This is a genomic window from Aliivibrio fischeri (assembly GCF_009727955.1).
Taxonomy (GTDB): domain Bacteria; phylum Pseudomonadota; class Gammaproteobacteria; order Enterobacterales; family Vibrionaceae; genus Aliivibrio; species Aliivibrio fischeri_A.
Map to the genome: position 1 here is coordinate 57,672 of NZ_WOBR01000010.1, position 57,671 is coordinate 115,342.

The following is a 57,671-nucleotide window of genomic DNA, read 5'->3' on the forward strand; positions in this document are numbered from 1 at the left end:
TAGAAAACGGAAGCCTGTCTACGCCCTTCTATTTTCCGAATAATCCACTACTTGCTCTCTTAAGTGCTCTGATCACATTCATGTATTGCACTCGCTTTAATCTACAACAACTAGAGCCACAAGCTTTGGATTTTTCTTCTCGTTTGTTTAAGCACGTATTTCACTTTTTTACTTTCATAAGTGCTGCTTTCTTACTGTCTAAGTTAATGGTAAAAGTCATTAATTACATGACGGCATTAATCGGCCACATGAGTGCTGACCCTTTAACTTTTACAGGTGGGTTAATTTACCAAACCATTCTTGGGTTATTAGGTGCAATTGGCATTAATGGCCACAACATGCTATTTGCCGTTAAACAGACCATCTATTCTGAAACACAACAAAACATGGCAGATTGGGCAGCAGGTGAAGCCACATTAAATATCATAAACCAAGGATTTTATGATGCATTTATGTCAATGGGTGGCTCAGGGAACTCCATCAGTTTATTACTTTGTATTCTTCTATTTTCAAAAGAAAAAAATCATATAATGTTAGCTTTGGCAGCTTTGCCATTGGTTATGTTTAATATCAATGAAGTTTTGCTGTTTGGCCTACCGATCATTTTTAATCCATTACTGATCGTCCCATTTGTGGCATTACCATTAATCAGTTTTTTAATTACTTATTTAGCTATCTTTTCAGGGGTAATATCTCCAGTAGTTAATATCGTTAACTGGATGACTCCACCATTATTTAGTGGTTATGTTGCAATGGGCGAAAGCATAGAAGGCTCAATATTACAGCTTGTTATTATCATTGTAGGTATTTTTGTGTATCGTCCTTTTTATCTTGCGTTTGCAGGAAAATACGCATTAAATCATCCGTCAGCAATGACCAATACAAACATAGAACAGTCGATTTTTAAAAGCCTATTAGATAATGTTAGAACCTCAGCAGCAACGAGTTTAAAGCACTCTTCAGCTCAACAGCGTTTATCACGTATGCTGCACGAAGATGGCTTTGTAATGCATTATCAATTACTTCAATCTGTTATTGAGAAAGATGTTATCTCTTTTGAAGCATTATTGCGTTATCAAGATCGTGACGGAAATTTATGCCCACCTACCTTTATTAGTGATTTTCAACTGCTTAATATGATGCCAACACTGGATAAATTGGTTATTGATAAAGTCTTAACTGATATGCAGAAAATGGATCTCAATGAAGACCGACGTGTTGCTATCAATATTTCTGTCGCTTCCATTGAAGAACATGGTTTTGCAGAGCATGTAATTGATCGTTTAAAGTTCTTTTCAATTCCACCACACTGGCTAGAAATTGAGATAACAGAAGAGGCTATTTTAAGTGATAACCATAATCTGCTGAGTACATTAGAGATCTTAAAGTCCCATGGAATTAAAATCGCTATGGATGACTTTGGAACCGGTTATGCTTCGTTCCCACATCTACTAAAATACCCATTTGATAAAATTAAGTTAGACCGCTCTTTGTTATTAGATGCTTCTACAACTAAAGGTAAACAGTTATACCAATTAATCGCTCAAATGGGTGATGTAGCAAATTGTGAAGTGGTAGCAGAAGGCGTTGAAACAGAAGATGAATTTAAATTTGTTGCCGAGTGTGGTGTTGATAAAGTACAAGGCTTTTTGATTGCGCGACCACAACCGCTTTCTGAAGCGCTAAAATTAATAAAGCGCAACGATCAGATTGATACCAATCGTAATAAATAACGAGTCATTTTAGCTGGTTAAAAGACTTGATAACTGCGTTAGAGTTTTTGATTGTAGAGTAAAGGACTATTCCTCATAGTCCTTTTTACTACCACATAACTAGCACAGCAGCGATTGCTATCAATATTAACGCTAACATATCTTTTCTTTTTATCCCCTCTTTTAACCAAAAGAAAGAAATCAACATAGTAAAAAAGACTTCAACTTGGCCTAAGGTTTTTACTAATGGCACCGTTTGTAATGACATGGCACTAAACCAACCAAGCGATCCTATAAAGCTAGCTATACTGGTCATAACAACCAATTTAGGCTTTATAAACATCGCCTTAAGTGTATTGAAATCCCTGATTAAAAGATAAGAAACAAGCGCAATAGTTTGAAATAAAATCACCAAGAATAAAACCCAAGCGGCACGATGTGGAAATGGCAGTGATAAGGTTAAACTCGCCTCTCTTATCCACAATGACGTTAACGCAAAAGAGGTACTGCACGCCAAACCTATGATTGCTGTTTTGAATGAAATACTACGAAGGCCATCAGGGCAACTTAATAAGAAGACAGCAACCGCGCCTATTGCCACCCCTAACCAACCAAATAAAGATAAAGACGTACCAAAGAATAAAACACCAAGAAAAGCAGACACAGGAGCTTCACTCTTTGCGAGTCCGGCTCCAATGGCAAAGTTTTTCTGTTTAAACAATACCACCATCAAGCCTGTGGCGATGATCTGCATTACTGATGCGCCAATAATGAAAAAATACGAATACGCCGTAAAGCTTGGTAAATTAACAGGCTCAAAGTAATAAAGAAGCCACAGATATATGGCAGCTAATGGACCGGCCCACAAAAATCGTGACAGTGTCACGCCTGTCACATTCAACTCTTTACTTAATCGGCTTTGAAACGCATTCCGCCATGATTGGCTAAACGCGGCAAGTAACGTAAATAATATCCAACTCACACATCATCCTTTATGAATCACTTCCCTTTCTCACATGATACATAAGTGAACCTCTATAGATAGTCGTTGTGAGTGATTATTTTATACTTTTACCATCGCTCTATAATCAGAAGGGGTATAACTGGTTTTATTCTTAAATACACGATAAAAATAGTTCACATCTTGAAAGCCACAACGTGTTGCTACCTCAGTTAAACGGAAGGTGTATTTCTTTAGCATAAACTTAGCGCGTTCAATTCTCACCCATGTTATATAATCAGCCAATGTCATATGTCCTTGTTGTCTAAACATACGCGATAAATGGTTTGGTGAAATATTAAAACGATTCGCAATCGTGGTTCTATCTATGCTTTTATGGAAGTTCTCTTGAATATAAATGCAAATTCCCTGATACAGATCTTCACTGCGTTTTTTAGGTGATACTGTTTCACTTGGCTCACCTAACATGGATTTACTGTAACTGAGTAACGCAAGAAGCAAATACTCGTCGATCTGTTTTTTGTTCGGCTCACGAGCTAACGCATTTAGCGCTTCTAAAATATTATCAATAGCATGACCTGTACGAGTCTGAATACTGTACTTTTGTACGTCGTAAAACCCCTCCTCCCCTTTACGCTTACTCACTAAGCTAAAGCCAACTTGTCTGCGACCAAAGAGCAAACTAAGTACAGAGCAATCCTCACTCCAATCTGGCTTATTCCAGCAGTTCGGTGGGATATACAAGGCGTCACCAGCCATGACTTTAACTTCAGTAATACCAAATTCGGGATCTTCTATTTGGTTTCGGTATTCACCACTAATCACCAATTCTAGACGAGGAAAGTTTACCTGATAACAACATGCAGGAGGCGTTACTTTATCTCCAGCAAACCAGATCTGATTAAAGCTTTCTCTCTCAGCCAACAAGGCCTCTAAAACGGTATTAAATACTAAATCCATGATAACCACTTTACGAAAATAACCGCATTTTTATCCACTTTAATAATCAAGTGCATGATTACTATTGATAAAAACCACAATGAGAAACACACCAAACAATCATGTAACTCTTTATTTATTAAATATTTTTTTGATTTGTATATTATAGATATTTCGTTTTATAAAAATAAGAGCTGAATCACACTTGCTGACAGATGTTACAATAATCCAGTAAATGTCTTTCTCGCACACTTACACAAAGCCCTTATTCCATTCAAACTGTCCCTACATAAGTAACCCATCATTAACAGGGAATATTTCATGATTACTGACTTAATCAATGAACAACTCATTTGTTTAAACCTGAAAGCTCAAACTAAAGACGACGTTTTTTCTGAAATGGCTGAACACTTGTTCCAACAAGGCCGTATCAGTGATAAACAACAATTTTTAGCGGATATCTACGCTCGTGAAGAGTTAGGAAATACCGGATTTGAAGAAGGCGTTGCCCTTCCTCATGCTAAAAGTGCGGCGGTTATTTCTCCTGCTGTAATGATTGGTGTTAGCAAAGAAGGCATCGAATACGGTGCTGAAGATGGTCTTCCATCTCGCTTATTCTTCATGATCGCCTCACCAGCAAATGGTGCAGATCACCACATTGAAGTACTTGCAGAACTGTCATCTAAGTTAATCGAAGACGGCTTTATTGAGAAATTCTTAAACACGACTTCTTCAAAAATGGCACTTGAATTACTGCTTCAAAAAACTGACGAAGCAGAAGCTGTTGAAGCGAATAAAGGGTTCTTGATTGGCGTTACAGGTTGCCCTGCAGGTATTGCACATACTTACCTTGCATCTGAAGCGCTTGAGAAAGGTGCTGCTGAATTAGGTTATCAAATCAAAGTAGAAACCAATGGCTCTATTGGTGTTAAAAATAGCCCAACAGCCGAAGAAATCGAAAAAGCAGAAGCGATCATCGTGGCTTGTGATAAGCAAGTGGATCTGAATCGTTTTGCTGGTAAGAAATTAATTCAAACAGGCGTAAAAGCGCCAATTAAAGATGCGAAAGGGTTAATTACTCAATCACTTTCTCAACCACCTTTTGTGGCTGATAACTCTAATGCATCATCTGAAACAAAAGACAAAGCATCACAAACTCGTTCTGATCTATACCGTTACCTAATGAATGGCGTATCTCACATGATCCCATTCGTTGTTACTGGTGGTCTATTGATCGCACTGGCTCTAGCGCTTGGTGGTCAACCAACAGAAAGTGGAATGGCCATTCCTCCTGGTAGCCTATGGAATAAAGTGCTTGATGTTGGTGTGGTTGCCTTTACTTTAATGATCCCTGTTTTAGCCGGTTACATTGCTTATGCGATTGCTGATCGCCCTGCTCTTGCTCCTGGCTTGATTGGTGGTTGGATTGCAAACAATGGTTCATTCTACGGTGCCGAAGCAGGTACTGGTTTCATTGGTGCTATCATCGCTGGTTTATTAGTGGGTTACTTCGTTAAATTTGTTGCCAACATTAACTACAACAAATTTATTCAACCGCTAGTTCCTATTATGATTGCTCCTATTGCAGGCTCTCTATTTATCTCAGGTCTGTTTATCTTTGTTATTGGTGCTCCAATCGCAAGCTTAATGGATTCATTAACTGCGCTACTTACTACAATGAGTACAGGTAACGTTGTATTACTTGGTATCGTACTGGGTGGTATGGCTGGCTTTGATATGGGTGGTCCATTCAACAAAGTAGCATTCCTATTCTCTGTAGGTATGATTGCAAGTGGTCAAACTCAATTTATGGGTGCAATGGCGTGTGCGATTCCTGTTGCTCCACTAGGTATGTCTTTAGCAACCGTTATTGGTCGTAAATTCAATATCTTTGAAGAATCTGAAACCGAAGCGGGTAAAGCGGCTGGTGCAATGGGCTTAGTCGGTATCTCTGAAGGTGCGATTCCATTTGCAGCTCAAGATCCACTGTCTGTTATCCCTGCAAACATGCTTGGTTCAATCACTGCTGCAGTAATGGCTTTCTCATTTGGTATTACAAACAGTGTTGCTCACGGTGGTCCAGTTGTTGCGCTTCTTGGTGCAATGAACAAACCAGTACTAGCAATTGCATGTATGGCAGCAGGTACTGTTGTGACAGCTCTAGTTTGTGTATCACTTAAAAAGATGCGCCAGAACAAAAATTCTGCTCCTGTAGCTGCTTAATTGCTCTGACACTATTGACGACAATCCCCCTGTCGTTGATAGTGTCTTTCTAGTTTTATGACGAGTACATTATGAACGCATTAAAACCTCAAACTTTTTACCCAATGACCAACGTAATTCAAGATTATGCTTGGGGAAGTCACACTTCAATCGAAGCCTTATTTGATATAAAAAACAACACAGGTAAACCTCAAGCTGAACTTTGGATGGGCGCTCATCCTAATGGTTGTTCTGCGGTTACTGTTAATGGCGACTCTATTCTTTTATCTGATTTAATCAATCAAGATAAAGAAGCTTTTTTATCAAAAACAACAGCTGATGCCTTTGGTGAATTACCGTACCTTTTTAAAGTACTAGCAGCAGAAAAAGCCCTTTCTATTCAAGTTCACCCAAATAAACAACAAGCGGTTGATGGGTTTGAAAAAGAAGAAAAAACAGGCATTGCCCTAACGGCTTTCAATCGTAACTACAAAGATAACAACCACAAACCTGAATTGGTTTACGCATTAACTGACTATAAAGCGATGAACGGCTTTAGAGATTATCAAGAAATCGTCTCTTTGTTCTCTGCAATGCAGCTTCCAACTATCGCATCTTATGTTGATGACTTAACTCAGGAACCAAATTCAAACGGTTTACAACGTTTCTTTAAAGCGATTCTTTCTTTAGAAAATGAAACCAAAGAGCGTGCTGTTGCTGAGTTACTTGATTACGCATCAAGCAGCACTGATGAGCTATTTGTACTGCTTCAAGATCTTGCGATTCAATACCCGAATGACGTGGGTTTATTTGCTCCACTTATGCTTAATGTTATTACGTTAAAACCGGGTGAAGCAATGTTCCTAAGCGCATGTACACCGCACGCTTATATTCATGGAACAGGGTTAGAAATCATGGCAAACTCTGACAACGTATTACGTGCAGGGTTAACACCTAAATACATGGATATTGATGAATTAATGTCTTGCACTGAGTTTGTAAGCCAACCGCTTTCATCATTACTTACTCAACCAAATACGGTTGATGGTGGTATGAGCTACCCTATCCCTGTGAATGACTTTAAATTCTCAGTATTTACCGCAACAGATGCGTTAACGCTAGAAACCAACAGCGCAGAGATCTTATTCGCTATTGATAGTGATTTAACTTTAACTCACGAAAATGGTGAATCGGTAACAGTTGCAAAAGGACACTCTGTTTTTGTTCCTGCTTATGCAAAACGTTACTCGTTAACCAGCAATGGTAACGTAGCGAGAGCGTATAACTAAAGGGTCTAGGGTCTAGGGTCTAGGGTCTAGGGTCTAGGGTCTAGCAGAATGCTGGCTTGGCGGTTGTCGTTAAGCCAGCTTTTTTATGCCCGCAATTTACATTATTGCCGTTACAATAATTGACACATTGCATATAAAATTAAGGCTTGAAGTCCTTTAGGCTGCCTTGTATGTACCAATCTTTGACTGAAATCCTCAGATAATAAACTCCGCGTTAAATACGTCGCAGCCATGATCATCTCTTTGGTTGGTTTTTCAGGAAGCACCAAAGCAATAATGACATTCACATCTCCCATCTTGGATGCCCAATCAACTGGGTAATCACTGCGAATAATGGCGATTGTCGGTTTTTCTACATAAGGGGAAATAACATGTGGTAACGCGATCTGTTTTGCCATTGCTGTCGATGAACGCTCTTCACGCTTTATCAATGCAAGCAATAGCTCATCAGATTCTTTTGGATAGATAAGTTGAGACAATCCTTTTAGGATTTCAAACTTAGACAGTACGGCTTGCGCTTTTACGTAGTGGAAATCAACCTCACACTGAGGGGTTAATTGAGGGTAAGTATTGGTAATGGTTTCTGAGAAATCACACAATTTATCCGAAGCAACAAAATCAAACGTCGACGACAATAAATCCGTTAAAACAAAATTGGCCCACTCCGCATCCATACCCACGGTGATTAATTGACAAAAATCACCAGGACACAGACCGACTTGAAGTAATCCCAATGAACTTTCAGCGTTTGTGCTTCTATTTTGAGTAATATTATCGATATAAACCAAACTCTTAAACTTTTTAGCAAGACGGGTTAATTGACTTGCAACTTGAGGTGGCAAGCCCTGATCTTTTACAAAAAAAGTAATTCGGTAATCGATAGTATTAAGCTCCATTAGAAAAGGTATTTTTTCAGTATACCTTCAACATCCGTTAATATGGTTTCAATTGGGAATTGTTTTGAATTAATTCCTAAAAAACGGTTTTTATCTTCAATCTCGATATCCGATGCAATAATAACCAGATCAGCACTAACGATATCAACGGGTGTCAGTACATTTTCTACCCCCATTGCACCTTGTGTTTCCACTTTAATTGAGACGCCTAACTTTGCTGCCGCTTTTTTCAATACATCCGCAGCCATATAAGTATGTGCGATTCCTGTAGGACAAGCGGTAACTGCTACAATTTTCATTATTAACTCTTTTCTTATTACAATTTAAATGTTCGATATATATCTGTTATTTATGATAAATTGCTTTATATAAATGAATAAGGATGAAACTCACACTTTACCAATTAGGTTACAATAGTCCAGTAAATGTATTTTTTATCCAGTTATAAAAACCCAAAGATCAACTAAGATTACGCCCTATTACCGGTAGATAATGGAATTGTTATGGATATCACCTCTCTTATAAACGCCAATGTTATCTGTTTAGACCTTAAATCCACATCGAAAGAAGATATCCTTCAAGAGATGGTTCAAATTTTAGATGATGCCGGAAAACTCTCTAATAAAACGCAATTCTTAGCCGATGTATGGGCCCGTGAAGAGATAGGCAACACAGGTTTTGAGGATGGTATTGCTATTCCTCACGCAAAAAGCTCTGCCGTACTCACCCCTTCTGTAGCAATTGGGATCAGTCGCACCGGTATTGATTATGGTGCTGAAGACGGAGAACCTTCTGATATCTTTTTTATGCTCGCCTCAACTGATGGTGATGATAACCAACACATTGAAGCCCTAGCACAGATCTCCAGTCGTTTGATTGAAGATGGTTTTACCAATAAACTCAAAAAAGCCGACACAAAAGAAGAAATACTCGATCTTTTTACGGATATTATTCAACCAAGTACTGAATCAACCGACATTGAAAACACTCCTCCTCAAACAGAGAAAAGTGAGTTAACGCGTAAACTAGGTCGCACCAAAGAACATTTATTATTTGGTACATCACACATGATCCCATTCATCGTTGCTGGTGGTGTATTACTTTCCCTATCTGTGATGATCTCAGGTCAAGGGGCCGTACCAACAGAAGGTATTTTGGCAGATATCGCTCAAATGGGCATCGCAGGGTTAACGCTATTTACTGCGGTATTAGGTGGTTATATCGCCTACTCTATTGCAGATAAACCGGGACTCGCTCCTGGCATGATAGGTTCATGGATTGCAGTTCAACAATACAATACCGGCTTTTTAGGTGCGATCATCATTGGATTCTTTGCAGGCTTTGTGGTTCGCAGTTTAAAGAAAATTAAACTGCCTGAAAGTATGGCTTCGTTAGGTTCTATCTTTATTTATCCCCTTGTTGGCACCTTCCTCACTTGTGCAGCAGTAATGTGGGTAATAGGTGCCCCTATATCTAATGCCATGGCGGCGTTAAACGAATGGCTCGCTAGCATGGCAGGCTCAGGAAAAATCGCTTTAGGTGCAATTCTAGGTGCGATGGCCGCTTTTGATATGGGTGGACCAATTAATAAAGTGGCAACTTTATTTGCTCAAACTCAAGTGAACACTCAGCCATGGTTAATGGGCGGTGTTGGTATTGCTATTTGTACTCCACCACTGGGAATGGCACTGGCGACGTTCTTATCTCCAAAGAAATTTAAACGTGATGAACGAGAAGCCGGTAAAGCGGCTGGTATTATGGGAATGATAGGCATAACAGAAGGTGCGATTCCATTTGCTGCTGCCGATCCCGCTCGTGTTATCCCTGCGATTGTGGCTGGCGGCATTGTCGGTAATATTACTGGTTTTGTATTTAATGTATTAAACCATGCACCTTGGGGAGGATGGATTGTATTACCTGTTGTTGATGGCAAAATTGGCTACATTATAGGAACGCTTTTGGGTGCATTCACCACCGCCGCTATTGTTATTTTACTTAAGAAAAACGCGGTAGAAGATGATGAGCAGACACAACAAGAACTCGCTTTTGAATCCGTCAAAAATGAAGGTGAAGCCGACGTATTAGCAGTCACGGCTTGCCCATCAGGAGTTGCTCATACTTTTCTTGCGGCTAAAAGTTTAGAAAAAGCCGCTCATAAACTCGGTATTAAAATCAAAGTAGAGACCCAAGGCGCTGATGGTATTAATAACCGTATTACCCCTCTTGATATAAAAAACGCCAAACTGGTCATTTTTGCTCATGATGTGGCAATCAAAGAACCTCTTCGTTTTAAAGGAATGCGGACACTGGATATTGCCACCAAAGATGCCATGTATAGTGCAGAGCAACTGCTCAATGATAATTTAACGAAACATCACAAGCGTTTTTCAAGGGCGTAAACTAGTCAGGGTTGATTGTAATATCATAATCAACCCTTACCTTAAAACCGTTAATCATCTCCACACTTATTCAACATTTCCAACAATCAGATACACAGAATCTAAACCGTTTTCTGCTCGCCCATAAGACAGAATAATCGGCCCAATAGGCGTGTCTATCCCTCCAAACAATGAACCAGAGAAAATAAGCGGTGCGGAACTAACGTCTGTTGATTTCATTGACCATAAACCACCGTATTCTGCTGATGCTCCCAAATAAACCGCTGTTTTAAACATGCCTAAATCATTCTCAAACCAACGGTATCGATAAGTGAGGCGTCCATAAATTTTATTTGCACCAATCAAGCTATTTCGTGGCAAGCCTGATAAGTGATTAAACCCGCCAAGCTCAATCGGATTAACTGGAACCAAGTAATCATCGCTATTCGTTATCCCATATTCCGCACTACCAATGAAAGTGTGTCTTGCAATGCTTCTGGCAAATAACGCTTCTGCTGTAAATTCATCAATGTATTGTTCTGAATGATCAGAGCCATCTACATCTCGGCTATTTACCTTATCGAATGCATATAGGTAACGTGCATTTATTAACGAACCATGCGTTGGCAATGAAATACTGTCTAAACTATCAAAATTATATTCGAGCGTTGCGCCTAAGCGTTCATATTCCGTTCTCCCATACGCTGAAAGTCCGGTTAATTCATGGCTTCCTTTTGCATATAAGATCCCTGTTTTTAACTGCTGATCTTTTGTTGCTTCTACACCAAACAAAGCATCAACAGTAAAATCTCGAAGATTAACAGGATAAAAGCTCATGCTGCTGTTTGGCTCTTTATCTTCTAAACTGCTTGTTGAAATTGAACGTTTTTTATCGCTATACATCATGTTTGATTGCACAAAGAAATGATGATTTAAATAAAAAGGATAATGAATGGTCGTATCAAATATCTTATCCGTACCTAATTCAACATTTGTACGTAATTCAGCGCCATAATCGTTTAAATCGGTAAAATTAATTGAAGCACCAAGACCATATTGACTGTGCGTATCAAAATCTTCTTCTAAGAAAAAACGAAAATTTAAGTAATTGGGCCCCCACTCTTTCTCTTTGGCGGTTACTTTTAAAACATTTTCATTGTTATCTTCTTCAACTAAATAAGTGATGGTTTCAAAGCGATTGGTAGCATATAAAGCGTGAATTTTGTCTTCAATATAATCACTGTTAAGCGATGTTCCTTTCTCAAACTGAATAAAACGCTCTAGTTTGTCGCTCTCATAATGACTTCGATTTTCAACTTCCACCTTATCAATGATTGCGCCTTGAGCTAAGCGAACGTTAGCTGATTGCTGTTTTTTCCTGTTGCTGTATTGAGCATATTCATTAGGAGTAACCGCTAAAGATTTTAGACGTAATTTCTGCGTCATTACAGTATCGTAACCCTCTTGATACGCTCTTGGCATGCTTGAGAAATCCGTCGTTTCAATATCACCAACTCGAGGCTGCAATAAAATATCTTTATCTGTTAAAAATTCCGCTTGCTCTTGAGTACTGCGTTTAACCATAAAATTAGTTAATTGAGATGCCACATCAAATAACGAGCCTATCTGCTCTTTAGTCATATAATTTGAGCTAATATCCACCGCGATGACAATATCTGCCCCCATCTCTTTTGCGAGATCAACGGGCATATTGTTGGTTACGCCGCCATCGATAAGCAGCCTATCCTCAAACTCATAAGGTGGTAAGGCGCCGGGAACCGACATGCTTGCCATCATGGCATCAACTAAAAGGCCATGATCGATAACCACCTCTTCCATTGAAACAATATCAGTCGCAACTGAGCGGTAGCGAATAGGAAAATCATCAAACGATGCAACGGACACGGGATTACCAGAAGTTTCACGTAAAATCTTAAGCATATTTTGTCCTTGAATCGCTGATTTTGGTGATTTTACTCCCTCTTTTCTGATTCCTAATGATGGATTTATTGCAAATCTGTCTTCGTACTTTTTATCTCGACTATTTTTCTCTTCTCTGCCAACCTCATCTTGATAACCACTGTACCAATCTACGGTATGCAAATACGCTTCAATCTCAGAAGCCGATTTCCCTGTTGCATAAAGCCCACCGACATACGCCCCCATACTGGTTCCTGTAATAATATCTATGGGTATATTTAACTCTTCAAGCGCTTTTAATACGCCAATGTGTGCCGCCCCTTTTGCACCACCACCAGCAAGTACCAACGCTATTTTAGGGTGAGATGGTTCTTTTATTGGCTCTGCATATAAATACGGCGTAAAAAAAAATGTAGCTAAAAAAACAAACCATAAGTTCAAGCGAAAAACATGACGCATAATCACCATCCAGATAAGAATAATCATTAATTTTCATAAGAATATCAGGTTTAAAAAAGCAGAATTTGATCGGTGTAACGAAGTGATTAAGAGTTAAATGGTTTTAAGAATAAATAAAAAAGCGCTGAACATTTTCAGCGCTTTTATTTTAATATTGAATATACAAAAAATTATAACTCAACCTCATCGCATATAAATAAAACCTCAGTAGAGATTTGATACGTCGCCCCTGATTTCACCCCATCAGAATGCACTTTTATTTTCTCAAATAAATCAGGTACTAGTTTATCTTTTAGTGATTTGTGTAATCCATTAAGCGATTGACGAACAAAATCTTTGGTTAATGTTGCCAACTCTGCATGATCTTTTTGTCGCCACTGCCCTTCATCTTCTAAGCCCATGGTTTTATATAAACGCACATCCGCTTTCATTTTATCAAGAACACCCAAGTAATCTGTCGTTTGTGTTTTATCGTCTTCAAAGTAACGATCCAACGTCGCTTTACGGCTATCCTTAGATAAAAAGAACAGATAAATAGCGAGGTGTTTACTGGTTAATGGGATTTTCACCCCTGCTACTTCCACCGTTTTTTCTTTCGTTGAAATACTCACTCTAACTTGAGTGTTATTGGCACTATTTAACGCCGACACGGTTTTAGAAAATGAATGTGTTTCCATTTGATTAATAATGCACTCATCCACCTGACGACGCATGCGAACAAACGGAATTTCAGCTAACGTTACCGTCGCCTCTTTCGCATTAATGGCTTCCCCCTGCTTACCTTGAATAAAACAGTCAACAGGCGTTGGATAATAAAAATCGCTGACAAACTCAAACTCATCATCCACAAACACATGGCTTAACACATCTTGCTCACGACCATACAAAGACATGGCATAACCCATGTAAAATGCCATGGTTTTACGGCCGCCCGCAATAGAGGCGTGAATAGCCACCTCATTATCTTGAGTTAACAATGCCACTTTACGTGTAATAAAATCCGCCATAATGGATTGATCATCAACGCCTTTCGCATCCACAAGCGCATTGCCATTATCATCGGTAATCACCCAGATATGATCAGAGTTAAAAGCAATGGGCGGCAATTGATAATCAGCCATTAACTTATCCCAATACCCTTGTATGAACAGCCCTTCTTTAAGCGTCTGTTTTGAATTTTCGGTGGTAATAACATACACAACTTCAGGAATAGGTTTACCTTGCGTATACAGGGCGTAAATCGTCTCAGTTAATACTTGGGGACTGGCGCCAGTAACGGCGATAAGGATGTTTTTCATTAGAGCTCAAGTAAAGGAAATATTACAATTTAAAAAGAGGACTATTATAATCCTCATTCAAATATTAATAAAAATAATTCATCAATTAACCAATTGTTCTTCTATTCTTAGGCATGTTATCTATTAACAAATCAAGTAGAGCATCAACATTATAGTTATTTTCAGCTGAATAATACACAGGCTTAATAATATCAACACCTGTAGCCTCTTTAACTCGACTCTGTATCGATATTACTTGAGCGTCTAAAAACTCTTTTAATCTTTCTTTAGGTTTATTATTTAAACTATCCCAATGCCTTCCTTTCATTGCCATATCAGCTTGATTAATAGCAACTAGTACTCTTTCTCTTTGGATATTAGGAACAATAACTTCATTTATTAATTTGTAATTTGTCCCCATATCTCTATTTGAACCTTCAATTATTATTAAAACCATATCTATAAAACCATAATTATTTGAATCTAAAGAATATGTTTTATAAAGCAAATCAATAATTTTCTTACTATGTATTTGGTCTTGTTTAATTCCATCCCCCAATCCTGGGGTATCCCATAATCTCAAACAATCATTTAATGTATAACTGTTTAAACCCATTGTTTCAGGTTCGACACCACGACCTACTTCCGCTAAGCTTTTATTAAATATAGAGTTTATTGTTGTAGATTTCCCTGCTCCCGTAACCCCTGTTATCATTATATCTAATGGTGTAACATCCATTATCTTTATATTATTGTTCAAATCATGTTTTCGGTAGTTTTTAAACATAAAATCAAAACCAACTAAAAATAGAAGAAACTACTGATTTAAAAGCCCCTACAACTGCACCAGTAACCTTACCAATAGCTTCACCTGTTTTCCCCATTCCTAAAATATCACCTAATTCTTTTCCTATTTTTCCACCAACTTTTGATGTTTCTACTATAGTTTCCACAAATGATTTTTGTATTTCCGCGGTATAATTTTTAATTTCATCATTATCAGACCACATATTTTTATCATCTGATGTAGTATTAACATATACTAATCTTTTATCTAACGGTGTATTTTTAACAATAAAATAAAGTAATTTGGATAAATTATAAGGTCTTTGTTCCTCGCCTTCATCTTTAAAACCTGCTGAATAGTAAATAGGTTTAATATCAACACCTGTCGCTTCTTTCACTCTATTTTTTACTGATTCTACTTTTTCTTCCAAGAAACTAACTAATTTAGGTTCTGGTTTATTATTTTGAAAGTCCCAATATCGACCTTTCATTGCTACATCAGCTTGATTTATTGCTATTAAAATTCTGTCTTTTGGATTCTCTCCTAAATTTGGAATTATTACTGAATTAATCAGCTCATATGAAGTGCCTAGATCTCTACTTCCTCCATCAAGAATAACCAAAACTAAATCAATTAACGGCAAACCGTTTTCATCCAATTCATTTAACTTTGAAATTATGCCTTTTGAATGTTGTATATCTTTTTCTTTACCATCACCTAATCCTGGACTATCCCATAGAATTAAATTATCTAATTCATACTTTCTAATATCCATCGTTTCAGGGTCAACGCCCATGCCAACTTTTGCTACATCCGTGTTGAACATTGCATTTATTGTTGAGCTTTTCCCACAGCCTGTTGCTCCAGTTATCATTAAATTTATTTTTTTATTTTTTAAATGCAATATATTTGAGAAAAATTTCTGTTTTGTATGTTCATCTAAATTAGATGCATTCACATCATTTTCCATATCTTTAAAGATGTTATTCTCTTTCATTTTATTTATTTATCCTTAATTTTAATTTTTCAATGAATTATACAATATCAAAATCTATTGATATTTATGTTATTAATATCAACTAAGACAACCATCACGCTTTGCGTTACTGACCGATTAAACAATCACCTATTCGGTTAGTTGATAATAAAATAATCGCTGAAATTTTTATTTTTATAAGCTTACAAAAAAGCCAACTCGGTGTGAGTTGGCTTTGTATATAAGGTAAGAATAATTTAGGGTTTATTTAGCTGATAATACTACCAATACTAAAAACGAGCTTTTCTGGTTTATGCCATTTACTTTTATTACCGCTGATCTCAAATGGCGTGATCCATAATTTATGGACATCATCTAAATCAAAAAAAGTCGGCAACGGCTGAGTAAAGTTGGCTTGCATTGGATAAATGAGCACTACATCATTGCCATGTTGCTCGTCTGCGTTTCTTTTAAGGTATTTCTTCGCATAAGCAAACATTTGATAAATATCAGATTGAGACAAATTGGCGTTGCTTATTTTGCTATCAAGAAGCTTCCATTTGGTGTCTAGCACTGCCACATTTCTCTTATCGTGTTTGATTAATAGATCAGGGCGAAGGCTGAACTTCCCTTTCTGTTGATACCTTGCCAAATGCTCCCCTGTGGCTTGCGTTTCTAATTGAAGTGTTGGATGCGATTGCGCCAACTCTGCCTTGATGATTTTAGCGACGTAATCTTCAAACACCTTCTCCATTGGGAACAAGAGAGAAATCGCGTGATGATCTCCCTTCATGGTTTGTGGCGAGTAACCATTTAAGATCAACTGACACCATTGCAATGGCACATCATAATGATTCATGCCTCGGCCTGATTTCACCTTCGAAAAATCCGATTTATGATCATGGCTTTTTGGCACTTCATGAAACACAAACTCTAACTCTTGCACTAGCTTTTGGTTGGCGGCACTGCGAGCCAGTGATTTCACATTGAGTAACGCTGAGTGAATCAAACGGTTTGCAGGTCTATCAAGCAAGAACTCATCATATTCACAGTAAAATTTGTGTTTATTGATAAAGTTATGACGAAGTTGCTTACCGACATTCAGCTTACCCTTTAAATACGCGAGATTGTCTTCACGGCGCACATAATCACTGCGTAATCCTCGTTTTACCAAGGCGTTTACCGAGTGTAAAAATTGCCCTATAAACACCTCAAGCAATGGCATTTTTTGATAAGTGATGTTGGCACTGGCGGTTTGAATGTGGGAGAACCCTTTTAACGCCCTAAGCATGGTTAAGAGTGAAGCCCGCGCTTGGTCTTCTCCCTCTTCCTCATTTGTGCTTTTGCCTATTTTTGGCAGCACTTCAATTTGAGTTTTATCGGGTGTGAAAATAACCCCTGCGTAGTTTTGTACTTGAAGCACTTCCATGCCATCAAGACTGCGCAGCTTTAGTAACTTTCGCTCACTCTCATCCCCTAAGCACATACGCTTTAAATAATCGTAACTGCGTGCTGATACTTTTTGCACACGTGTATGCGCCTCGGCTCTGTCGTCTTTTGCGACAAAGCCAAACTCAAACAAGGTGATTTCTTTTTTCGCTTTCATTACGCGTTACTTAATTGATGCATAAACAGCAATATAGGCTTGTGGATTATCCCAAACCGAGTTTTCGCCATTAAACGACATTAAGGTGTAGCGTGTTTTGCTCTCTTCGTAGGTTTCTAAACCGTGCTCAGAACCAAACAATGAATCATAATATTCGTTATGAACTTTAACAAAGCGGAGCTCGTCTGATTTTTGATTATCACCTAATACAAGGCGGATCTTGTTCCAATCGTCATAGAAATACTCTTCTAGCAATGGGATGATTTTATTTTTAAACGCTGCTTTTAGCAGTTCGAAAGCTTTATCTTCGTCTTGCTCATTGTAAGCTGGAAATAAGAAGGCGTGACCTAAGGTATGCTCACGATCATATAAGGCTTCTATGCGTTTATTTAGGGCGTTAAGTAACCGAGTAAGATCGATACCTTTAATCTGTTTGTTATTAAATAATTCAGGCTTTGGCATCATTTCGATAAAATCAAAACGACGACGCAGCGCGGTATCCATCATAGCGAGAGAGCGGTCAGCGGTGTTCATGGTGCCGATGATGTGCAAGTTATCGGGTACTGAGAACGTATCGCCAGAGTACGGTAACACAAGCTCTATTTCTTCTTCTGCCCCTTTACGCTTTGAGGGCTCAATAAGCGTAATCAACTCACCGAAGATCTTAGAGATGTTTCCTCGATTAATTTCGTCGATGACGAGGACGAAATTCTTGCGATCTATATGAACCGTATCGGTTTGATTTGAATAGGCAGACAAATGCTTAATTAATGAAGAATAATATGGATTAAGACCGCCTTTTATTTCACGTTCATCATTAAATACCGCTTTTAACGTTTTTACACTCAATGAATGAGTTGAATCACCTTTGTCTTTCTCAAATCTAATCGTATTATTATCGACATCCGTAACAATAAAGAAAGTACGGATAGTATTAACCCTAATACCATTTTCATTTTGCGATAGCTCTGTAAGAAATTTCGCCCATAGTGAATCAAAATCACGGTCACTTTCTACGGTTTTAGTTACTCGATATTTATCTGCGTCTTCTGAGATCGTTTTAAAAATGCCATCTTTTTCATAATAAGCTATTTGATTACCTTCAGTTTTAGCACTTAACCCTTCAACAAATTCTTCATAACCATAACTTTGATGAAAGGTAACAAAGCGAATACGTTTATCGCCAACCAAACGGACATATTCGGCTTTTAATTCATCACGGTTAGTCCATGTAAACGTTGGTTCTGCGGCTTTTACTGCGGACTCCATGGTGTGATAAGTTTTACCTGTGCCCGGAGGGCCATAGAGGATTTGGTTTAGAGGTGACATGGTGTTTTCATTACTCGCGGTGAAAAATGGCTCAAGTGTGGCTTGTGATGGAGAAATAATTTTCTCGATTGTAAAACCCTGCTTAATCGCTTGTTGATAAAAGCCCTCTACGTTTCCAACGCCCCATTGATTACTCACATAAATGGTTATGCCATCGTGAGTGAGTAAACGATCTTCTGCTTTATTGTAGAATCGGTTTTCAACATCACTGCTCTTACTTAACCTCTCATCGTACTCTTGCTGAGTAATAAATACGTTACCATTCTTATTTTGTAGAGATCCGGGAAATATTTGCTCTAGTTGCGCTAACGTAGCGTCATAGCGTTCGATATAAGTAGCAACAACAGCATGAACTAATCGGCCTTTTCCGTATACACTTTCTTCAAATTTATATTTTGTATTATCTCTTGCCATTTTTCTTTATTCCAACCTAAAAAAGCACGCCATTTGACGTGCTTATTATGTTTATAAGCGCCCTGTAGAGAATGATGACATGACGCGTTTTATTTGTTTATTGTTATAACTGACCAGAAAAAGCTTTTTGGGAGAGTGCGTTGAATAAATGCATGTCATCTTCCTTCCCTATAAGTAAATTATCAATTAGCGCATAAATCTCTTGCCGTATCTCGATATACTTATTTTGTACTTTCATATCGGGGATCAACACTATCGTATCTTTAACCATTTTTGTGCTAATAGTATTGAGACCTGATGTAGTATTACTAGCTCTTGCCAGCTGCACTCTTCCTCCAGGGGAATTTATAAAATCCGCCAGGTAATGGGGAGAAACCAAATCATTAATTACACGTACTCTAATAAGGTGATTTTGATGGATAATCGGGGAAATACTTCCATCCCAATTAGCACAACGACCGATTTCGTTTTTATTTCCGTGCCCCTCTACTACGAGTAGATCATCTGTAATCAGAGAAATTCGCTCCATTTCTTTCTGGGTAACTTGCATGGTTTTTATTTCAGACAAGTCTAATTTACCCCTAAATACATTGGCAACTCTCAAATAAGAACAAGTGACTGGTAGGCTCTCTCTTTTCTTTGAAACCTGAAGACCTCCTTGGACTTCTGCTATTTCAGAAATGAGCTTAACCTCCCATCCCTTCGGATTACTCACCGGATCACCAAACATATCCAAAAACACGCTGCGTAAGAACTCATCAGCAAGTTCGATAGCTTGCTTACGTTTTTGGCGAATTGCATCGGCTTTATCTAAAATCGCCGCAATACGTTTTTGTTTTTCTAATGGTGGTAGTGGGATTTTTATGGAATCTAAATTTTTTTTATTCAACTTAGGCTGTGCTGATCCTGTTATGTATGGCTCAAGGTTAATACTGTTTATGTAATATGCAAGAAATCCAAGATCTACCTTACCATTACATTTCAAGACATGCGCATGATTATTTACCCAAAACTGCCCGCTAGCATGAAAAGCGATTGGTGTAGTACGAGATAATAAGTTATTCCCATCTTCACCAATTAAAAGATAGTCGCCATCAAATAGAAAATCATCAACAAAATCTATAATACCTGAAGCACCGTAATATCTATACTTACCCGTTCTTCCATCTCGCTCAGATTGTTTTAGTGGAACTCGCTTAGCGTTACAATTCTCCACCAGTTCTCCTAAAGGTTTTATAGGCCAACTCATAGCATCGCCTCCAGCTCATTCAGATCAGCCAGAATCTCGTTTTCCAGTGCTTTTAATTTACCTAGAATCACTTTTGGGTCTTCAAAGGTTTCTTCTTGATACACAACTTCTTTGTAACGGTTGATGGAAAGATCAAACTTTTGCGCTTTGATATCATCTGCTGACACCATAAAGGTTTTTTGCGTTTTGTCACCAAACTCAGCTGTTAACGCTTCTTGGTTGTTCGCTTGGTATAACTCGTTGTAACGCTTCCATTTTGCTAAAGCATCTGGAATGTCATTATCTTTAATTGGGTTGCGCTTATCATCCAACGAGTAGCCGTCTGCCGTCATGTCGTAAAACAAGACGTTGTCGGTGCTGCCACCTTTGGTAAAGATAAGAATACCGGTTGATACACCTGCATACGGTTTGAATACACCACTTGGTAGCGAGATCATCGCTTCAAGTTGGTTGTTATTGATCAGCTCTTTACGCAAGTCTTGGTGTGCTTTTGAGCTACCGAATAACACGCCATCAGGTACTACGGTGGCACTGCGTCCGCCTAATTTCAGCATGCGTAAAATCAAGGCTAAAAACAGTAATTCGGTTTTCTTGGTTTTTACGGTTGCCAACACATTCGGGTTGACGGATTGCTCGTCCAAACTGCCTTTAAATGGTGGGTTAGCTAAGATCTTATCGAAGAAGTTCTCTTCTTGCGGTAACTCGGCAAAGTTTTTGTTTAAGCTGTCTTGATAGGTGATGTTGGCACTACTTACTCCATGCAATAACATGTTCATGGCTGATACACGTAGCATGGTGCTATCAAAATCAAAGCCCCAGAACATCTTGTTATTAATGTGGTCTTGGTACTCATGCAGCAAATCACCCGTATACACATCGTTACCGTCTTCATCTTGATAAATGCTGTCAGGGCTGGTGTGAGTGCGTGTTAAATATTCCATCGTGCGAGATAAAAACCCTGCTGTACCACACGCTGGGTCACAAATAACATCGGTTGGCTGCACATCTAGCATTTCGACCATCATATCAATGATATGACGAGGAGTACGGAATTGTCCGTTTATCCCTGCCGAAGCTAATTTACTCAGCAAGTATTCGTAAATATCACCTTTAACATCGCTTTGATCTAATGGCAGTTGATCAACCATTTCTACGGCAGAAAGCAATACGGATTCACTGCGGATCTCCACATCGGCATCGGCCATGAATTGAGCGATATCTGAGCCGTTTAACTCAATTTCTGAGAAGTGTGGAAATACGTTATTACGCAGGTGAGGCAATAACTCTTTGCCTGACATGTTTTTAAAGTTCTGCCAACGCAGTAATTGGCCTTCTGGCGTTTCAGGGAACTGACGAGTAAACGCTTGGCCTGTACGTTTGGCTTTGCGCTCTGCCGTTGTTTCTTGCATATCCAGCATGCGTGAGAACATTAAATAACTGATCTGCTCGATAACCACTAATGGGTTTGTTACGCCCCCTGTCCAAAATTTTTCCCACAGGGTGTCGATGTTATTACGTAGTTGACCAGTTAACATAAGTTTCTCTTTTTATTAATACTGTTTATCTCAAGAACGACGTGTTTTTGAGTTATCTTTATGATGTTATTTTAACGCGAAAAAGGGAGATCGTAACCTTACTATCTCCCTTTTCTGTTGCGTTCTTAATCAAATTGAACGCTTTTTTGCATCTCTTTCTGCTTATTTGTCGCATTGCCTTTATTGAGGCAGTAAAAACGGTTCAATTAACGCTTCAAGTTGGTCGGCCTTATCACCACAGAAGATGTCTAATCCTTCACCATTCGTTAAACGTTCAAACTGGCCTTCGTATAAATCTGCCATTTTGATTCGTCCATTACGGCAAATAAGTGACTTTAGCTGATTCAAAAATTGCGTCTGTTTGTACGTTAATGCGTTTGTTTGCATAAAGTCCGTAAAACGCTCATTCACTTGCTCGGCATCTAACCCCACTAATTGAATTAAGGTTTGGCTTAGCTGCTCTGGCGTTCTGCCATAAAAGGCATTGAGCGCATTGGCATCCACACCCGGGTGTTGCGTTAAAATGGTTGATGTTAACGAGGTCAATTCATCTTCTGTCACCGCTTGGTTATGATGAATTTTTTGTAACACAGGATTGTTAGCAAGCATGGCTTCCAATATGTCTTTGAGACGTTTGCGATACACCATCGCCTCGCTGTCGTCCCCTATCACCACGACACGTTCACACTCTTGGATCCCGCCATCCGCAGTATTGGTGGTTTGCACTGAATCATAAATACTGTGCTCTTTCTTTTTGTATTTCATGATCCCACGTAGATTGTTACGTGTTTTTTCCAGTTGGTTCAGTGATATGTTTTCCCAATATTCTTGCGTTTGAACGCGTGCAATTTCATCACCTTGCTTACGAACGTCGGTTATTGTGATAGCAAGGTTTTGAATGCGAGACAGTAAATCCGCTTTTAAGTTTTCAAGATCACTGCTGCCTGTAAGATGCGCGGTCTCAACTTGGGCAATTAATCTATCTAGCATGGCGGCATCTTTATCTTTTAAGGTTCGATACCCCATTAATGGTGCGATTTTGGTTTCTAAAAGATGGTATGTTGCGCCATTCATCTCTAGCAACATGTCGGTTTCTTGCAACTGTTTAACGGTTCGTAACTCTCGACGTACGGCAATGGTGTCTTCTGGCAAATCGCAGATATCCGCTTTCATTTGTGCGCAGGCTAATTCAAAAGCGTGTACATCTGCTTTTTTCTTTGCTTGATCAGCCAAGGCTAAACGCGCTTCAAAGACGGTCTGTAATAATGAACGACTGTTGCCGGTATCGACTTCTACGTATTCCTCTTCAAAATATTCGAAGTTACCGTAGTGATCGAAGATCAAAAACTCTTCTTTGTCTTTGCCTGGGCCAAATAAGTTGTCACATAAGCGTGTTCCACGGCCTATCATTTGCCAGAATTTCACCCATGATTTCACTGGACGAGCAAACACGAGATTCACAATTTCTGGCACGTCGATCCCGGTATCCATCATGTCGACGGAAATCGCGATTCGGAACTGATTATCTGATTTTTTAAATTCATCAATTCGGGCATCTGGGCGATCCACTTTGTTGTGGATCACTTTACAAACTGCACTGCCGTATTGTGGGTACAGTTCTTCACAAAACAGTTTTTCAAGTTGCTCGGCGTGAGCTTGGCTTTGCGCAAAAATAATGGTTTTACCGACTAATGAGTTGGTGGCATCTTTAATGCCGTTGACCATTAGGTTTTCTAAAATCGCGCTGTCGGTTTCAACACTGAAGATCTTTCTTCCGATGTCTTTGCCTTTGATTGTGGTTTTTTGCGCTTCTTCAAGTCCTAAATCGTCTTCAAGCTGTTGCTTTTGCTCTGTAGTGAGTTTGCTGTAATGTATGCCCTCACGCAGAAACTCGGTGGTGAACTCTTTCACTCTAAATGGGTTTAGAAAGCGTGGTTCGTGTGAGATCGCTTCTGCTAAATCAAAGTTATACGTCGGATCGCCATTTTCACAACCGAATAAATCGAAGGTGTTGCGTGCAATGAACTTAACTGGGGTTGCGGTTAAACCGACTTGCATTGCATCAAAATAATCGAAAATATCACGATAGCGATTGTAAATACTACGGTGCGATTCATCAGCAATAATCAGATCAAAAAAGCCCACATCAAGCTGTGAGAATCGATTCATCATGCCCGGATAAGTAGAGACAAAGACGCGCGCTGATTGGTCGATTTGGTTTTTCTCACCAATCACGCAGCGAGGCTCACTCGGTAAATACTCTTTAAATGCATTATCCGCCTGTCGACGCAGTTCTTTTCGATCACACAAAAAGAGGACTCGTTTTATCCAACGAGATCGAAGTAGTAGTTCCACCAAGGCAATAGATACACGCGTTTTACCTGTGCCTGTCGCTTGTACAATTAAGGCTTTACGGCGCTGATTCTGAAGTTGGCTTGTCACCGATTTGATCGCTTCAATCTGATAAGGACGCCCTGCAATATCAGAACTTGGATTCAATAGCTCAAGATTTGGCTCTTTATGTTGATATTGAAACTGCAAAAACTTGAGGCTGTCTTTTGAATAGAAACCAAAAACCTGACGATAGGTATTGTATTGTTTTGTGTCCCAAATGCAGATCTCGTAACCATTGGTATAAAATACGATCGGAACTAAGCAATTGTGCTCTTTGGCTAAACCTTCGGCGTAGTATCGTGCTTGTTCTCGCCCTTTTTGAATATGCTCACGCGAGCGTTTTGCCTCAACAACGGCTAATGGCGTTCCATCATCATCCCACAGTACGTAATCGATATAGCCTGTTCCCGATGTTGTTGGTTGGTGCGAGACTTTAACTTCAATCCCAACGCTATCAGGGTTGTTTCTATCCCAACCTGCTTGAGCTAATTGGCTGTCAATTAACAGTTGGCGGGTTTTATTTTCATCCCACTCTAGGCTGTTAGCGGTTTGCTTACTGCGAGATTTCGCTTGGCTTAATTGCTCTGCGGTAGCTTGTTCTTTATTCTCTAATTCGATGCGTTTTTGGCGTTCACGCTCTAGCTCTTGTAATAATAGATCTTGTTGTTTTTGGTTTTCTTCTATCACCTTTTCAAGCTGCTTTTGATTCAAAGCTGATGAACTTGGTTTTTCTGGATAAACTAAATCCGTAAGATCGGCAACTCGAAAACCGTAATAGTTAATCGCAAGATATTGAGACAGTGAGTGAGCCGTTCCTAATGCGGCGTAGGCTTTTTTAATTGAGCCATCACCACCATGAGCGGTCTCGTTGCCTTCTATTCTTAAAAAATGCAGTTGATCTCGCAGACGAGTCTCTGTTGCATCAATAAAAGCATCGTTTTTTAATAACTCAATAAAATTCGCTTGAGGCAGCCTTGGTAAGGACTCAATGGCATAAATCTCTTTGGTGACTTCTTCGGCAAAGCCACGTAAACGGGTAATTGCACTACCGGGATCGAGATGAAGAATTTGCTCTGCTAATGAACCAAGTTTCGTCAATTTATCATTGTGTTCACGAATAAGTTCAAAATTTAAAGAAGTAGTCATAAGCCATTGATACTCAATTTTAGAATTGCATTCGTTATAGCAGATTTTAAAAAATAAAACGATGACATAGATGGGAGAAATGACGGATTGATTCTTATATTTAGATGACAATAAAAAAGAGCACCGAAATGCTCTTTGTTTATGCTTATCTTTACGCGGCTTCCATGCGTGAGATGATCGCGTCCAGCGGTAGATCTTTATCTCGAATTAATGCGATTACGGCTTCGATATCCTCTTCTCGGTTTGCAGCCATGGCTTGATTAATGTCATCAATTAACATTAACGCTTGGGCTTTGGTTAAGTTACGTAACAGACTAACGCGATTGTTAGCCGACATAGCCATCAACTCAGTGGCTGAATTACTGTTTTTTGTATTCATGTTTTTATTACTCACTGGTTGTTTTAGTTTTTTAGCCAATTTTTTCGCCTCTTTTGTCGGGGCGTGTTGGGTTTTATCCTCCAAACTTATGACGTTGTTTTTATTGGATTCGTTATGTACTGATGCTTGTTGTTTATTGGGTTGTACTTTTGCCAACTTATCTTTTGATGTGCTGTTTAATAGCTCAGCATAATAAGCCATGCTAGGTAACATGAAATTAAGGTGGTTATGTACCATTCCTTCAATGGTTCTCAGCTCTTTCGGCTTGAGGTAAGTACCTTGTTTACGTGCTTGTAAAGCTAAAGATACCGAGTGCTTTACTATTTCAATACGTTTTAGATTAAGCCCATTAATACACTTATTATTAAGAACGCTTTCTTTTTCTTGTTCTTTTAATACGGTAATGCGAGTTCTTAATGATTTGACACAGTTTTGGATCAACTTATCGTTCGATAAAGTAACCGCACTGACTACCCCAGTTTTTTCAGGTTGAGATAACTTACTCTCTTCTTTTTTACTTGCTTTAAGTTCACGCTTTACTTCTGCCATGAAATTATTGATAGATTTGCAATCTGATGGTGTTGATCCTGTAAAAAGAGGTTTTGTTACGCCATCGATTAATACTTTTAAGTGATTATTATTCGCTCTTTCGTATGTAAATGGTGTATCTGCTCCAAGCAAATCATTTAAGAATTTAATTACACGCTTTTGATATTTACTGTAGTTAGTTTGCTTGCACATAATATTACCTCTAATAAATCGTTATTGTTTCGTTAAGAGATATAATAATGGGCACACAGAATATAATGCAGTTTATAAGCTTGTGAAATGCGTGAACACAAAACAACCAAATTCAAAACTGATTATATACACTTTAAATCTACTTCTATGAGCAAGATTAAGAACCAATCAATCATCTTTCCCATGCCTCAATTTCATTTTTGAAATATAAGTTTACCGATCAGAATTAAAATAAACCCACCCATAGATTTGACATTAAAAAATCGCCTCTTTTAAAAAGTCAAAATAACAACGAAAAACTGACTTTTATGTCAAAAAAACAGACACATAACATATTGCAGTCGCAATTCCAAGAATTACTTTAGAAGCAATATCACAGTTTGAAAAACTCTTGATATCCTTAAAAATTCTTCTGGTTAGAATGCTCGAAAATTCAATTCAGCTATTAATTTGATATTAATAAATGAATTTTGCGTGGTTCGATTCGAGGTTTTTGCCTAATTATAGTGGTTTAGGAATTAACCTTTTCGTAACAGAATGAACCCCTTTTAAACGGGTCATTCAATCATAGGCAAGGAAGCGAATGATGATGAAATCTATCCATCGCACACCTTTATAATTAATAAATTTATCTAGATAAGATAAATAAAAAAGAAGAAAAAGCAGTGATAAAATTAAACAAAATAACAGTCGCTATTACTAGCGTCATGTTTAGCGGATATTTATACGCCGCTGATGCAAGTGCAACTTCTAACGTTGTTACTTTTGTTCCTGGTGAAACAAAAGTTCAAAATGGAGATATGGTTTCTTTCAATGGCGACTGTTTTGTTGCTAAAAATAACCCAGGTGTTTGGGAATCTCCTACCGCTGATTCATGGTTTTGGGATGTTGCTGAATGTTCAGGTGAACCAAACCCAGGTCCGGGTCCAAATCCAGGACCAAACCCGACTCCAGATCCTGATTTAGGCGATATTATTCCGTTTATTCCAGGTAAGACTCAAGTTGAGAATGGCGATGTGGTTTCATACGAAAACCAATGTTTCATTGCTCAAAACAACCCAGGTGTTTGGGAAACGCCAAGCGCAAGTTCTTGGTTCTGGACGCTAACAGAATGTTCTGACGAACCTGTAAATCCTGAACCAGAAGTGACTGAGTTGTCGATCCTTGCTCCTACTGCTGGACAAGTGTTAACCGCTAACGAAGCTATCTCAATCAATGCACATGTTGATGGTAACTTAGCTGCTAAAGTTGAATTTTGGGCGAACAATACCAAGCTTGCTGAAAAAACAGTAAACCAAAACAACACTCAATACTCTCAAACTTGGACGCCAAGTGAAGAAGGTAATACGACGATTAACGTATTTGTTTTCGATAAAAATAACCAAAAGATCGAGCAAAAGTCAGTATCAGTTACTGTAAAAGCAGAAGTAACTGAAGATTTCGTTGCGCCTGTAGTTAAGTTTGTTACTCCAACTAATGGTTCAACAATGAACGTTGCTGAGAGTCTATCAATTTCTGTAAATGCAACAGATGCTGATAACGATTTAGCGACACTGGTTGTTAAAGCAAACAACAAAGAAATCTGTTCATTTGACGCAGCGAATACAGACACATTTGCGTGTGACTGGCAACCGACTCAAGCTGGTAATGTAACTCTGAATGCTATCGCTACAGATGCACAAGATCTTTCTTCTACAGCAACAGTAAGAATCACCGTTGAAGAAGATGTGGTAGAGCCACCAGTAGAGCCGCCTGTAACTCCAGGTGACTTATGTAAAGACTTTAATGTTTATCCTGATTGGACTCGTGGTGATCACGCAACAGGTGGTGACATTATGGTTCATGATAACATCGCTTACTCAGCAATCTACTGGACTAAAACCATTCCAGGTAGTGATGACTCATGGGCTCTTCACCTAAATTGTGATGGTACTGAACCGGGCACTGCTCCGCTTCTTTCTCTACCAAACCCAATGGATCCAGTACGTCTAGAAGTAGCTGGCTGGCCAAATACATTAGTTGTTGCGAGCCCTGCTACTTCAGCACCAACGACATTAACGATCCAAGCAAGTAACAGTGCTGATTTAGCTGATTTCGATAAACTAACAAGCACATTTGTATCTATCATTAATGCTGCTGCACAAGCGGGTTCAGCATCTATTATCATCAACTCTGATGTTCTTGATAAAGCGACTCGTGATAATGCGTTATCTTCAAACAGTATTTCTGTTAAAGAAGCACTAACACAAGCGATGGATATCACTGGCAATAAGATTGATATTGATGACATCAACGCTCTAAGCAATGATTTAAAAGGTTGGGCAAACGCTCATCACCTAATCATATCTACTCTTGCGCCAGAAGCAAGTTACGGTTGGTCTCTAAGCATTGGTGACTTTGCTTTTGATACGCACTCAGGTAGACAATCTGTTTGGGATGAGGCGTCTAGTTTCTCTGCGGACTTACTGAATAAATTAGAGCTTTATAAAGCTGAACTAGCATCAAAAGCTGACTTTATTGCGTTCACAAAATCAAACACGACTGAAGCGTTATCAAGTGACCAATGGCACAATGCTTTGGAATACGTTAAGCAAGTTTCTGATTACGTGAAAACACCGGTAATGCTAAACAACATCCCAACAGATCAAGCTTCTGCTTACTTCATGGGTGACAAGTCTAGCAAACCACAAATCCGTAAAGCAGCATTCAGCAATGTGTTCGCAATTCTGTTTGATAAAAACACGGCTGAACTAACAGCTAAAATTGAACGCTACCAAGATGCTAAAATGCCACTGTACTACGTTGGTAAAACAACAGAAAACGGCAAACTAACGGTTATTGATGAACTAAATAATCAATTAGCAAATGCTGAAGATGCAATGAACAACACTGCATTCTTGTATGAAACGCCTCAATCACAATGGATTCCGTCTACGGTTTACAAGTGGGCAGACTTCATGGAAGGCTTGAATGCAATGCATAACATTGGTGTTGCAGGTAACAAGTTCTGGCTATTAGATGAAAATGTAGATGATGCTACAAACATCAAATATGCAAAAGTAGCGATTGCTGCGTTCCTAGCTCAAAGTATGCAAGAAACCATTCGTTACAATGCGTGTGATGAAAATAACTGGTCTGAAATCAAATACGGTGCACCTGCTGATTACCCAATGTCTGCAAGCTGTGGTCAACTTGGTCAAAAATACGCAGATTACGGTGTTAACCCTATTTCAGGTTTAGATCACGCTTACTCTTGTCCTCGTGATGACAAAATGGAAGTAAGTGCCCTAACCCATGCGAAATGGTACGGTGCTCCAGCTCCTGTATTTGCTGCACCTGATGCTGTTCTTGAAGAGCGTGGTTTACTTGTAAACGGAAGTGTGGGTCGTTGGACAAACAATGGTCACTGTAATGATGTACCAACGTCTGTAGATACGTCTAAGCAAGTATGGGAACGTGATACATGTAAAACTTACGTTGATCAAAAAGCGGGTAGCTTTATTTGGGATGGCAGCAGCCAAGAAAGTGTTCAAGGTTGTGGCTGGTGGGGCCGTGGTGTAATTCAGACTACAGGTCGTCAAAACTTCGGTACACTTAACCACTACTTAGGCCGTTCACACGTTGATCCTGAGACAATTGGTAAAACAATTGATGGTGTTGTTGTTGAAGCGCCACCAGAGAACCCGCTATACGCTGAACTGGATTTCTGTTCAAACCCAGGCTTAATTTGTAGCTCTGAAGAGAACAAAGAAATCAAGTGGATTGCTGGTCTATTCTACTGGGTTACATCAGTACAAGCGTACCCTGATGAGTCTGGTCAATACGGTAACTGGAACTACCACAACGAGCTTAAGAAATATGTTGATGGTGGAATGAAAGGTACTGAGTTTATCGATGATGTATCTGGTATCGTAAACCGTGGTTGTCCTGATTTAGTGTGTTCTACTGGTGAAGTTCATAACGTTAAAGAACGTCGTGCTAACTTTAAACTGGTACTAGAGCAACTGGGCCTTAACCCACAATAATTTGGTTAAGCTAACTAGGTAATTAATTATCTAATACAGTTAAATGAATAAGAACCCTGCTTTTCGAAGTGGGGTTCTTTTTTTGTAATAAACAAAGTAACAATGAAGTGGACGAATCAGAAGTGGTTTTATAAAAATGACAGATACGAAAAAACACGCAATAAAGCGTTTAATTTTAAATAATCATTGGGAATTTGAAACTAGAACAATCTCTAAGAAGGGGAAGCAAGAGATTGGAGCGTACAGCGGGAATCGAACCCGCATCATCAGCTTGGAAGGCTGAGGTAATAGCCATTATACGATGTACGCACATCGTCGGAACGAGATAGATAATGCCATACTGAGCGCTGAGGTAAAGCACTTTTTTACACTTAACTAATTGATTGCACGATATTTAAGCATAATATGCAAATTTTAATCTCTTCACACCACACGGCAAGTATAAATAGTAAGCACCGTCAGCCTATTTGTTGCTAGTTTATCTGAACGATGCTTACTTTTTTACATTACAAAAATTGCTTAGACTTTAATTCAATGGCGGTCGGTTGTTTCTCTATCCATTTTTTTATTCGCAGTATGCGTTGTTTTTCATCTAACCCATCCCACTCACTAGCAATATCTCCACTGACTCCCTGTTTACCCTTAGCTCCGGGCTCCATCCACGGCATGGTTTGATCATTTAACTGACTATGATTTAATGTCGGCATGGCTAACTTTAACGTTTTACCACCTAAAGATACGCCAGATTCGGTATTAAGCTGCTTAAGCTCAGTTACGTTTAAATTAAACAAATGATCCTTACTTTGTACAATGTCACCAAATGGACGTAACCCCAACGCATTAATCCCTGTTGGCGTCATATACTTAAGGTTAAAGCTGATCACATGAACAGCATATGCTTTCTTCTTATCCAATGAAGAAAAGCTATTATTTAATTCATGAATAGACAGATTTAAAAAGGTACTGAGTTTATCGGTTAATACCTCTTTACTTTCTTTATCTATTGAAAGATCCCAAGCACCATTATGACAAATCTCCCCAACATAATTGAGTGTTGATTGATAAATTGGCCCACCCACTTTTTTGATATTTGCGTTTTTATTCAAATAACTTTCAGTATAAGAGGACGAATTTTCAGTATGGTTACTCGCTTGGTGATAATGGTACGATGTTTTTTCTTCCTCTGACACATAACCTGCTGTTTGTAATTGCACCATGGCGTCTACGCTTTTCCAATCTACCTTTAAGGTTTCATATTCTTTTTTATGGCTCTCACCGCAAACCAATATATGCAATGTCTCTAATTCATCCGCTTTATCCCATGAAAAACCACTTATTGTCTGCTTTTTATTCTTGGGTTTAGCTAAGTAGCATTTGTTTTTGTAATCAACTCCTACCGCTTGATAAAGTACTTTATCGATGACATTTATAGAAACGCTTTCACCAACAGTTTGTGAATAAGTAAACTCTTCAACCTCTAATAAACGCCCTTCAGAAATGAAGTTAAGGGTTTGTGTCGAACCACTACTACTGTCTTCCAGTATGACTTTATGGCTATTTTCACTGTGCACACCAATATGAATTTCATCATTATTATTCTCATCAAACAATATGGCTTGATGATGCTTACTGTTCGGTTTTTGCAATTGCAGTTCGTAACGCATATATCTAAAACCACCACTAGATACATATTCTTCAAAGGCGCTCTCTTTCACATTCAGTATTTTCTGCAATCCAAGCCAATGAATAGCATACAAGGATTCAACTCGCCCTTTACTTACTATCGGTTTCATACCATAAATACGTTGGTTCCCAAAATAATAGAAAGGCTCAAATTCAATCGCAGTTAACGCTTTTTCTTTACCAAATACAGCCTTTAACTTCTCATCTTGATAGGTAAAATCAGATAATGTCATTGGTTTAAATAACACACTGAATTTTGGCCCATCTATATTTACGCCATCAACTCGTTGATAGCCTATTTCATAAGGGAATACAGGTTTATCTTCGCCACTTAAAACAATTTGTATTTTTAAACGGTGGAATGGTGATAAGCGATTAATCTTAACCCTTTGATTTTCTTTCTTCCATTTTGAATACTCAACCCACTCTTTACCATCTTGATCTGAGACTAAAACTCGTTGAAGAGCTATCTCATCTAAATCAATGGCTGGCGGTAATGGAGAAAAGTTTTGTGCAAATTCTTCAAATAAATTGTTTCGTTCTTTGTTTTCACTTGGTAGTTCATACAATAATCCCTGAACAGGAAATGCACGACTAAACTTTCCGCTCACTGTTCCTTTATCTTGTGGCGCTTGATATTGCAGATAATTGGAAGCAGGAATCGGTGTAGGTAAGGTTTGATAATGTAGGGGGATATCTTGCTTCTGTTTCTGTTTGCACTGATTGATCCAATCGATCCCTAAATCATTACTTTTAACTGTATTAACTGACCATGAATCATTTTGCAGATACTTTTCGATATAGCCTTTAATATCGTATTTACCCAAGGTTAGATTAAAATTTTTACCTGAATGCATCTTCTGGTTTTCACTATGAGCATACAGCAAAACCATCATCAATCCGTTAAAAGCCAGTGCTCGTAATTGATAGCGCTTTAGTATTTCATTTTTAGTTTCATCTTTAGTTAAATACGCGGTTAAGCTCTCATAACTCGTGAGTTTTGTTTCTAACTTACTGTCCCACTGTCTTAACTGACTTAATAATTCCATTTGTATTTTGGCTAAATCAGCAAGATCGTCTTTTGCCCCTTCTGTTTTGACAATGGTTTCATAAGCGTAATCAAAAAGCATTTCATCTAAGAAACCTAAACCAGATTGAACAATATTAGAGCCTTCCTTAATTAATAACATGCCTCTTGCTGCTGGCCCTATAACTGGAATAAAACAAGCAACACCTACGAGTGACTCTAACAACGCAAGCTGTGCAGCTAATATTGCATCATCCTCTTTTTGCATTGCATTTAGCGTAATTAGACGAGAACGTTCTAGCACCCCCATTCCACTTCTACTTGGTGCATACACAATATCAAGAACCTTTAAGTAAGCTTTTATCTTTACTCTGCGGTTTACTTTTAATTTAAAATTGTCTGATGAAACTTCTCGTCCGGTGGCCTCTACTAATGGCTGAGTTTCACCAAAAGCAATCACCGTTATTTTTTCTTGAAGTGTTTTAGGGAATAGATCAGCAACATTTTGTGCCCGTTGCTGCGATAAATTCATATTATATTGATTGGTGCCGACCTGACAGGTGTGGCCTTCAATAACGATATGAACATCAGGTTGCTTCTCTAAGAAAGAGACAATTTCTGCAATGCCTTGACGAACCATCGATGTATCTGCGGTTTTCTTATCAAACTCAAAAACCACTTCAATCCCAGAGCCGTAGCCGTCATTAAACAAGGTCTTATTTTTAATCGTTAATTGCTCAAAAGCCTGTTTATTTTCTTTATTTATTTCTAATTGCGTTTCCGTCCAGACTGGAATATGTTTCAAATATTCACTAGCAACCTCAGCCATATTGCCACGCGCTTTTTCTGCTTTTTTCTTTTGCTCAACAATTTCTTCTCCGTGATTAAAAAGCGCAGCAATATTATTTAATGTATCAACGGCAACTAACCCTCGCCCAGCCAAATCCGCACCTTGCAGCCATGTTTTTGATAATCGCCCAACTGCGGCTTTGTATTTTCCATCTTTAAATTCTTGGTTGGCTTTAGCGAGGTATTCGGTGAATTTACCGTACTTCTCTTTATCAAAAATGGTGGCTTTAAATAATACCGATGCACCAAATTCGGCACGATACGTAGCACTACCAGCTTGTAATGCGGTTAGCTCCTTTAATTTACCAAGCCCTTCTCCCATGGATTGCAAGCCAAATAAAATTTCTCCTGTGGCTTGCATTGCTGTTGGTAAATTCTTATTTTTTATCTCTTCCCAATACAGCTTGGCAATATTATTTACCATTGCTGTTGGGCCATTATCTAGCTGTGGTGTCAAGCCATCCGCCAATAAGTCCATACCAAGCATCATGCTTACTTTGTTAGCTCCGGTTAATACCGCAAGGCTAGTTAAAGCGGGGCTTTCAAGGGCTTTTGTATTAGTTGCTTTTCCTTTTAAATGCGCAGTAAGATGCGAAAGATATTGTGGAAATTGGCAGATTAAAGATTCTTCAAGGGAGAGCATATCCCCACACACAATGGCCATTTTTCCTAATGGAGTGTGATTATCAAAACGTATGTATTCGCGGAGTTCGTATTGGTAGCCATCTAAGAAACCAAATTTAATTTTGTCGATATTACTATTTTGGATATATTCTGGAATTATTTGGTTTTCAAAGTTACGAGGGTCAAAAGTTACTTTAATACTGTAATACCCTTCTTGGAAAGATTCAGGATTAACATTGATTAGTGCACTTGGTAGTGTAACAACACCCTTTTTAGGAGCTAAAACAGGTATATCTTCTGCAATAGGTTCCCAAATACTTTGATTATCTTCTCGAATAAATCTAGAAATAGTCACTCGTGCATTTGTATACACATCACTTGAAAAAACGACACTACAGATCGCTTGTGATGGTAATAAAAACCCTTTTAAAGACTCTCCTTTTTTAGATATCTCTTCATGCCATTGGTTATACTCTTTTTGCTCCTGAGATAACGCCCCATTTGATGATAGCTCAAATGGCTTGGCGAGTTGCTCTATCCCTATCTCAGTTAAAGAAAATGTCACTTCATTGTCTTTATCTTTGTCTATCATAGAAGAATAACGGTATAACTCTTTTGCTATCTCTATTGGCGAGGTTTTACTAATCGCCAAACGACTTAAAATAGCTAACGGCGGAAAACACAATGAATACTCACCATCATCTAAATGGTTGACCACACTTTTATGCTGAAGGTATTCAAAATCCCCATTTTCAGCAATCGCTTGTACGCCAGTATCAAGCGCATGGATCAGCCCACGTTTATCTGTTCCCCAAATGCCATTAGTTTCTCGATCTTCTACTCGTTCGCTTAATTCTTTTATATTGGCAATTAAGGGAGTAAAAGGAACAGGGCGAATATTATCTACACCATTATTTTTTCTATCATTTCCGAGAGTTACTATTTTTGGGTTTGAATGCCAATCCTGATAACTTTTACCATCTTGCCCCTCAATTTCTATCCCTAAAAATTCAGTTGAGAATAAATAATATCCATCAGCTAATGTATTCTTTTCCTGAGTCATTATTTATCCTCCTTGATAAATGCACCATTATTTGCAAAACCGTTGTATAACCAGGACAGTGTTGCAGAATGGCCTGAGCATACCTGTGGCCAGTTCGTCCATTTATCCTTAGGGACGGTTTTATCTTCGTTTAATTTCAGAAAAATGACTCCTCCAGCGCCATCCCTTACATAATTAGCATTCAGCCCTAACTGCTCAAAGTATTGATAGTCACCTACTTCTGAGCGAACAATTTTCTCACTTTTAACCTCTTTGGTTTCTAAATTAATAAAATAACGATATTGTGCCGACTCACCCCACGCATACTTTCCATCAGGGCTGATTGAGCGACTTTTTAATTCATATTGTAATGAATGCTCTCTAGTGATAACTAAATAACCTTGTTCTTTTTTCTGCTCTTGTAATTCTTTTGGGTAGATGCTTACACCATACAAACGCTTATCACTCTTCTCATCATAGACACCAACACCAAAATCAGAGACCACATACCGCTTTCCACCGTATATCACCCCCACTTCTGAAAAATGAAAATCATCGTCCATTTGGGTAGTTTTTCCTGAGACAATATCGTATTTCCAATATTTTGCTCTGTCTTCAAAATACAAATAACTGCTGTCTTCTGCCCAAAGAAATTGGGAATGACCAAGATCAGAGCCTAAAACTATCGACTCTTGGGTTTTTAAATCAAAAATGACTTTATTGACGCTGTCACTCCAAGCTAAATAACGATTATTTGGTGAACGACGCATCATTCGTATTGGAACGGCTTCATTCTGCTTATTCATCGGAACAACGTCTAAAAAGTCAGTAACTAACCGTAAATTCGTACCATCTGTTTTTATGCTCCAAATCTTATCTCTCGCTTCATAAATCTGTTTTTCAGTCATTACTGAATACGCATCGTGTTTCCCGTTATTCCACCTGAAATCCACTCTCGGTAAGTCGTATGAATCCGTATTTGATAAATCTTCTCTTGGCCACTCTTTAGCGCTGTTCACCACAAAGCAGGGCTTCATTATTCCCGGAATCGTGCCATTGGCTTCTTTCATTAAGATGTAGTTATCTTTAGTGACATAAACACGGTTATCATCCCACTCTTGCTCGTTAAGCAATTCGACATCAGTTTTTGTCGGTTCAACTACCGCACTTGGTGTTGAGGATTCATCTTGGTTGCATCCGTTTAGGAAAATAAGCGCTGCTAATGCTGTCCATCGGTATTTTGAATTCATGGTGTCCCTACACTAATTCACTGATTGCAATGTCTTGGTAAATGATGATTGGCGGTTGCTCAGGGTGATACTCATTCCCTTTGTTTACTCGCTTAAGCGTGACGGTTTTGACCTCACTTGGCCACCCCGTAAATCGAATAGATTGATAGCCATCATCCAGTGTTAAGGCTTGACCTAAGTACACCTTTTGCGACCATTTATGTTCTGTATTAAATAACTCAAAATAGTCATCTGGCTCATCGACAGTAGGGTGTTGGCAATAAGCAAAAACAATCTCATCTTGTGGTGATGATATAAATAAAGCTGCAATACCTTGCTCGCTTTGCTTTTCAATTGACGTTGGTAAAGCCTGACTTGAAAGTGACGATAGAAGTGCAATAACAGACGTTCCATCATCATTAAATTGTTGTAATTCAGTATAGCTATCAAGCCCTTCTATACGTTGTGCCATGGTCTCTGGATTACTGACTAACTCAGATAATTGGTCATCAGTCAGCTGAGGCAAACTATGATATGCAAAAAGAGTTTGAGGTTGACCTGCGATTTTGTAAGGCACCCAAATATGTGGTAATGCGTGCCCAGAAACGGGGCGTATTTCACTCTGTTTTGAGCCAAATAAACTCTCTGTCGTTTCTAACTCGATTGAATAATGAGTTGGAGTTTGAGGCAACTCAATAATGACTTTATCTTCCGTTAAATCAAAAACTCTTGCCTGCCCATAAACATCAAGCTCGCCACTAAAAACCGTTTTTCCATTTTGTTTTACATCAAAAGGTTCATCTGAAAAATAACAGCCATACTCTGGATGTGTTAAGGCAATATCTACATATCGATTAGCGACTTTTTCACCAGAATTTGCTTTGTTCTCACTCGTTAAATCGATATCCATAAACTGGTAATCTTTAGTGATTTTTAGTTCTCGCCAAACGTTATTATTCCACACTATATAAATATAACCGGATGGATAAAGAGAAGCGTCTTGAGGACGAAAATCACTATTTTTTGCTTTAAAAGGCACCACCGGCACTAACACATTATCCCACTCTGCCATTTCTGTTTCTTTGGTTACAGGAGGTAATGATTCGCTCAGTAACAGGTTTATCTCTTTGGCTGAGTTCATGCTTGGTAACGTCAAATACAGTGCTCGATTTCTATCATCTAAATACGTAAATTCGACGAGACTTCTGTGTCCGTTTTTGCTGTCTTTTTTCGGCTTTACTGTCTTTTCATTGATGTTTTTTAATTTTGAAATCGAGATGGATGCGGCGTTATTAGGCCATTGGCCTGCAAATTCGATGACGATTTTATTATCATTCTTTTTTTCAGAAATAGGAGTGATGGATGAAGCGTTTGAACTTGAACAAAGTAAGGTCGGTTTTACTTTTAAACGAGAACGAGTAACCGAGGGGTTAACCACTTTATCAATACGTTTTTTTAGACCACTTCCTTGAGCTAAATGCAGAGTATCAATACTTCGATGTTGGTTCATTAACGATAATGCAGCCCACTCCCCCTGCTCAACCAATTGACGAATACGACTAACGGTTTGAAATACCCCTTGTGAATCACTAATTGCAGAGTGACGCTGTAAATTAATAGGTAATGATGCTTTTAATGAAGTTAAATCAGTAAAGCGATTAAGATGATTCAGTAATTCATTGGGAGTGAGTATATACGGCAAGTCTTTTTGGGTAAGTAAGCGACCGGGGATAAGTTTAAATTGGCAGAGCATCTGCATCTCCACATTCAGTGTATTGAAAGTATCTAAAAATAAATTGCCTGCTATATAAATATGAACAGAGAACTCAGTCAAACCCTATTGCCCTTCACACTTATCTTCCTAGGTCGACGTCTCTTGTTTTTGTAAATATCCAACCTCTTAATTACATTCTCAGCTTTATACTCCGTTCTTCATGAATGAATGTGAAACAAAAAACGGCCCAATTAAGGACCGTTTCATTTGCTATAACCTTCAGATAAACGCCTAATCTAATTGGTCACCAACTTGCTTTTATTAAACGTATTCTCTGGGGTTAATTTAGCGAGTGTTACTACCAATGTAACCTGCGCGATTAACGCTAATATGAAAATAAGTGGGTTATCAAAAATGCCCGCAATGAGGAAACTGACAAGTGCAATTCCGCCATTTAATAATGCATAAGGAAGCTGAGTTTTAAAGTGTTCGAACTGATCACATCCTGCTCCTGTTGAAGACAAAATTGTTGTTTCAGAGATTGGTGAACAGTGATCTCCAAATAAACCTCCAGAAAGAACAGCACCTATACAAACGAACAGTGGCGCATCAATTGCGATAGCTGTCGGGATAACCAAATGCATCATAATCGCAAATGTTCCCCATGACGATCCCGTAGCAAATGAAATGATCGCAGCCAATAAAAAAGATACCGCTGGTACTAACCAATATGGAAAGCCGTTTTGAGCTTGCTCTGCAATATAAGCTGCCGCACCTAACTCTTTACCCACAGAGCTCAGAGTCCATGCAAGTATAAGAATAATTGCAACTTGCATCATGTTACCCATTCCTTTCATGTAAACAGAAATGCCATCTGATAGACTTCTTACTTTGTTCATTGCCATCAAGATAATTAATGTAAATGCGGCAAAGAAGTAAGCTGTAGATAAAGCAGAACGAAACACTGAACCAGAGACTTTTTCGAATGGGAAACCTAGAGGCGCAAGCATAAATACCAAAACAGCACCCATCACCAATAACGGTGCCCAAACAAACGAGGCTTTTGCATTTTTATGCGTAAAAATCTCTTTTGAAATATCGGATGATGCATGAAGTTCGCCCTTACTTGCTATTGCTTCAACTTTTGCCATTGGACCAAAATCCAATTTCTTTAATGCGACAAGTGGAACAATCGCTATCGCTAAAATTGCATAGAATTGATATGGAATAGCGCCTAAAAATGCATCCCAATCCGTAATATCAGTGACATTTAATGCAGTAAATTCTTTCTGAATTAACCCCATGATATACACACCCCAACCAATGAATGGAATTAAAATAGCCACAGGTGATGAGGTTGAATCAATAATGAAGGCCAGTTTTTGACGAGAGATTTTTAATTTATCGAAAAGAGGACGAAAAACTGGACCAACAATTAATGGCGTACCTAAATCAGAGAAGAAAATGATGATCCCCCCTAACCATGCCGAGGTTTGAGCTTGGAATTTACTTTTTACCCAAAGCGTTACTTTTTCTGCAAACGCAAGGCCACCACCCGACTTCTCCATTAGAGCAACAAATCCACCAATGAAAACCAGTAATACTATCACCCCAGCATTATAGCTATCTGTTAGTTGAGGTGAGATATAACTTTTAACCATGACACCAAATGTTTCAAACGGATCAAGCGTGGTAAACAAACCGTTTAGCATTGCTACTCCACTCAATACTCCCGCAAAAAGACCAACGACCACATTACGTGTCGTTAACGAGATAATCAGCGTTATAACAATGGGAATGAGGGAGGTAATGTCTGTCTGTTCCATAGTTGCGTTCCTTTTTATACTGCAAAAGAGTAAATATATATTCAATTAAAGTGACTATATATTTCACAAAAGAAAAAGTATAGTTTTTTATTCACTTTTTATGAATTTAAAATCACCACATATTCTAAAGTCTCATTTTAAAAACTCAGATGCATTCAACGGAGAAATTTCGAGATGCCCTATCATAACAAAAATCAATAAATAAAGATGAAAACCTACTAATTTTATAAACTAAAGATTAAAAGTGCTTAATTAACAGCACATTTATTCTTTATTCTCTTTTTTATTCATTCAAAACACTCTTCAATCATATACAAGCCAGTTAATGAGAGAGCAAAGGTATGCCAAGAATCATTACATTATTAATAATCCTGTGTCTTACATTTAATAGTTATGCAAAAGAAACCATTTGGACTAATGATAATGTTCACTTCAATTCACTAATCTACGCTCAAAATTCTGATGATGCTTTTATTCAATCTGTAGTGACTTATGATTGTAAGAAGATCGAGATTTCAGTGGGGTTTAATGAAGCACCTCAATCCTCTTTAACGGCTGTGGTTAATGACAAAAAGATTAAGCTCAATAAATTTGGTGTGAATTATTACGGGTATGCCGTATACAAACCACAAAATGAAACAGCAGAAGAACTGTTATTGGAGCAGTTTAGACAAGAAGAGTCGATTCATTTAACGGATACTCTTGGTGATAGCTACTATTTCACGACTCAATATTACTCTCAAGCAATGAAGCATAGGCTCACAACATGCTTAAAAAATCGAGAAAAGTATTCATTGCAAAATAATAGCTAACTAATAGTGATGAGATTCTTTCATTGCTTTTTTTAAACATTCCGCAGCTTTTAGAAAAACGGGACCTTTATCCGAATTTTGACTACTGATTAACCCACACCCCCATGAGATATCACCATCAAAAAAGGCAACATCACATCGCTTTATTTGTTTGGACTTTACATACGGCTCTGCAAGGTGTGTAGGTAAAATACTCCAAGTGAGTGGTGACTTTTCCAAACACGATACAAGAAAATCAATACGTGTTAAAACCTGATAATTAGCGCTGAATATCGCCACGTTATCAAGTTCAGCGGAGAGTAAACTTTGCAATATTAACTGTTTCTTTGTTTGCATTAATTGAAGTGAACATGGCTCATGATCAAGTAATTCAGAATCAGCACTTACATAGACACCAAAATGAATTGAACCAATATTAATCCCCGCCAGACCTTTATGAGGCTTACTGCGATAAGATATTAACTGCAACGTTAGATCAACCCTCCCTTCTTGAATTGATTGGATAGCGAGATCCTTTTGTTGTGATAAATAATTCACTCTCGTATATGGAAATGCACTTGATAGCTTCATCTCTGTTTTAAACAATACTGATACTGGCATTGTTTCGTCATAACTGATGGTCAAACTGTCTTCTATATCGCTACCTATATTATTTGCAATATTTTGAACTTCTAAACGTTGTTCAAGCAGTAAGGTCGCGTACTTATATAAACGTATAGCATCAGGGGATAGCTTTGGCGTTTTTCCTTCTCGATTAAATAGCGCAACCCCCCAATCAATTTCAAGAAATGCAACTAATTGATGAACCGTTGATCTGTCTTTTTTCAATTTTCTTGCCGCAGCACTAAAAGAGCCTTGCTCTACTACTGTTGCAAATGCTTCTAATTGATCAAAAGTAAATGTTGCCATAATCTCTCGTCCTTTGTTGGGTTTATACCAACATAGCAGAGATTACATGTGCAATAAAGCACGCAATAATAGCCATGTTGATGAAACACATCCTCTTCCATTTAGGAGAAACAATGATGAAACGTTCTATTATTTCGACTGCTTTAATTAGTGCACTTACTTTGTCTGCCATTGCTCCAGCCGCACAAGCATGTACTCGTATACTCTGGAAGACACAAGATCACGGTACGTTTGTGACTAGAACAATGGATTGGTCAGAACAAACACATCCACATTTAATGAATTTCCCTGCAGGCAGCTCTTATTTAACTCACAGTGAAAAATCAAATAAAGTGACATCTAAATACGATGTAACAGGCTTAACTACCTATGGTTTTATTACTGATGGTGTTAACTCAAAAGGCTTAAGCGGTAATGTTTTGTATGACGGTGAAATGGATTTAGCGGTTAAATCATCTAGCAAAAATGGTTCATTAACATACTTACGTAATATGTTGTCGCAGTATCAATCAGTAAATGAAGTTGTTGCCGCAATCAATGAAGGAGCTCCTTCTATTGAGTTTGTTGAAGGAGTACCGATTCGTATTGCTCTTCACATCTCATTTCAAGATACCACAGGCGATAGTGCAATTGTTGAATGGAGAAATGGAAAACCTCAGGTATGGCATGGTAAGCAATACACCGTAATGACAAACCAACCGGGTTACGCACAACATCTTGCTAATGTAGAGCGTTCAAAACGTGGTTGGGGCGAACAAGAGCAACAATGGAGTCAAACGAACCTTGGTACTGGCGGCAATACTAACCCTGAAGACCGTTTTATTCATGCGACTTACTTCTCTGGTCACTTAACTGAACCAACAAGTGTAATTAACGGTATTTTAAAGTTAGATTCAACAAGTTTTAAAATCCCTCACGATGCACCAAATAAAATGATTAATGGAAAAATGGCGGGGTATGCGACGGAGTATTCTGTGAATCGTCATCTTGATTCTGGTGAAACAGTAGTCCGCTATCAGTGGGGCGATGCATTTAATCAAGTGCAATACAACGTTAAAGAAATCCAGCAATCAGGTAAATTTGTTAACTTTAGTATTTCAACGCCAAACTTAGCTGGAAATATTACGGAAAAAGCGATTCTTTCAGCAAAATAGTTTAGCGAATACATACATAAGAAAATAACAAAGCCGAATGCATAATACATTCGGCTTTGTTACTACTATAAAGTAAAAATTAACTATCCGCAGGGAAAACAACACCAGTTTGTTTGCGGATTTCTGTGGTTACTTTTGATATAAGCAATGAACGCTCAACCGCTTGCATATCCATTTGATTCGATTCAACTTGCTCGGCAAATTTAAACGCTTCATAAAACATTGGGTTGGCGTTTTGCTCAAGGGTCAAGTCTTCTGTTTCTCCACCACGATTTACTTTCGTTACTTTTTGGCCAATAGAGATCATCTCAGCTAAGATCGCCCCCTCTTCACCTTGGATCTCACTGGGTACATAAGAATCACTGGTCTTAGAGTGCATAACAACCACATCAAAGCCATCATAGCCACAAATGATACTGCCGTTACCATCAACACCAGAATCTAGCAGATGTGCCTGTGCTTGAATGGATGCAGGTTCACCAAATAACTCAACCATAGAGCCTACACAATAAAAACCGATGTCCATAATCGAGCCATTTGAAAACTCAGGATTAAAAGTATTTGGGTTTTCACCATTAAGGTATTTAGGGTAACGAGAAGAGTACTGACAATAAGTGATGTGCGCTTTTCTAATCGCCCCTAAACTTGGCAAGTGTGATTTAATTTGCTGAAAGTTAGGTAAATATGGCGACATAAAGGCTTCAAACAGCACCACGTTATTCTCTTGTGCGGTTTGATAAGCGAGTTGTGCCTCTTGGTAATTTGAGGCGACTGGTTTTTCACAAATGACGTGTTTACCCTGCTTCATCATCTTAATAGATTGTGGAGCATGAAATGAATTAGGGCTTGCGATGTACACCGCATCCACTTCATCACACGCCGCTAATTTATCTAAACAATCAAAAGTTAAACTTACGCTAAATTTATCAGCAAATGCTTTAGCTTGTTCAATTGAGCGCGAATACACTGCAGATATTTGATATTTGCCACTCTCTAGTGCAGCCGCTAAAAATCGTTCGGTGATCCAATTGGTTCCAATAACAGCAAGTTTTATCATGATTCAATCTCTTTATTGGTTTTCTGTTGTTTATTTCGCTTGAAGTGCTTGAGTTTTAAACTGAACACCCGCCCAACCGGTTACCATAAAATTTCGAATATTTTGATGGTCATCCCCTTGTGGATTCTCTAATACGTCATGACGATAATATTGCCCAAAACACGCTAATGTTTGCTCTACACTGAGTTGATTCAATAATGCGAAAGCAAAAATTTTGCATGATCCATTATTTTGATCGGCCAAATTAACCGTATTACCATTCGTAAATTCTGTTGGCGTAAAGTCATAGTGAGACTCAATCACGGCCATGGTTTCGGTAAATTCAATCAATTCAGGCTGTGTGCTTAGTTTTTCAATAAATGCGTTTAACGTCATCATGACTTCCTTTTTTCAACTTGTTTCTATCTGATCCAATACAAAAAAACCTAGATAGAAGTTCTACCTAGGTTTCAATTATTTCGCTAACACGTCTTGCCACTGTGGATTTTTATTCATGTAATGAACCACATAAGAGCAAACAGGCACGATCAATAAATTGGATGATCTCATCTCATGTAAGAATGACTCCATCATTACTTTGCCGTAGCCTTTTCCTTGTAGCTCATCAGGGATCCGAGTACTTATTACATCGAGAATATTACCTTTCTTTTCGTAATACACTTTAGCAACAGCCTCTCCCTCAAGTGCTATGCGATAACACTTATTATCAGGATCATGAGTTATCATATTCATGCCTACATTCCCTCTTCCTTTTCAAGTACAACTACTTTAATCAGTTCCACTTAAAAATGCGAGTTTCGTTTCCTTCTTGTGGCGCTTCTGGGATATTTAACGACAATAAGAATGAAATAAAGGCCATTCCAGCACCTACGTAAAACACAGCAGCTGGTGACACAAGCCATATCAAGCCAAAGCTCACAGGGATAACCACGGCTGCGATATGGTTGATAGTAAAGGCCACTCCAGCCGTTGATGCCATATCAGCAGGATCGGCAATTTTTTGGAAATACGTTTTAATCGCTAATGCTAATGCAAAAAACAGATGATCGATAATGTACAGTGCTGCTGCCATTTCTGAAGTTTGTACCAATGCATAACCAACAAAAACAAAAATCAGACCGATGTATTCAAACATAAGAGCTTTACGCTCACCAACTACACCAATCCAACGTCCTATCTTTTTAGCAAATAACCAGTTAAATACATAGTTGGCTAAGAACAATAACGTAATTTCAGAAGCCGAATAACCGAACTTCTCAACCATTAAGAAGCCAGCAAACACCATAAAGATCTGACGACGAGCACCACTCATAAAGGTTAATGCGTAATACAACCAATAACGCTTACGTAGTACCAATTTCTTAGTTTGCTGTGTTTCGGTTTCAAAATTTGGAAACGATAACCACATAAAGATCGTCACGATTAATGCAATTGAACCTGCAATGAAGTAAATCCATTTAAATTCTAATTGCACTAATTCAAGCAATACCCATAACACGCCATAAGTACACAAAGAAGCTAGCGCACCAATAGAGATAAGTTTACCGAGCATCTCTGGGGCTTCTTCTTTGGTTAACCATTGCAGCGATAGAGACTGTTTTAAGGTTTCAAAATAGTGGAAACCTACCGACATCAATAATGTTGTGCATAATAAGCCATATACGCTTGGGAAGAAGCCAGTAATCGCAACACCTACCGCTAACATCACCAAAGAGAAGATCATGAACTTCTGCTCACGAATAAAAAGAAGGACGAATACAGCGGTAAATGCAAGAAAGCCAGGGATCTCACGGACACTTTGTAATAAACCAATGTCCGCACCAGTAAAGGCAGCTTTTTCGATAACAAAGTTATTTAAAAGTGCATTCCATGTAGAGAAAGCAATAGGAACAACAATAGATATTAAAATCAAAAACGTTTTGGGATTTCTCCACTGAGCTAGGCTCGACATGATAGTGACTCTTATTAATATTTAGATTTACACACTGTAACATATTTCGTTGAAACATCGTCTTAGCCCATGGCGATCTTTACTTTATTTACCTTTTAATAATGAGACTAAGTACTGAATACTTTCTGATACTTGTTCTGTTTTGGTATAAATCCCAACACTGCCTGATTTTTCTGATCCTTGTGGAAGCTTCACAATCCCCAACTCCGCCATTTTATCTTTGACTTGATTGGTATAAGGCATGATCGCATCACTGGTTTTTAGCATATCAATACTGGCTTTTAAGGAGTTGAGTTCATATACAACCCCTGTTTTTTGCTGCTTAAGATTGAACGCTTCCATGCCTTCATCGTTCAAAATCTTAGTATGTCTGATGTGATCAGGAGTGACTTTTATTAAAGGGTAATCTTCCAACTCATTTGATATTAGATCATTTGATAACAATGGATGCCCTTCCCTTACAAACCACGCTTCTTGTTCAATAAATAAAGGCATAAACAATACACGATGTCTTGGATCGATATTTTCGATTTCATGACCGATAAAAAGATCAATATCACCATTGAGTAATTGATTTAGCATAGAGAGGCCATTACCAAACTCAATATACATTGAGTTATTTGGATGCTGCTCCACAAACTGTTTAATGATATCGGCAGCAAAACATTCCCACCACGCCTCACCAATACCTAACTTTATCTTGCCCTGACTTCTGGCTTTCATGTCAGTCAGTTGATGCATCATTTGACTGTGTTTTTCAAACAAATCTTGTACATAACGATAATAAAGCCAGCCAGAACTAGTCAGTTCAACTCCTTTGGATTTTCGATGAAATAAAATCACATCCAAACTTTCTTCTAGTTTCTTAATTGCTGTCGTTAATGTTGGTTGGCTAATAAACAGTTTTTCAGAAGCACCTTTAATGCTGCCTTGCCGAGCCACTTCATAAAAATAGCGTGATGATTTATCCATAATAAACACTCAGTAATTATTCTGACTTCACAATACTCATGATATAAATTTTTTCTATATCAGAGTTCAAATTATCAATTATTCATCACCGTTTTTTTTCGCTATATTGCGTTTAATTTCTTTTAGTTAGTGGAATAAAAAATATGGAAAAGCGTTGGTGGCATAACAGTGTTGTATATCAAATTTACCCTCGTAGCTTCTGTGACTCAAATAATGATGGTATTGGTGATCTACAAGGTATTATTAGTAAACTGGATTACTTGCAAGGTCTTGGTATTGATGTAATTTGGCTTTCTCCTGTTTATCAATCTCCAATGGATGATAACGGTTACGATATCTCTGATTATCAAGCGATTGCGGCTGAATTTGGCACCATGGAAGACATGAAGTATTTAATGCAGCAAGCAGAAGATCGCGGCATTAAAGTGGTAATGGATTTAGTGGTTAACCACACATCAGATGAACACGCTTGGTTTGTTGAAGCAAAAAGCGATAAAAATAGTCAATACCGTGATTTTTATATCTGGCGTGATGCGGATGAAAACGGCGAAGCACCAAGTGACATCGGATCCATTTTTGGTGGTTCTGCATGGCAATGGGATGAAGAGAATCAACAATATTATTTCCACTTATTCTCTAAACGCCAACCAGATTTAAACTGGGAGAACCCAGCTGTTCATCAAAAAGTCTTTGATATGATGAACTGGTGGATTGACCAAGGTATTGGTGGCTTCCGTCTAGATGTTATCGATTTAATCGGCAAAGAAGTCGACAAGAAAATCACAGGTGATGGTGAGCGTCTGCACCCGCTTCTTCAAAAAATGAACCAAGCGACATTCGGTGATAAAGATCTGCTTACGGTGGGCGAAACATGGGGAGCAACACCTGAAAGTGCTCAACTTTATAGTGATCCTGCTCGTCATGAGCTATCTATGGTGTTCCAGTTTGAGCACATTACCCTACTTTGGGAAGATGGCGATAAATGGAAACCTAAACCACTTGATCTCGCCCTATTTAAACAAGTGATGACCAAATGGCAAGTAGAGCTAAACAATAAGGGGTGGAACTCGCTATTTTGGAATAACCACGATTTACCTCGTGTTGTCTCTAAATACGGTTGTGATGGTCAATATCGTGTTGAGTCAGCAAAAATGCTGGCAACTACTCTGCATATGATGAAAGGCACACCTTATATTTTCCAAGGTGAAGAGATCGGCATGACGAACGTCGCATTCGATACGTTAGCAGAGTACAAAGACATTGAAACGTTGAACTTCTATCGAGTAAAAACCGAATCTGGGGTTAGCCATGAGAGCATGATGAAAGGGATCCATGCCAATAGCCGTGACAATGCGCGCACACCAATGCACTGGGATAATTCTGATAATGCCGGATTTACTCAAGGTACGCCTTGGATCAAACTGAACCCGAATTACCCTGAGATCAACGTTGCCGCAGCGCTAGAAGATAAAAACTCGATCTTCTATCACTATCAAAAACTGATCGCTCTAAGAAAGCAGAACCCTGTGATTGTCTATGGTGATTTTATTCCTCTATTTGAAACGCACTCTGCCGTGTTTGCTTATGAGCGTAAAGATAACGAGCAACACTTCGTTGTGTTAAATAACTTTAGTGCAGAGCCACAAACATTAGCATTGCCTGAGCATATTGCTAACCGCTCTGTGGAGTGCCTAATTAGTAATCTTGAACCAACAACACAATTAGGCTCAGATCTGACGTTAGCACCTTATCAAAGCTTGGTTTTAGCGCTTTAAACCTGCGTTTGAACTGCTTTGTAATACCAATCTACATAAGTATTTGATCATTCTTGCTTGTTAAAATTGATTATATCTGCGTTATAAATTTTGTAATTAGAACCACTAGTTACTGTAATTTATGCCTTGCTCTAATCGATTTTTCCTACGCAATTATCTGAACAACTACTTATCCAGAATGGTATAACGCCCTATTACTTTCACTGGTATAGGGCGTTACTTTTTGCTTTATCACATCCCTTTAAACAAACTTTGAGCACTTCTGCTTACGGGTAATTTCACACCACCAATGTGAACACACAAATGCCCAAGTAAATCCTTTTTCACTTTTTCTATTTGAGCAACATTAACGATGCTTGAACGATGAATTTGCCAAAAATGATCAGGATTGATCTTTTGCTGTAACTCTTTTAGCGAACTGCGAATAAGGTATTCCGTTATATTGATATCATTTTGCTTGGCATAAACCGAAACGTATTTATCCTCCGCTTTAAAATACAAAACATCTGAAACAGAAATTAAATGTAGATCCTCGCCTTTGTACGCTTTAATCCAACTTAAATATTCTTGTTGCTGTGCAGATAACTGTTGTATCTGAGCAAAAAGATCACTCAATACATCTTGATTTTGTTTAGGCGCTGAGTGTTTATCTTGCTGAGTTAACCTTTGTTTCAGTTTTTCACAGGTAGCTTCCAGTCTGGTTTCAGATATGGGTTTCAACACATAATCAATCGCATTATTTTCAAACGCTTTTACCGCAAATTCATCGTAAGCCGTAATGAAGACAATTAACGGCGCTACGGTACTTTTTTGTAATTTTGCTGCCAATGCCATACCATCTAATTCTGGCATTTTTATATCTAAAAAGGCGATATCCGGTTGGTGTTGATCTATTGCATCAAGCGCTTCTTTACCGTTAGCACATACCGCCACAATATCTAAATCAAACCAAAGATCAGATAACATTTTTTCTAAATGAAAGCGCAATAATGGCTCATCATCGGCAATAATAGCGGTAATTGATTTACTCATGAATACTCCCTATTTAATTGAAGTAATTTATCCAATGGAATTGTCAGCTCTGCATTTACACCACCGTCTTTATTTTCAGTGATACGAACGGAAGCACTGCCATCGAACAGATCATGCAATCGCTGTTTGATATTATTTAGGCTCATTCCATGTCCTTTACTTGGCGACACTGACTCCAATCCAATGCCATTATCAGAGATAACAACAATAAACTGGTTATTCTCTTGCTTAAACTGAACCATAAGCTGCCCTCCCTGCGCACTCGGCTCTATACCGTGGGTAATGGCATTTTCGACTAGAGGCTGAATTAATAGAGGCGGCAGAGAAATAGGCTCAATTATCTGATTGTCAATCTCATACGTTAAGCGACCCCCTAAGCGGATCTGTTGAATCGATAAATAAGCATTTAATAGCTCAATTTCTTGCTCAATGGTAATTAATGGATTTCGGTTTGTTTTTAACGATCCTCGAAGTAAATCGGTCAGCTTCTCTAACATCAATTTTGCTTTATTGCTGTCTAACTCAATTAACGCGCTGATATTCGCCAATGTATTAAATAAGAAATGTGGCTCAATTTGACTTTGAAGCTGACTTAACTGACTTAATACTAATGCTTTTTCTTGCTCTAGCTGTTTACGTTTAGAGAGTGCTAACGCTTGCTCTGCTAACATGGTTTTCTCAGTTGCGTGAAAGTAATAGAAACAAATAGCAGTAAAGATTAACCCTAATAATACAATGGGCTGAAGTGCTTCTAAGGTGGCGAAATCGTCATATTTATTTAGCCATAATGATGCGTGAAACGTACCTAATGTGATAGAAAGCACCATGGCTAATACAGTGGAGTACGCTTTTTTTAAAGTGGGAAAGTTTTTCTCTAAGACAAATGAACATAAAACGGCACTGTAGCCGTAACCCAAACTAATAATGACGTGCTCATAAAATGGTGATGGCCAAATATTGCTCGTCATCATGGCGATAACCACACAGAATACCGTTGTGATAAGTAAACTTTTCACTAATTGCATTATCGTTTCTTTTCGATCGCTCATTAAAATCGTCCTTTTAGATTCAGTAATAGCATATGCTTATCGGATAAATTTGCATACGCTGAGTCGCTTTTTCCTGTCAAAAAACGCGCGGCAAGTTCCATTTCCACACTTGAATCACCTGAATCATGAAGCAAATAATTTAACCATTGCGTTGCTATCACTCCGTTATCTTCTGGTGAATACAATACATCAAATGTTGGGGTAAACTGGCTTAACCATGAAATATCTCGACTCCACTGCCACGTTGTCCATGCGTTAGGATCTAAACTCCAATGAAACATCATGTTATGCTGAACCATATTGACGTGATTAAAGCCTTGTTGATATGACGCTGTTGCTACAGTAAGCGCATTATTCCACTCGTTTTTACTCCATGCACGACTGTCATACCAATACTCTAAAACAACACTGCTTCCGACTTCATTTGCCCAAGTTAACCCTACTAGCGCTTGATAGGCATTTTCTTCTTTTTCTAAAATGACAGGATAAAGTGTGATACTTGGCTGCTGATAAGAAAGATACTTTGATTGATACACTGCCGAGCCATGAAACTCCCACGCGGTATCTAGCACAGTAACAACACTGGCTCCCAATAACCCTTGTCGAACATCATCATAATAAGCAACCCATTGGTATTCTGTATCTCCCACTAACGCGTAGCGTCTTATCCCAATTCCTTGCTGTTCACTTTGCTCTTCTAACTCATTTCCTTCTTGTTGCGTCCATGATGAATCAGTAAAAATTAACGACCATTCACCTTGGTCATCAAAATAAGAGACCGAAGCGACACCTGCCCCTTCCTCTACTTGTATACCAACAGGGTTTCGACGATAAGGGGTAAAAATATCCAGCGGGCGATACCCATAACCGACACCCCAATCGACTCTTACTTTACCTAACTGTAAATCAAATGGAATATCGGCAATATCAATGCTGCTTTGCCAAAATAATTCACTGACAATCAGCTCACCTTCTGCACTTTTATCTTCTGATTGATTGCTAGACTGGGAATAAAGATCATTACCTTTCAGAGCTAACACCGCATTCCAGTTCTGATAACCGATTTGAACATCCAGTAATCCGTTAAACGACTCTTGGTGTTCATTGTCTGTCATTGGAGAAAAAACCGTCTCTCGCTGTTGAACCGTTTCGGCACTCAGCATCCAATCCCACTCGAAAGTCATCTCAGAGGCTTGGGCGCTTAAAGAAGCCGCCCAAGCACCACAATATATTAGCCGTTCTAGCCAAGGTTTCATGATCACAAATCCAACTGTTTGGTGCGTGACAGATAAGCAGGGTTATAATATTTATCGGCAATCTCTGTTGGTGTAATTTCTTTATATTCAATCACTGTTTTTTGATTGGTTTGAATTTGATCGTTTAACACCATTGAGATCACTTTGGTTTCGTCTTCTCTTATCCCTTTAATAAACCACGCTTCTTTGGCCATTTTTCCTGAACGCAAATACAAATCGGCTTTAATCGGAAAACCCGTTCCTTGCTCTAACCATAAATCGATAGTGAAATAACTCGCGCCTTTTGTTGTCGCTTTTAGTTTAATCTTCTCACTTTGAATTGCTTGACCATCGGTTAGTTCAAACGTTGTCGATTCGACCCACTCACCTTGATAATCTTCACTCCACGTTAACGTTGAAATGTCACCCACAGAGGCTTCGCCGAGTAACTTTTGCATCGGTGTGATGCGAATTGGGCGGCGGCTTTTGGGCATGAGTAACCAATAGTTATCCCCTAGCATCAACATCTTTTGTCCGGCTTCCACTTGAGAATTAAACAACACCAAGGATTCTCTATTTTCTCGTGTGTATACCGTGTATTGGCGAGTTTTATCTAGCTCGTCATTTTTGTATAGCTTAACCTCAGAAACCACTTTTGCTGAACTTTCACCTAAACGAAAATCATCGGCCTTTTTCACCAGTTGTTTAACTTGGGCCTCGCTCAGGCTGTTCGTGTTATCAATATTTTGCGTTGTTGCGATTGCAGTAGATTGAAAACCAACAAGCACAAACAGAATAAATAAGTGAGATAATTTAGACATAAATAAGCGCCTCCGTTATGGGTTTTTTCACCCCTTTTTTGGCAGATAAGTACGCCGCCAGTAAACAAATACACACAACACCAACGCCTGCATAAGCCACTAATTCAAATGAGAAATAAATATTCAGTGGGTACCCATCCGTTCTTCCCGGTGGTGGTGGCATCTGTACATCCACCACTAGCAACAGTATTGTCGTTAAGGCTGTCATTACTGCACCAAGAACCACACCTATCACTGCAAGTAAGCCCGCTTCTCGTAAGAATGTGTGAATGATCTCGTTAGGATAGCTGCCTAATGCGGATAAAGTGCCGATCTCACGTGTTCTTTCTGTTACGGACATCGTCATGGTATTAAATAACGCCACAAATACGACTAGCCCCATCACAAAGCCCATCACACCAAAGATAAGGTCATATAAATCTTTCACTTTGTTGTAGAAAAATGCACGCTCTTGCCATGGAGTGATTTCAACGTCGTAGTCAAGTGGCATCGTTTCTAACTCTTGATCTAATCGTTGATGTAACTCTGCAGTTTTCTCGGTATCAAATAAAAAGACCGACAAGGTACTCACTTTCTCTGATAGCAGTAACTCTTGTGCAGAATCGATATGAATATAAAGCTGACGTTTATCTAACTCGGGAACCCCTGTTGAATAAGTGCCATGCACTTTAAAATCAAACGCATTAAGTGCCCCTTCACTGGTGGTCGCCAGTAAGGTTACCCAATCACCCACACTGACGTTGAGGTTTCTCGCTAAATCGACCCCAAGCATGATTTCAGGCTCCATGACATCGTATCGACTTGAGGTAATGTCAGTTAACGTTTTGCCTGATCTCATGTCTAAAAATGGGCCTTTCATATCGAATTCGCGATCGTTCACCCCAGTTCCCATGAAAATCGTCGATTTTACGCCATTAGAAATTAGCCCTGTAAAATCAATTCGAGGTTGTACGCCTCTTACTTCATCGTATTTCATAATGGTGCGAATTAATTCTGAAGTATCTGATAATCCATTACTTAATGGCATCTCTTCATCGCTTTCAAAGTAACCCGGTTGGCTTAATGTAAGATGACCCGTATCTCTTGCTGTTGATTCTTTTAATGAATCATAAGTATATAAACCAAACCCGCCCGCACTGGTTAATGCAAATACAGCAATAGTAATAATTAAAATAGAAAGTGCACTGCGACGACCATTTCGCAATAAATTCAACCACGCTAAACGCAGTGAATAAGGGAATAGTGAGATTAACTTGCCCATGACACGGCCTCCTTGCTGATGCTTCCATCCAATAAGTTAATGCACGTATCGCAATGTTGCGCCATTCGATAATCATGCGTTGCGACAATAAAGGTGGTGCCAATTTCCTTCCCGAGCGCTTTCATAATATCAATCACGGTCTCTGCAGTTTGGCTATCTAGACTGGCTGTTGGCTCATCCGCAATAACTAAACTTGGTTTATGAACTAAGGCACGAGCAATGGCAACGCGTTGTTGTTGTCCACCAGAAAGGTTATCCGGTCGATGGTGAATAAAATTGCCTAACCCCACTTTTTCTAACATTTCATTAGCTAAGATCGTTTGATCTTTACTGCTGTATCCATTTAACACTAATGGGTATGCGACGTTCTCTAATGCGGTCATCACTGGGACTAAATTAAAACGCTGAAACACAAAGCCCAGTTGGTGGCGTCGTAACTTAGCCGCTTGAATGGGATCTTTAGGGTAAAACTCACCGTCCATTTTTATTTCTCCCTGATAATCCATATCAAGTAAGCCTAAGATGTTTAATAAGGTACTTTTTCCTGAACCGGACGGCCCGCATAACGCCACCATGCTGCCTTTTATGATAAAACCATCTACTTTTTTCAAAGCCTCCACACGCTGAGAGCCAAGCTGATAGGTTTTTTCTATTCCTTTAAAACTGATCATCATCATCTCCTAATTACTTGCGGTAATAAGTGATTGGGCATTTAGGGATTCTGGATGAGTTTTATCTTGTTTTAACATCACGGCCAGCCATTGATTGGCTTGTGCTGGGTCTTCTGCTCTAAGTGCCGCTTGTACTGCGTATCCGTATACCCAAGCCGTCGCTTCATAAGGCTGCTCTTGGAATGTTGGCTCGGAAAGTAGAGCTAAATAGAGATCATAACCACGCTCAAAGTGATTAAACATATCAGGAAGTTGTGAATAGGTTGCCGCCGCTAGCGCACGAGTGAGATAAGACTCAGGTAAACCTGAAACTATCGGCTGTTCTTCAATTGGTGCATTTTCTGTCGCGAGTAAATTTAACCCTTTCCCTATTTTCGCTAGTCCTTGCTCAACGTATTTCATTGCGGTCCATGGCATCATGGCATCTCGACCTTTTAGGGTTTCTGCACTTCCTAAATAAACCAGTGTCAGTGGTGTTGCTCCATCAGTTTGAATCAATTCCTCAAAACGATCATAAGCAGGCTCTACAAGATCTTCATTTCCAGCCGCTGCTTGGTTATATGTTGAAATGTCTTCATCCGTTAACGCCGCTTGAGTAGAAAACGTCATTACACTTATTAATAAACTTACTATTGCTGTTATTTGTTTCATCTGTCTGTCCTTAATTAAATGATCCTGTTTGATGTTTACAGATTAACTAAAGAAAGAATAAAAAAACGTGGGATGCGACGAACGGTAAATAGAGAGGATGAATGGTAATAATGAGTTTAAATACTTGTCATCGATACCTATTCTGTTTAAGTTTAATGCTTACTAATTAGACAAGGATGCGTGTAATGGAAATAGTGATTCGTCGAACAGAAGTAAAAGACATTGATGGGTTGTGTGAATTATACAGCCAACCTCAAGCTCAGGCGCAAACTCTCCAGCTCCCTATTCCATCACGTGCACTCTGGGAAAAACGACTCTCAGCAATACCTGATAATGTTTACAGCTATGTCGCTCTTATTGATGGTAAAGTTGTTGGTAATATTGGCTTTGAACAAGTAACACGCCCAAGAACCCAGCATGTTGCGCACTTTGGTATGGGGGTTCACGATGACTATCACGGTCGTGGGGTTGGAAGTAAATTATTAGAAACGGTGTTAGATCTTGCGGACAACTGGCTCAATGTGAGACGCATTGAAATTGATGCGTTTGTCGACAATCACGCTGCTCTAAGGTTATATAAAAAATTCGGGTTTGTTATTGAAGGAGAAGCGATTGATTCTGCGTTTAGAAATGGTGAATTCATTAACACCTATTATTTGGCTCGCATTAATCGTAACTAACTTCTCCTTTCTTTTAGTAACAAAATTTAATTGAACGTGGCGGGCTGTTTCTAGATATTAGGAGCAACCGCCATACTTAACGTAATTGACTGTCTTTACTTGCTCTGCGGTTATAAGCACTGAATGCTTTTTCACGTGCATCTTCTTTTGCCTGACACTCAACACACAACTCTACACCCGGTATTATTTTTCGTCGTGCTTCTGGAATTAATTCCCCACACTCTAAACAATAATTTGTATCATTGTGCTCATGATGAAGATGCGAACGAGCACGATTAATTGCATCAATTACGGTGGCATCTATTTGTTCTTGGACGCCACCATCTCTTGTAAATCCATTAGCCATAATGGTCTCCAGTTAATGAAATAACGACTAGGAAAGCATTATCTATTATTAACGGTATTTTGATAATAGCGCTAAATGTGAATTACTATTACAGTTGTGTAATAACAAAAATTGAGGTGATAATAAAAAGCCGCAAGATTAACTTACGGCTTTCATTCATAGCTAGAGCATTAAATGTGTCGTTAAGCGATAGTTTTTACATACTCTTCCCAATATTGAGTAGCAACTTTAATCGCCTCTTCTCTTGGGTAGTTTTCTGCTCGCTTATTTGCCCACAATACATTAGCGACATTAAAAACCACTGTATTGGCCATTAGCTGTAATTGTTCTGCCTTAGTACCTAACAAACAAGATTGAGGGACTAGTAAATCATCAATTAAAGCTTCTTCCCAATACAGTTCTTCACATACTCCTTTTGATGCACACCACAGTGATTGGCTAACTTTAGGGTTAAATTCAGATTCTCCCCCCATGCCTTTAAAGCACAATGCTAATTCAGAGCAATCTTCTGTTGCTTGTTGTAAGCGAGACTCTGCTTCGCCATGCAGTTGCGGTAAACCAGGATGAAAGCTACCACGTAATGAAATCGGAGCCGATGCAGGGTTTAACATACGTGCACAAGTGTTAGCAGGAGTGCGTAACCCATATTCATGTTGCCATAACAGCATGGTTTCTACTTGCGGCGCA

Annotated in this window: 42 protein-coding genes and 1 tRNA gene (2 of these 43 cut by a window edge); 9 read left to right on the forward strand and 34 right to left on the reverse strand. The window is 38.7% G+C overall.

Translation table 11 applies throughout. From position 1 onward, the window contains the following. On the forward strand, positions 1 to 1,733 hold the 3' portion of the coding sequence (locus GNP81_RS13465) for an EAL domain-containing protein (RefSeq protein ID WP_336495490.1). 301 nt of this gene lie to the left of the window's left edge; the window shows 1,733 of its 2,034 coding nt (coding positions 302–2,034); the start codon falls outside the window, past its left edge; the stop codon is at positions 1,731 to 1,733. A gap of 88 nt (positions 1,734 to 1,821) precedes the next feature. On the opposite strand, the gene GNP81_RS13470 is transcribed toward GNP81_RS13465, so the two are convergent. Together GNP81_RS13470 and GNP81_RS13475 are read right to left on the reverse strand one after the other, a co-directional pair. Next, positions 1,822 to 2,694, reverse strand: a complete 873-nt coding sequence (locus tag GNP81_RS13470) for a DMT family transporter (RefSeq protein WP_065624735.1) — start codon at positions 2,692 to 2,694, stop codon at positions 1,822 to 1,824. An 81-nt stretch (positions 2,695 to 2,775) separates the two neighbouring features. Beyond that, on the reverse strand, positions 2,776 to 3,633 hold the full coding sequence (locus tag GNP81_RS13475; RefSeq protein ID WP_005423022.1) for a helix-turn-helix transcriptional regulator: 858 nt from the start codon (positions 3,631 to 3,633) through the stop codon (positions 2,776 to 2,778). Between the two features lie 300 nt (positions 3,634 to 3,933). Between GNP81_RS13475 and GNP81_RS13485 the strand changes: the two genes are divergently transcribed. Further along, positions 3,934 to 5,835, forward strand: a complete 1,902-nt coding sequence (locus tag GNP81_RS13485) for a PTS fructose transporter subunit IIABC (protein WP_005423023.1) — start codon at positions 3,934 to 3,936, stop codon at positions 5,833 to 5,835. Positions 5,836 to 5,906: 71 nt separating this feature from the next. Further along, positions 5,907 to 7,103 (forward strand): mannose-6-phosphate isomerase, class I, encoded by a 1,197-nt coding sequence (gene manA / locus GNP81_RS13490; protein ID WP_012535117.1) that lies wholly within the window; start codon positions 5,907 to 5,909, stop codon positions 7,101 to 7,103. A 110-nt stretch (positions 7,104 to 7,213) separates the two neighbouring features. On the opposite strand, the gene GNP81_RS13495 is transcribed toward manA, so the two are convergent. After that, on the reverse strand, positions 7,214 to 7,999 hold the full coding sequence (locus GNP81_RS13495; protein ID WP_011263542.1) for a PTS sugar transporter subunit IIA: 786 nt from the start codon (positions 7,997 to 7,999) through the stop codon (positions 7,214 to 7,216). After that, on the reverse strand, positions 7,999 to 8,298 hold the full coding sequence (locus GNP81_RS13500) for a PTS fructose transporter subunit IIB (protein WP_012535273.1): 300 nt from the start codon (positions 8,296 to 8,298) through the stop codon (positions 7,999 to 8,001). Before GNP81_RS13500 ends, GNP81_RS13495 begins: the two co-directional genes overlap by 1 nt. A gap of 204 nt (positions 8,299 to 8,502) precedes the next feature. Here GNP81_RS13500 and GNP81_RS13505 point away from each other — a divergent pair, with 204 nt between their 5' ends. Then, positions 8,503 to 10,398 (forward strand): PTS fructose transporter subunit EIIC, encoded by a 1,896-nt coding sequence (locus GNP81_RS13505; protein ID WP_012534647.1) that lies wholly within the window; start codon positions 8,503 to 8,505, stop codon positions 10,396 to 10,398. Positions 10,399 to 10,464: 66 nt separating this feature from the next. Here GNP81_RS13505 and GNP81_RS13510 read toward each other — a convergent pair whose 3' ends face one another. From GNP81_RS13510 to GNP81_RS13555, 10 genes are all read right to left on the reverse strand, one after another. Next, on the reverse strand, positions 10,465 to 12,756 hold the full coding sequence (locus tag GNP81_RS13510) for a patatin-like phospholipase family protein (protein WP_196587355.1): 2,292 nt from the start codon (positions 12,754 to 12,756) through the stop codon (positions 10,465 to 10,467). Between the two features lie 170 nt (positions 12,757 to 12,926). Next, positions 12,927 to 14,054, reverse strand: a complete 1,128-nt coding sequence (gene csm6 / locus GNP81_RS13515) for a CRISPR-associated ring nuclease Csm6 (protein WP_155673777.1) — start codon at positions 14,052 to 14,054, stop codon at positions 12,927 to 12,929. Between the two features lie 85 nt (positions 14,055 to 14,139). Further along, entirely contained in the window at positions 14,140 to 14,820 is a 681-nt protein-coding gene (locus GNP81_RS13520; protein WP_155656028.1) for a GTPase family protein, read from the reverse strand. 4 nt (positions 14,821 to 14,824) lie between these two features. After that, positions 14,825 to 15,817 (reverse strand): GTPase family protein, encoded by a 993-nt coding sequence (locus GNP81_RS13525; protein ID WP_155673778.1) that lies wholly within the window; start codon positions 15,815 to 15,817, stop codon positions 14,825 to 14,827. A 247-nt stretch (positions 15,818 to 16,064) separates the two neighbouring features. Beyond that, positions 16,065 to 17,402 (reverse strand): McrC family protein, encoded by a 1,338-nt coding sequence (locus tag GNP81_RS13530; RefSeq protein ID WP_155673779.1) that lies wholly within the window; start codon positions 17,400 to 17,402, stop codon positions 16,065 to 16,067. A gap of 6 nt (positions 17,403 to 17,408) precedes the next feature. Next, positions 17,409 to 19,145 carry an McrB family protein gene (locus GNP81_RS19420; protein ID WP_155673780.1) on the reverse strand — a complete coding sequence of 579 codons (1,737 nt, stop codon included), beginning with the start codon at positions 19,143 to 19,145 and terminating at the stop codon, positions 17,409 to 17,411. Between the two features lie 103 nt (positions 19,146 to 19,248). Continuing rightward, a complete protein-coding gene (locus GNP81_RS13540; protein WP_155673781.1) occupies positions 19,249 to 20,394 on the reverse strand; it encodes a restriction endonuclease subunit S in 1,146 nt (381 codons plus the stop codon). Beyond that, positions 20,391 to 21,929 (reverse strand): type I restriction-modification system subunit M, encoded by a 1,539-nt coding sequence (locus tag GNP81_RS13545; protein ID WP_155673782.1) that lies wholly within the window; start codon positions 21,927 to 21,929, stop codon positions 20,391 to 20,393. The genes GNP81_RS13540 and GNP81_RS13545 overlap by 4 nt, the downstream gene beginning before the upstream one ends. A 180-nt stretch (positions 21,930 to 22,109) precedes the next feature. Next, positions 22,110 to 25,469: a DEAD/DEAH box helicase family protein gene (locus GNP81_RS13550; protein WP_155673783.1), complete on the reverse strand. Its 3,360-nt coding sequence runs from the start codon at positions 25,467 to 25,469 to the stop codon at positions 22,110 to 22,112. 151 nt (positions 25,470 to 25,620) lie between these two features. Then, positions 25,621 to 26,589: a hypothetical protein gene (locus GNP81_RS13555; protein WP_155673784.1), complete on the reverse strand. Its 969-nt coding sequence runs from the start codon at positions 26,587 to 26,589 to the stop codon at positions 25,621 to 25,623. A 665-nt stretch (positions 26,590 to 27,254) separates the two neighbouring features. On the opposite strand from GNP81_RS13555, the gene GNP81_RS13560 reads away from it, so the two are divergent. Next, a complete protein-coding gene (locus GNP81_RS13560) occupies positions 27,255 to 30,614 on the forward strand; it encodes an Ig-like domain-containing protein (RefSeq protein ID WP_336495489.1) in 3,360 nt (1,119 codons plus the stop codon). 234 nt (positions 30,615 to 30,848) lie between these two features. Here GNP81_RS13560 and GNP81_RS13565 read toward each other — a convergent pair. From GNP81_RS13565 to GNP81_RS13585, 5 genes are all read right to left on the reverse strand, one after another. Further along, positions 30,849 to 30,923 (reverse strand) — tRNA-Gly (locus GNP81_RS13565). 197 nt (positions 30,924 to 31,120) lie between these two features. Next, positions 31,121 to 35,860, reverse strand: coding sequence for an OmpA family protein (locus GNP81_RS13570; protein WP_155673785.1), 4,740 nt, complete (start codon positions 35,858 to 35,860; stop codon positions 31,121 to 31,123). Further along, positions 35,860 to 37,089 (reverse strand): hypothetical protein, encoded by a 1,230-nt coding sequence (locus GNP81_RS13575; protein WP_155673786.1) that lies wholly within the window; start codon positions 37,087 to 37,089, stop codon positions 35,860 to 35,862. The genes GNP81_RS13570 and GNP81_RS13575 overlap by 1 nt, the downstream gene beginning before the upstream one ends. Positions 37,090 to 37,096: 7 nt before the next feature. After that, positions 37,097 to 38,821 (reverse strand): hypothetical protein, encoded by a 1,725-nt coding sequence (locus GNP81_RS13580; RefSeq protein ID WP_155673787.1) that lies wholly within the window; start codon positions 38,819 to 38,821, stop codon positions 37,097 to 37,099. 257 nt (positions 38,822 to 39,078) lie between these two features. Next, entirely contained in the window at positions 39,079 to 40,608 is a 1,530-nt protein-coding gene (locus GNP81_RS13585; protein ID WP_155672419.1) for a Na+/H+ antiporter NhaC family protein, read from the reverse strand. A 341-nt stretch (positions 40,609 to 40,949) separates the two neighbouring features. On the opposite strand from GNP81_RS13585, the gene GNP81_RS13590 reads away from it, so the two are divergent. Continuing rightward, complete coding sequence (locus tag GNP81_RS13590) at positions 40,950 to 41,420, forward strand: hypothetical protein (protein WP_155673788.1); 471 nt, start codon at positions 40,950 to 40,952, stop codon at positions 41,418 to 41,420. On the opposite strand, the gene GNP81_RS13595 is transcribed toward GNP81_RS13590, so the two are convergent. Beyond that, positions 41,421 to 42,329 (reverse strand): LysR family transcriptional regulator, encoded by a 909-nt coding sequence (locus GNP81_RS13595; protein ID WP_155673789.1) that lies wholly within the window; start codon positions 42,327 to 42,329, stop codon positions 41,421 to 41,423. It abuts the gene before it with no gap. Positions 42,330 to 42,442: 113 nt separating this feature from the next. On the opposite strand from GNP81_RS13595, the gene GNP81_RS13600 reads away from it, so the two are divergent. Continuing rightward, on the forward strand, positions 42,443 to 43,483 hold the full coding sequence (locus tag GNP81_RS13600) for a linear amide C-N hydrolase (RefSeq protein WP_155673790.1): 1,041 nt from the start codon (positions 42,443 to 42,445) through the stop codon (positions 43,481 to 43,483). Positions 43,484 to 43,562: 79 nt separating this feature from the next. On the opposite strand, the gene GNP81_RS13605 is transcribed toward GNP81_RS13600, so the two are convergent. From GNP81_RS13605 to GNP81_RS13625, 5 genes are all read right to left on the reverse strand, one after another. Continuing rightward, a complete protein-coding gene (locus GNP81_RS13605) occupies positions 43,563 to 44,540 on the reverse strand; it encodes a Gfo/Idh/MocA family protein (protein ID WP_155672423.1) in 978 nt (325 codons plus the stop codon). Positions 44,541 to 44,570: 30 nt separating this feature from the next. Then, entirely contained in the window at positions 44,571 to 44,918 is a 348-nt protein-coding gene (locus GNP81_RS13610; RefSeq protein WP_105064030.1) for a HopJ type III effector protein, read from the reverse strand. A 75-nt stretch (positions 44,919 to 44,993) separates the two neighbouring features. Continuing rightward, entirely contained in the window at positions 44,994 to 45,272 is a 279-nt protein-coding gene (locus GNP81_RS13615) for a GNAT family N-acetyltransferase (protein WP_105064031.1), read from the reverse strand. A 40-nt stretch (positions 45,273 to 45,312) separates the two neighbouring features. Further along, on the reverse strand, positions 45,313 to 46,491 hold the full coding sequence (locus tag GNP81_RS13620; RefSeq protein ID WP_155673791.1) for an MFS transporter: 1,179 nt from the start codon (positions 46,489 to 46,491) through the stop codon (positions 45,313 to 45,315). Positions 46,492 to 46,575: 84 nt separating this feature from the next. Further along, positions 46,576 to 47,463, reverse strand: a complete 888-nt coding sequence (locus GNP81_RS13625; RefSeq protein WP_155673792.1) for a LysR family transcriptional regulator — start codon at positions 47,461 to 47,463, stop codon at positions 46,576 to 46,578. A 143-nt stretch (positions 47,464 to 47,606) separates the two neighbouring features. On the opposite strand from GNP81_RS13625, the gene GNP81_RS13630 reads away from it, so the two are divergent. Beyond that, positions 47,607 to 49,238, forward strand: a complete 1,632-nt coding sequence (locus tag GNP81_RS13630; RefSeq protein ID WP_155673793.1) for a glycoside hydrolase family 13 protein — start codon at positions 47,607 to 47,609, stop codon at positions 49,236 to 49,238. A gap of 231 nt (positions 49,239 to 49,469) precedes the next feature. Here GNP81_RS13630 and GNP81_RS13635 read toward each other — a convergent pair whose 3' ends face one another. The 7 genes from GNP81_RS13635 to GNP81_RS13665 are packed head-to-tail and all read right to left on the reverse strand — an operon-like array spanning position 49,470 to position 55,958. Beyond that, entirely contained in the window at positions 49,470 to 50,270 is an 801-nt protein-coding gene (locus GNP81_RS13635) for a LytR/AlgR family response regulator transcription factor (protein WP_155673794.1), read from the reverse strand. Further along, entirely contained in the window at positions 50,267 to 51,319 is a 1,053-nt protein-coding gene (locus GNP81_RS13640) for a sensor histidine kinase (protein ID WP_155673795.1), read from the reverse strand. Before GNP81_RS13640 ends, GNP81_RS13635 begins: the two co-directional genes overlap by 4 nt. Next, a complete protein-coding gene (locus tag GNP81_RS13645) occupies positions 51,319 to 52,575 on the reverse strand; it encodes a hypothetical protein (RefSeq protein ID WP_155673796.1) in 1,257 nt (418 codons plus the stop codon). Before GNP81_RS13645 ends, GNP81_RS13640 begins: the two co-directional genes overlap by 1 nt. Before the next feature lie 2 nt (positions 52,576 to 52,577). After that, positions 52,578 to 53,375 carry an outer membrane lipoprotein-sorting protein gene (locus GNP81_RS13650; RefSeq protein ID WP_155673797.1) on the reverse strand — a complete coding sequence of 266 codons (798 nt, stop codon included), beginning with the start codon at positions 53,373 to 53,375 and terminating at the stop codon, positions 52,578 to 52,580. Then, positions 53,368 to 54,636 carry an ABC transporter permease gene (locus GNP81_RS13655; RefSeq protein WP_155673798.1) on the reverse strand — a complete coding sequence of 423 codons (1,269 nt, stop codon included), beginning with the start codon at positions 54,634 to 54,636 and terminating at the stop codon, positions 53,368 to 53,370. The genes GNP81_RS13650 and GNP81_RS13655 overlap by 8 nt, the downstream gene beginning before the upstream one ends. Continuing rightward, the gene (locus GNP81_RS13660) at positions 54,624 to 55,307 is read right to left on the reverse strand and encodes an ABC transporter ATP-binding protein (protein ID WP_155673799.1); all 684 of its coding nucleotides are present in this window, start codon (positions 55,305 to 55,307) and stop codon (positions 54,624 to 54,626) included. The genes GNP81_RS13655 and GNP81_RS13660 overlap by 13 nt, the downstream gene beginning before the upstream one ends. A gap of 9 nt (positions 55,308 to 55,316) precedes the next feature. After that, complete coding sequence (locus GNP81_RS13665; protein WP_155672432.1) at positions 55,317 to 55,958, reverse strand: hypothetical protein; 642 nt, start codon at positions 55,956 to 55,958, stop codon at positions 55,317 to 55,319. Between the two features lie 185 nt (positions 55,959 to 56,143). Between GNP81_RS13665 and GNP81_RS13670 the strand changes: the two genes are divergently transcribed. Next, complete coding sequence (locus tag GNP81_RS13670; RefSeq protein WP_155651997.1) at positions 56,144 to 56,638, forward strand: GNAT family N-acetyltransferase; 495 nt, start codon at positions 56,144 to 56,146, stop codon at positions 56,636 to 56,638. Positions 56,639 to 56,714: 76 nt separating this feature from the next. Here GNP81_RS13670 and GNP81_RS13675 read toward each other — a convergent pair whose 3' ends face one another. Both GNP81_RS13675 and GNP81_RS13680 read right to left on the reverse strand, forming a co-directional pair. After that, complete coding sequence (locus tag GNP81_RS13675; RefSeq protein ID WP_155673800.1) at positions 56,715 to 56,984, reverse strand: DksA/TraR family C4-type zinc finger protein; 270 nt, start codon at positions 56,982 to 56,984, stop codon at positions 56,715 to 56,717. 182 nt (positions 56,985 to 57,166) lie between these two features. Continuing rightward, on the reverse strand, positions 57,167 to 57,671 hold the 3' portion of the coding sequence (locus GNP81_RS13680; protein ID WP_155673801.1) for a glycosyl transferase family protein. The gene runs 500 nt beyond the window's last position; 505 of the gene's 1,005 nt are visible here — the last part of the coding sequence; its start codon lies off the right edge, out of view; it ends in the stop codon at positions 57,167 to 57,169.

Coding starts and splice junctions, on each gene's coding strand:
- GNP81_RS13475 (WP_005423022.1), bottom strand. CDS start 3,633: ATGGATTTAGTATTTAATACCGTTTTAGAGGCCTTGTTGGCTGAGAGA.
- GNP81_RS13485 (WP_005423023.1), top strand. CDS start 3,934: ATGATTACTGACTTAATCAATGAACAACTCATTTGTTTAAACCTGAAA.
- manA (WP_012535117.1), top strand. CDS start 5,907: ATGAACGCATTAAAACCTCAAACTTTTTACCCAATGACCAACGTAATT.
- GNP81_RS13495 (WP_011263542.1), bottom strand. CDS start 7,999: ATGGAGCTTAATACTATCGATTACCGAATTACTTTTTTTGTAAAAGAT.
- GNP81_RS13500 (WP_012535273.1), bottom strand. CDS start 8,298: ATGAAAATTGTAGCAGTTACCGCTTGTCCTACAGGAATCGCACATACT.
- GNP81_RS13505 (WP_012534647.1), top strand. CDS start 8,503: ATGGATATCACCTCTCTTATAAACGCCAATGTTATCTGTTTAGACCTT.
- GNP81_RS13510 (WP_196587355.1), bottom strand. CDS start 12,756: ATGCGTCATGTTTTTCGCTTGAACTTATGGTTTGTTTTTTTAGCTACA.
- csm6 (WP_155673777.1), bottom strand. CDS start 14,054: ATGAAAAACATCCTTATCGCCGTTACTGGCGCCAGTCCCCAAGTATTA.
- GNP81_RS13520 (WP_155656028.1), bottom strand. CDS start 14,820: ATGTTTAAAAACTACCGAAAACATGATTTGAACAATAATATAAAGATA.
- GNP81_RS13525 (WP_155673778.1), bottom strand. CDS start 15,817: ATGAAAGAGAATAACATCTTTAAAGATATGGAAAATGATGTGAATGCA.
- GNP81_RS13530 (WP_155673779.1), bottom strand. CDS start 17,402: ATGAAAGCGAAAAAAGAAATCACCTTGTTTGAGTTTGGCTTTGTCGCA.
- GNP81_RS19420 (WP_155673780.1), bottom strand. CDS start 19,145: ATGGCAAGAGATAATACAAAATATAAATTTGAAGAAAGTGTATACGGA.
- GNP81_RS13540 (WP_155673781.1), bottom strand. CDS start 20,394: ATGAGTTGGCCTATAAAACCTTTAGGAGAACTGGTGGAGAATTGTAAC.
- GNP81_RS13545 (WP_155673782.1), bottom strand. CDS start 21,929: ATGTTAACTGGTCAACTACGTAATAACATCGACACCCTGTGGGAAAAA.
- GNP81_RS13550 (WP_155673783.1), bottom strand. CDS start 25,469: ATGACTACTTCTTTAAATTTTGAACTTATTCGTGAACACAATGATAAA.
- GNP81_RS13555 (WP_155673784.1), bottom strand. CDS start 26,589: ATGTGCAAGCAAACTAACTACAGTAAATATCAAAAGCGTGTAATTAAA.
- GNP81_RS13570 (WP_155673785.1), bottom strand. CDS start 35,860: ATGACTCAGGAAAAGAATACATTAGCTGATGGATATTATTTATTCTCA.
- GNP81_RS13575 (WP_155673786.1), bottom strand. CDS start 37,089: ATGAATTCAAAATACCGATGGACAGCATTAGCAGCGCTTATTTTCCTA.
- GNP81_RS13580 (WP_155673787.1), bottom strand. CDS start 38,821: ATGCTCTGCCAATTTAAACTTATCCCCGGTCGCTTACTTACCCAAAAA.
- GNP81_RS13585 (WP_155672419.1), bottom strand. CDS start 40,608: ATGGAACAGACAGACATTACCTCCCTCATTCCCATTGTTATAACGCTG.
- GNP81_RS13590 (WP_155673788.1), top strand. CDS start 40,950: ATGCCAAGAATCATTACATTATTAATAATCCTGTGTCTTACATTTAAT.
- GNP81_RS13595 (WP_155673789.1), bottom strand. CDS start 42,329: ATGGCAACATTTACTTTTGATCAATTAGAAGCATTTGCAACAGTAGTA.
- GNP81_RS13600 (WP_155673790.1), top strand. CDS start 42,443: ATGATGAAACGTTCTATTATTTCGACTGCTTTAATTAGTGCACTTACT.
- GNP81_RS13605 (WP_155672423.1), bottom strand. CDS start 44,540: ATGATAAAACTTGCTGTTATTGGAACCAATTGGATCACCGAACGATTT.
- GNP81_RS13610 (WP_105064030.1), bottom strand. CDS start 44,918: ATGATGACGTTAAACGCATTTATTGAAAAACTAAGCACACAGCCTGAA.
- GNP81_RS13615 (WP_105064031.1), bottom strand. CDS start 45,272: ATGAATATGATAACTCATGATCCTGATAATAAGTGTTATCGCATAGCA.
- GNP81_RS13620 (WP_155673791.1), bottom strand. CDS start 46,491: ATGTCGAGCCTAGCTCAGTGGAGAAATCCCAAAACGTTTTTGATTTTA.
- GNP81_RS13625 (WP_155673792.1), bottom strand. CDS start 47,463: ATGGATAAATCATCACGCTATTTTTATGAAGTGGCTCGGCAAGGCAGC.
- GNP81_RS13630 (WP_155673793.1), top strand. CDS start 47,607: ATGGAAAAGCGTTGGTGGCATAACAGTGTTGTATATCAAATTTACCCT.
- GNP81_RS13635 (WP_155673794.1), bottom strand. CDS start 50,270: ATGAGTAAATCAATTACCGCTATTATTGCCGATGATGAGCCATTATTG.
- GNP81_RS13640 (WP_155673795.1), bottom strand. CDS start 51,319: ATGAGCGATCGAAAAGAAACGATAATGCAATTAGTGAAAAGTTTACTT.
- GNP81_RS13645 (WP_155673796.1), bottom strand. CDS start 52,575: ATGAAACCTTGGCTAGAACGGCTAATATATTGTGGTGCTTGGGCGGCT.
- GNP81_RS13650 (WP_155673797.1), bottom strand. CDS start 53,375: ATGTCTAAATTATCTCACTTATTTATTCTGTTTGTGCTTGTTGGTTTT.
- GNP81_RS13655 (WP_155673798.1), bottom strand. CDS start 54,636: ATGGGCAAGTTAATCTCACTATTCCCTTATTCACTGCGTTTAGCGTGG.
- GNP81_RS13660 (WP_155673799.1), bottom strand. CDS start 55,307: ATGATCAGTTTTAAAGGAATAGAAAAAACCTATCAGCTTGGCTCTCAG.
- GNP81_RS13665 (WP_155672432.1), bottom strand. CDS start 55,958: ATGAAACAAATAACAGCAATAGTAAGTTTATTAATAAGTGTAATGACG.
- GNP81_RS13670 (WP_155651997.1), top strand. CDS start 56,144: ATGGAAATAGTGATTCGTCGAACAGAAGTAAAAGACATTGATGGGTTG.
- GNP81_RS13675 (WP_155673800.1), bottom strand. CDS start 56,984: ATGGCTAATGGATTTACAAGAGATGGTGGCGTCCAAGAACAAATAGAT.